Origin of the sequence: Streptomyces sp. NPDC017943 (assembly GCF_044328425.1) — a bacterium.
GTDB classification, from domain to species: Bacteria; Actinomycetota; Actinomycetes; order Streptomycetales; family Streptomycetaceae; genus Streptomyces; species Streptomyces djakartensis_A.
In genome coordinates, this window is the sequence record NZ_JBIRHH010000002.1 from 854,999 (window position 1) to 911,143 (window position 56,145).

A 56,145-nucleotide genomic window follows, 5' to 3' on the forward strand; every position below is an offset into this window, starting at 1 on the left:
CCGCCGGGTAGCGGTCCGGCCCGCCCGGCGCGGGTCTCACGCCACGGGCGCGATCCGCATCCGGATGTCGTCCGGGGACAGGGCCCCCTTGGCCGTCACGTGGTCGCCGGAGGACTGCCCGCGCAGCCGGCGCCCGATCCACGGCACCAGGAACTCGCGCGCCCACTGGACGTTGTCGCGCCGCATGTCGAACGCCCCGCGCGGCGGCAGCGGCGGCCAGACCTGCTCGGGGTCGGCGGGCACGTCGAGGCCCATCACCTGGCCCGCGCGGAGCGCCACCCGTGTGTGCCCCTCGGGAGACAGGTGCAGCCGGTCGGCGTCCCAGGCCCGGCGGTCCTGGACACTGCGCAGGGACCACAGGTCGAGCACCGGGCAGCCGTACCGGTCGGCGATGGCCCGGACGTGTCCGTTGTAGGTGGCGATCTTGCCGCGCAGGTGCTTGAGCACGGGCACGCCCCGGGTGTCGAACCCGGTCGTCACCATCACCGTGCCGGCCGCGGCGGTGAGCCGCAGCAGCGCCCGCTCGAAGCGCTCGGCCACCTCGTCGGGGTCGGTGCCGGGCCGGATGATGTCGTTGCCCCCGGCGCAGAACGAGACGAGGTCCGGGGCCAGTTCGACGGCCCGCGGCACCTGGTCCGCCACGATCTGGTCGAGGAGCTTGCCGCGCACGGCGAGGTTCGCGTACCGGAAGTCGCCCTCGGGCCTCAGGTCGGCGAGCAGGACGGCGAACCGGTCGGCCCAGCCGACGAACGCCCCGTCGGGGCCGGGGTCGCCGACGCCCTCGGTGAAGCTGTCCCCCAGCGCCACGTACGACCCGATCACTGCTTTGCTGTCACTCTTCGAATCGTCTGCCACAGCCGTTCATGATTCACCCTCGAATGTGACCTACGCGACCGTAGGCAGGGCTTGACGGGCGGTGAGAAAGGCCACTCCCCAAGGGTTGGTCAACTCCGGAATACGCATGTCCACGGGGGCGTTGGGGGTGCTCGCCACACGCCGAAGGCCGGACCCGGTCGTTCGGGTCCGGCCTTCGGCGGCGTGTCAGGCAGGTGGGGTGCGGTCGGTCAGCCGACGGAGACGCCGTGCGAGCGCAGGTAGGCGACCGGGTCCACGTCCGAGCCGTAGTCGGGCGTGGTGCGGATCTCGAAGTGCAGGTGCGGTCCGGTGACGTTGCCGGTCGCGCCCGACAGGCCGATCTGCTGCCCGGCGGTCACGGTCTGGCCGGCCGAGACGGACAGCTGCGACAGGTGGGCGTACTGGGCGTAGTTGCCGTCGCTGAGCTTGATGACGACCTGGTTGCCGTACGCGCCGCCCCAGCCGGCGGAGACGACCGTGCCCGCGCCGACGGCCTTGAGGGAGGTGCCGGTCGGGACGACGAAGTCGACACCGGTGTGGTAGCCGCTGGACCACATGCTGCCGGACATGCGGTAGGGGGTGCCGACGGACGCGCCGTCCACCGGCAGCGAGAAGCCACTGGCATTGCCCTGGGCGGCGGGCGCGGCGGCGGCCGGCTTCGCGGCGGTGCCGGCCTTGGCGGAGGTGTCCGCGGAGGACTCGGCGGCGGACTTCTTCGCGGGCTTCTCCGCCGAGGCCTTGGGGGCGGGCTTCGCCGGGGCCTGGCTCGCGGCGGCCTTCTTGCCGAGGGAGAGCTTCAGGCCCGGGTGGATCAGCGACGGGTCGTCGCCGACGGCGTCGCGGTTGTCCGCGTACAGCTTCTTCCAGCCACCGCTGACGTGCTGGTCGGCGGCGATCCTCGCGAGGTAGTCGCCGGCCTTCACGGTGTACGTGCGGGCACCGGCGGTCTTCTCGGCGGCCTTCTTCTCCGGGGCCGGAGCGGACTGGACCGCCTTGTCCGGAGCCGTCTGCGGGGTGGCGGCGTGGGCGCCGGCGGCTCCCATCAGCGGGAGCGCGAGAGCGGCGCCGCCGGTGCCGGCGACGGCGATGGAGCGGGTGAAACGCTGGGTCTTGGGACGGCGGTGCTTACCCTTCGCGGGCATGGCGAATTCCTCTCCGTCGCCTGCGAGGTGAGCTGTCGGGTGCGGGCTGGAGATGCCCGGCCGCGCCGTGGCGCGACTGAACCCCAAGCCGTTCCGGGAACCGGAACAGGCGTCGTACCTGTGGGTCCCCCGCTCCTGCCGTACGTCGGGTCAGTGGGTGCGGGCACCGGGCGGCGGCAGGATTAGGCGTCCGTCCGGATCGGTGTGGAACGTAAGCGACCGGGACGCGAAGGGACAAGCCTGTGGTTGCGCGTGACGGTGTTTTCCCTGAGGCACCGGTGTTCTCCGCCGTCACCGAGCGTGGATCCACGATCTTCCGCTTTTCCCAATGTCCCGGATAATTGCCCGAATTACGTGCACATGGCGACAACACATCGTCACGGATATGACGATGGTCACGCCCCCTCTCCCCATCTCGGCGCCGACCAGGGCACGTTGTGGCGAAGCGGCCGAAGCGCCTCATTCGGACCAAACTGCCACTTCCGCTCAACATGGACGACGATCCCGGCACCCGGACGGCCACCGCCCCGTCGCCCGCCCCTCGGGTGCCGGGACGCCGGTGACGGCTGTGGACACCTGATTGCCCCAGGCAGGCATGTCGTATCGTCGGGTGGTGCCCGCCGGCGAGCCGCGGCGGCGGCACCGATGGGGAGGAGCCCTCGTGACACAGCAGGTCCCGTCGACGGAGCCCGAGCTGACCGGAGTGCGCAATTTCCGCGACGTCGGCGGACTGCCGACGGTGGACGGACGGCGGGTGCGCCCGGGCGTGCTGTTCCGCAGCGGCCACCTCGCGCACGCGACCGGGGAGGACGCCGCCTTCCTGGCCGGACTGGGCCTGCACACGATCTTCGACTTCCGCAACGCGGCCGACCAGAAGCTGGAGGGGCCGGACGTCACGCTGCCGGGCGTGCGCAACGTGAACCTGCCCCTGAGCGACCCGGCCGACGGCGCCGAGTTCTGGACGATGGTCCGCGACGGCGACCTGGACCAGTTGCGCGCGATCCTGGCCGACGGCAAGGGCGCGGCCCGGATGATCGCCTCGTACCGCTCGATCGTCAAGGACCGCACCGGCGAGCACTCCCGGGTCCTGCACGCCCTGGCGCAGGACAGCGTCCCGGCGCTGATGCACTGCGCGGCCGGCAAGGACCGCGCGGGGCTGTCGGTGGCGGTGACGCTGCTGGCGGTGGGCGTCGAGCGGGAGGCGATCGTCGACGACTACCTGAAGTCGAACGCCAAGCACCGCCGCTACAAGGTCCACCGCAGCAGCTCGCACGCCTCGGCCTACTCCCCCGAGGTCATGGAACTGCTCAGCCCCCTGTTCGACGCGCGCGCCGAGTACCTGACGGCCGCCTTCGACACGATCGAGGAGACCTGGGGCGGGGTCGACGCCTATCTGGAGCAGGGGCTGGGGCTCGCTCCCGAGACCCGGGAGCGGCTGCGCGAGCGGCTGCTGGACTGAGGACCTCCCGGACCCCGGCCCCGGCCGCGATCTACTTCGCCCCGACCTCGAACAGCAGGTAGATGAAGGCGGCGAAGACGTGTCCCAGGATCAGGTAGACCAGCAGGCGCACCCACAGGGCCCGGGGGAACTTCTCCTCCAAGTCGCTCATGTCGTCTCTCCAGGGTTGGGGCCCAGGCACAGGGCGGCCGTGGGGCTCTGCAGCAGGGTGTGCACGAAGAGCAGGTCGACGCCGTCGTGGTCCTCGGCGGCGATGCGGTGCGGGGTCAGCGAGTCGAAGTGGGCGCTGTCGCCGGGCGCCAGCCGGTGCAGGGTGTCGGCCAGGCGCAGCCGCAGCCGGCCCCGCAGCACGTGCAGCCACTCCTCCCCGGGGTGGACGCGCACGATGTCGCCCTGAGAGCCGAAGGGGACGTGGACGCGCAGGGCCTGCATCCCGCGGCCGGGGGCGCCGGCCTGCCAGTAGGTCCAGCCGCCCGCCGCGGTGGGTTCCATGGCGGCGGCGCGGATGACGGAGTCCCGTTCGGCGACCGTCTCGCCGAGCAGTTCGGAGACCGTCGTACCGTAGATGCGGGCGAGTGCCAGCAGCATCGGCAGGGAGGGCTGGCGCCGGCCGGTCTCCAGCCGGGACAGATGCGCGGGCGACAGCCCGGCGGCGCGGGCCGCGGCCTCCAGCGTCAGGGAGGCCTGCCGCCGCAGCGCCCGCAGCTGCGGGGCGACCGCGGCCGGCAGGGCGCCGGGGGCCGGTTCGGCCGGCGAGCCGGCCGCTGGCGGCCGCTCGCTCTCGGAGGAGCTCATGCCTCCATTCAGCCGCAGGTTTGCCTGTGCGGCAAATTTCTTGCCTCTCAGGCAAAGCGGGCCGGATTCAGCGGTTGGCGACCGCCTGCTTGACGAGGGTCTTGCCGAAGTCCCACATCAGTCCGCCGTCGTGGGCGTCGTCCATCACGGCCGTGAACGCCTCGACGAACCGGTCCACCTCCCGCTCCCCGATGATCAGCGGCGGGATCAGCTTGATCACCTCCATGTGGTCGCCGGAGACCTGGGTGAGGATCCGGTGCTTCCGCAGCAGCGGCACCACGACCATCTGCGCGAACAGCCCCTTGCGCGCCGCCTGGAGCATGGCCCAGCGGCTGCGCAGCTTCAGCGACTTCGGACGGCCGAACTCGATGCCGATCATCAGCCCCCGGCCGCGCACCTCGGCGAGCATCTCGTAGCGGTCGGTGAGCGCCGCGAGCCGGGACCTGAGCAGCTCGCCGGTGGCCCGTACGCCCGCGACGATCTGCTCGTTCTCCATCACCGACAGCACCGCCAGGCCGGCCGCCATGGCCTGGGCGTTGGACCCGAAGCTCGCCGAGTGGACCAGAACCCGGTCCATGGACGAGTAGACCTTCTTGAAGATCCACTCCTTGCCGAGGGTGGCGCCGACGGGGACGTAGCCGCCCGACAGTGCCTTCGCCACGCACACCAGGTCCGGTTCCACGCCGTCCTCGTGCTGGTAGCCGTAGAAGTCCCCGGTACGGCCGAGGCCCGTCTGCACCTCGTCGGCGATGAGCAGGGCCCCGCGCCGGTGGAGCAGCTCCTGCGCGGCCCGCAGCCAGCCGGGCGGGCCCTCCAGCACGCCCTTGCCCTGGATCGGCTCGACGATCAGGGCCGCGACGTCGCCCTTGTCCAGCTCCCGCTCCAGCGCGTCGAGGTCGCCGAGCGGCACGGCCGTGTCGGGCAGCAGCGGGGCGAAGCCGTCGCGGAAGGCGGACTCGCCGTTGACGGACAGCGCGCCGGTGGTCAGGCCGTGGAAGGCGTGCGCGCAGTACAGGACCCTGGGCCTGCCGGTGACGAACCGGGCGAACTTCAGTGCCCCCTCGACCGCCTCGGTGCCGCTGTTGCCGAAGAACACCCGGTCCAGGTGCGGGCTGTGCGCCAGCAGCTTCTCGGCCAGCAGGCCGGGCAGCGGCTGGCAGTCGAAGCGGGTCAGGTCGGCGAGAGAGGCGTCGAGGACCTCGTGCAGCGCCTTGCGGACGACGGGGTGGTGGCGGCCGAGCCCCATCACCCCGAACCCGGCGAGCATGTCCAGGTAGTCGTTGCCGTCCGCGTCGTAGAAGTAGGCGCCCTCGGCGCGCTCGTAGACCTTGTCGAAGCCGATGGTGTGCAGCATGCGCGGGAGCTGGTGGTTGAGGTACCGGGTGTGCAGCTCGTAGCGCTCGGCCCCGCGCTCGGCCAGCAGCGCGCCGAGGTCGAACTCCCCGGCCTGCGACGACTCCGACGCGGATTCGGCGGTGGTCATTCCTGTGACTCCTTGGACTGCTCTTCCTTGACGGTCAGACTCGCGCTGATCCGTCCGGCGATCTCGACGGGGGTCAGGCCGATGTCGGCCAGCACCTCGCCGCGCTTGGCGTGCGCGAGGAACTGCTCCGGGATGCCGAAGCGCCGCACGGGCACGTCGACCTCCGCATCCCCGAGGGCCAGCGCCACGGCCGAGCCCACGCCGGCGGCCCGGCTGTTGTCCTCGACGACGGCGACCAGGTCGTGCTCGGCGGCCAGGGCCGGCAGCGCGGGGTCGACGGGCTTCACCCAGCGGGGGTCGACGACGGTGCAGCCGATGCCGCGGGCCTCGAGCAGCTCGGCGGCCCGCAGGCAGACGGACGCCATCACACCGACCGCCACCAGCAGCACGCGCGGGTCCGGCGCCCGGTGCAGGACGTCGGTTCCCCCCACCCTGTCGATCGCCGGGATGCGCGGCCCCACCGACTCCTTCGGGAAGCGGACCAGGGTCGGCGCGTCGTCCACGGCGACCGCCTCGCGCAGCTGGGCCCGCAGCTGGTCGGCGTCCCGGGGCGCGGCGATGCGCAGTCCGGGCACGACCTGCAGGACGGACAGGTCCCACATGCCGTTGTGCGAGGCCCCGTCGACGCCGGTGACCCCGGCCCGGTCCAGGACGAAGGTCACCCCGCAGCGGTGCAGGGCCACGTCCATCAGCAGCTGGTCGAAGGCGCGGTTGAGGAACGTGGCGTAGACGGCGACGACCGGGTGCAGTCCCCCCGTCGCCAGGCCCGCAGCCGAGACGGCCGCGTGCTGCTCGGCGATGCCGACGTCCCACACCCGCTCCGGGAACCGCGCGGCGAACGCGCCGAGGCCGACCGGGTGCAGCATGGCGGCGGTGATCGCCACCACGTCCTGTCGCTCCTCGCCGATCCGCACGATCTCCTCGCCGAACACGGACGTCCAGGAGGGGCCGCCCGCCGGCGCCAACGGGGCGCAGGTGAGCGGGTCCATGACGCCGACGGTGTGGAAGTGGTCCTCCTCGTGGGCGAGGGCGGGCTCGAAGCCCCGGCCCTTCTCCGTGAGGCAGTGCACGAGCACCGGCCCGTGGAAGCGCTTCGCGCGCCGCAGCGCGGACTCCACGGCCCCGATGTCGTGGCCGTCGATCGGGCCGACGTACTTCAGGCCCAGGTCCTCGAACAGGCCCTGCGGGGCGAAGGCGTCCTTGAAGCCCTTCTTCGCACCGTGCAGGGCCTCGTAGAGGGTGCCGCCCACCAGGGGCGTGCCCTGGAGCACGTCCTTGCCCCAGGCCAGGACCCGCTCGTAGCCGTCGGTGGTGCGCAGAGTGGCGAGGTGGTCGGCGAGCCCGCCGATGGTCGGGGCGTAGGAGCGCTCGTTGTCGTTGACCACGATGATCAGCGGCCGGTTCCGGGCGGCCGCGATGTTGTTGAGGGCCTCCCAGGCCATGCCGCCGGTGAGCGCCCCGTCGCCGACGACCGCGACGACGTGGCCCTTCCCGCCCCGCACCTCGCGTGCCTTGGCGAGCCCGTCGGCCCAGCCGAGGGCGGTGGAGGCGTGGCTGTTCTCGATGACGTCGTGCTCGGACTCCTCCCGCGAGGGGTAGCCGGACAGGCCGCCCTTGCCGCGCAGCTTGGAGAAGTCCTGCCGGCCGGTGACCAGCTTGTGCACGTACGCCTGGTGGCCGGTGTCCCACAGGATGCGGTCGGCCGGCGACGCGAAGACCCGGTGCAGGGCCAGGGTCAGCTCCACCACGCCCAGGTTGGGGCCCAGGTGGCCCCCGGTCCTGGCGACCGCGTGCACCAGGAACTCCCGGATCTCCGCGGACAGTGCGCTCAACTCCGCCTCGGACAGCGCCTTCAGGTCGCGTGGTCCGCGGATGCTCTCCAGGATCGTCACTTACGGGCCCCCTTCGGTTTCCGTGCTGCTCAGCTCACGGTGACGGCAGGCTCCCCCGGCCCCACGCCGTCCTGCTCCAGCTGCTCGGCGAGTCTCATCGCCTCGTCGATCAGCGTCTCGACGATCCTCGACTCGGGCACGGTCCGGACGACCTGCCCCTTGACGAAGATCTGCCCCTTCCCGTTGCCGGAGGCCACGCCCAGATCGGCCTCCCGGGCCTCGCCGGGCCCGTTGACCACGCACCCCATGACGGCGACGCGCAGCGGCACCTCCATGCCCTCCAGCCCGGCGGTGACCTCTTCGGCCAGCTTGTACACGTCGACCTGGGCGCGTCCGCAGGAGGGGCAGGAGACGATCTCCAGCCGGCGTTCCCGCAGCCCGAGGGACTGCAGGATCTGGATGCCGACCTTGACCTCCTCGGCGGGCGGCGCGGACAGCGACACCCGGATGGTGTCGCCGATCCCCTGGGACAGCAGCGCCCCGAAGGCCACGGCCGACTTGATCGTGCCCTGGAACGCCGGTCCCGCCTCGGTCACTCCCAGGTGCAGCGGATGGTCACAGCTCCCGGCGAGCTGGCGGTACGCCTCGATCATCACGACCGGGTCGTTGTGCTTGACGGAGATCTTCAGGTCGCGGAAGCCGTGCTCCTCGAACAGGGACGCCTCCCACAGGGCGCTCTCCACGAGCGCCTCGGGGGTCGCCCTGCCGTGCTTCCGCAGCAGCCGCCGGTCGAGCGACCCGGCGTTGACGCCGATGCGGATCGGGGTGCCGTGGTCGCGGGCGGCCCGGGCGATCTCCTTGACCTTGTCGTCGAACTGCTTGATGTTGCCGGGGTTGACGCGTACGGCCGCGCAGCCGGCCTCGATGGCCGCGAAGACGTACTTGGGCTGGAAGTGGATGTCCGCGATCACCGGGATCTGCGACTTGCGGGCGATGACCGCCAGGGCGTCCGCGTCGTCCTGCGTGGGGCAGGCGACCCGGACGATCTGGCAGCCGGCGGCGGTGAGCTCGGCGATCTGCTGGAGTGTGGCGCCGACGTCCGAGGTGCGGGTCGTCGTCATCGACTGCACCGACACCGGGGCGTCGCCGCCCACGGCCACCGGGCCGACGTGGACGGTGCGCGAGGCGCGCCGGGGCGCGACCGGGCGCACCGGCACCCCGGGCATGCCCAGCGGGACGGTGGTCACGTCCTCAGTCCCGGTTCCCGGAGACCGTCTCGCGCATGGCGCGCAGCGACTCCTTGAGCGAGCCCATGGTGGCCAGGACGGCCGTGGGCTCGTAGCCGCAGTGCGCCATGCAGTTGGCGCAGCGCGGGTCCTTGCCGCGGCCGTACTTGTCCCAGTCGGTGTCCTCGACGAGCTCGCGGTACGTCGGCACGTACCCGTCGCTCATCAGGTAGCAGGGGCGCTGCCAGCCGAAGAGCGAGTAGTTCGGGATCGCCCACGCCGTGCAGGGGAAGTCGACCTTGCCCTCCAGGAAGTCCAGGAAGAGCGGGGAGTGGTTGAGCCGCCAGCGCCGCCGGTTGCCGCCCGAGAAGGCCTTCTTGAACAGCTCGCGGGTCTGCTCGACGCCGAGGAAGTGCTCCTGGTCGGGGGCCTTCTCGTAGGCGTAGGCGGGCGAGATCATCATCTCGTCGACCTCGAGGTCGTCGTTGAGGAAGTTCAGCACCTCGATGATCGTCTGCGGGGTGTCGGTGTTGAAGAAGGTGGAGTTGGTGGTGACCCGGAAGCCGCGCCGCTTGGCCTCCTTGATCGCCTCCACGGCCTCGTCGAACACGCCTTCCTTGGCCACGGACTCGTCGTGCCGCTCGCGCAGCCCGTCGATGTGCACCGCGAAGGCGAAGTAGGGCGACGGCGTGAACTTGTCCATCTTCTTGCGCAGCAGCATGGCGTTGGTGCACAGGAACACGTACTTCCGTTTGGCCACCAGCTGACGCACGATCTCGTCGATCTGCGGGTGCATCAGCGGCTCGCCGCCGGCGATGGACACCATGGGGGCACCGGACTCCATGACGGCGCCCACGGCCTGGGCGACCGGCATCCGCTGCTTCAGCACCCCGGCGGGGTGCTGGATCTTGCCGCATCCCTCGCACTTGAGGTTGCAGGCGAACAGCGGCTCCAGCTCCACGATCAGCGGGAACTTGTCCCTGCGGCGCAGCTTCTGTTCAGCCAAGTACGTAGCGACCTTGATGGACTGTCGGAGCGGCATGGCCATCTGGCTCACCTCCTGGGGAGCAGCAAGGAACGGTGCCATTCGAAGAAAGCGGGAAGGACCGAACGAAGAACACGGAAAGCTGATATTCCACCGCGCACCGTGCCGATCCGGACGAGTTCATGTTCTGGAGCGTCCACGACCACCCGGACGGCCGCAACCGGGCGCTCGCCCTCGCGCACGGCGCTCAGGAGCGTGGCGGCGGACTCCATGTCGGCGGCGATGGCTCCGGTGGCGCGCAGGGCCGAGCGCTCGGGGCCGCGCACGACGTGGTCGGACCCGGTGAGCGGGCCGGTGTGCACGGTCCGTCCGGGTACCGCGCGGACCAGGGCCTTCACCAGCAGGTCGGTCCCGACGCAGGCCGTCGTGGCGCGCGGGTCGCGGGTCTCCTCGGCGACGACGAGGTCGCCCGGGTGCATCCCGGGCGCGAGCCCGGCGCAGAAGCCGGTGGCGAGGACGGCGGCACCGCCCAGGGCCGGATCGGCGAGCATCCGTGTGACGGCCCGCTCGGCCGCCGCCGGCCCCATCCCGGTCCGCAGCACGGTGACCGGTCCGCCGGCCCCGCCGCGGCCGCCCGCGCGCAGGGCGAACTGCTCGATGCCGAGCGCGCAGGCGATCAGCAGCGGGGCCGGGCCGGTCCGCGTGCTCATCAGTCGGCCTCGGCCCCGGCGAGCCGGTAGTCGCCGGCCTCCCCCGCCGAGCCGCTCACCCGCAGCCGGTCCGCGAAGGGCTCTCCGTGGAGGTAGCGGCCGAGTGCGGTGAGCGGGAACACCTGCCGGTAGAGGTGGTAGTTGATCGAGAAGTCCCACGGGAAGCCCGTCCCCGTGAAGTGCGGCTCGTCCCAGGAGCCGTCCTCCCGCTGGGTGGCGGCGAGCCACTCGATGCCGCGTTCCACGGCGCGGGAGTCGCGCTCCCCCGCCGCCAGCAGCGCCATCAGCGCCCACGCGGTCTGGGAGGCGGTCGAGGCGCCCCGGCCGCTCCACCGCGCGGGGTCCCGGTAGGAGCGCAGGTCCTCGCCCCAGCCGCCGTCGTCGTTCTGCACCGACTCCAGCCATCCCACGGCGCGCCGGATCGCCGGGTGCGCGGCGGGCAGACCGGCGGCGACCAGGGCGGGGACGACCGACCCGGTGCCGTAGACGTAGTTGACGCCCCAGCGCCCGAACCACGAGCCGTCGGGCTCCTGTTCGGCCAGCAGCCACTCCACGCCGCGCCGGGTGCGCGGGTCGTGGGCCAGCCCCTCGACGGCGAGCATCTCCACGACGTGCGCGGTGACGTCGGCGGAGGGCGGGTCGACGACCTCGCCGAAGTCGCAGAACGGCAGCCGGTTGGGGAACGGGCTGGTGTTGTCCGCGTCGAAGGCTCCCCACGCGCCGTTCCTCGACTGCATGCCGAGTGTCCAGCGCACCCCGCGCCCGACGGCCCGGTCCAGCCGCCGGGGGTCGTGGTGGGCGATCCGGCGCAGGGCGAGGATCACCTCGGCGGTGTCGTCGATGTCGGGGTAGTTGTCGTTGTGGAACTCGAACGCCCAGCCGCCGGGCGGAAGATGGGGCCGGCGCACGGACCAGTCACCGGGCCGGACGATCTCCTCGCCCAGCATCCAGTCGGCCGCCTTCACCAACTGCGGGTGGTCCGGGGGCAGTCCGGCGTCCACCAGCGCGATGGCGGCCAGGCAGGTGTCCCACACCGGCGACTGGCACGCCTCGATCATGCGGGCCCCGTCCTCGCGCCACACGGCGAACCGGTCCAGCGAGGCGAGCCCCTCCCGCATCACCGGGTGCTGAAGGTCGTAGCCGAGCAGATGCAGGGCGATGATCGAGTACATGGCCGGGGGCTGGATGCCGCCCCAGCAGCCGTCGTTCTCCTGCCGTTCGACGATCCAGCGGGCGGCGCTGTTCAGGGCCGCCCGGCGCAGTCTTCCGGGCACGACCTTGCGCAGGGCGTGCAGGCCCTTGTCCATGCGCTGGAAGGCCCCGTCCCAACTCAGCGGCGGGGCGAGGGGCTTGCGCGGGTTCGGGCGCTCCGGGTCGGTGTGCAGCTCGTCGAGCGGGAAGGGCGCGGGGCGCACCGGCCGCTTCGCGGAGACCACGGTCAGCGGGACGATGGTCTGCCGGGCCCAGCAGCCGAAGTCGTAGATGTTGAGCGGCACCCAGGTGGGGAGGAAGATGAGCTCCGGCGGGAGTTCGGGCAGCTCCTCCCACTTCCACCAGCCGAACAGGGCCAGCCAGATCCGGGTGAAGACCCGGGCCGCGGCGATGCCGCCCTGGGCGCGGACCCAGGCGGCGGCCTTCGCCATGTGGGGGGCGTCGGGCGCGTCACCGGCGAGGCGGAGCGCGACGTAGGCCTCGACGGTGGCGGAGAGTTCGCCCGGCCCGCCGTGGAAGGTGGACCAGGTGCCGTCCTCGCGCTGCTCGCCGCGGATGAACAGGGCGGCGGCCTGGGTGGTCCTGTCGTCGCGGATGCCGAGGAACTGACGCAGCAGCAGATCCTCGGCGTCCATCGTGACGTTGGTCTCGAGGTCGCCCTTCCACCAGCCCTGGGGGTCCTGGCGGGAGAGCAGGTGGTCGGTGGCGCGCCGGGCGGCGCGTGCGGCGGCCTGCGGTACCCCGGCCGCCCCGGGGGTGTGCGTGTCGGTGTCGCTGGCCGCGGCGGCGCGGGGTGGCAGGGCCCCGAAGCTTCCGTCGGTCGTCGCTGTCATGGCTTCCCCTTCGTGCAGTCCTGCAAGGTGTGCATCTGCTGTGGGTCCGCCGTCGGCCGGTGTCCGGGTGCTGCTCGCGGCACCGGCCGGCGACTACGCGAGGGTTATTCGGCCGATGGTGATCATCTCTTCCGTACGACGACGAAGTCCGCGAGCGCCGTGAACTGCTCCCGCACCCGGTCGGGCATGTCGACGGCGTCGAGGGCCTCGATGGCGATGGTGTGCTGGCGGCGTGCCTCGCATGCGGTCCACTCGCGGCCGCCGGCCTCTTCGATCAGGGCGGCGCGGGCCGCGAACTCCTCCTCGGAGAAGTTCTCGAAGTCGCTGGCCTTGGCGTCGGCGGCGAGCAGTTCGCCGAGCCGCTCGGAGGCGGGACCGCCCGCCGCGAGCGCGGCCACCACGGGCAGCGACTTCTTGCGCTGGCGCAGGTCGCTCCAGGTCTGCTTCCCCGTGGCGTCCGGGTCGCCCCAGATGCCGAGGAGGTCGTCGACGGCCTGGAAGGCCAGGCCGAGGTGGTAGCCGTACTTCTCCAGCGTGTCGGCGGTGCGGTCGTCGGCCCCGCCGAGGACCGCGCCGATGGAGCTGGCGCAGGCGAGCAGGGCACCGGTCTTGTTGCCCTCCATCTCCAAGCACTCCTCGACGCTGACCCGGTCGCGGTGCTCGTAGGAGATGTCCTGGGCCTGGCCGTCGATCAGGGCGCGGGTGGCGGTGGTCAGGCGGCGGGTGGCGCGGCCGGCCTCGACGGTGCCGAGTTCGAGGAGCATCTCGTTGGCCAGGGCGAACAGGGCGTCGCCGACCAGGATGGCCTGCGCGGGACCGTGCACCTTCCAGACCGTGTCCCGGTGCCGGCGCTGCTCGTCGCCGTCCATGAGGTCGTCGTGCAGGAGGGAGAAGTTGTGGACGAGCTCCACGGCGACGGCGCCGGGGACGCCCGTCTCGGGGGCCGCGGACATGACCTCGGCGGACAGCACGGCCAGGGCGGGGCGCACCGCCTTGCCGCCGTCGCCCGCGGCGGGCCTGCCCTGGGCGTCGATCCAGCCGAAGTGGTAGGCGGCAACCGTGTCCATGGGAGGGGCCAGCCGGTCGACGGCCGCCCGCAGTACCGGAGTGGCCAGGGTCCGGCCGCGCTCCAGCAGCGCGGTCACGTCCACCGCCTCGGCGGTCCTCGAGGCCGGGGGCACAGTGGGCACAGTCTCTCCTCTTGTTGCGGTGCCGGAGGTACGGGGGCCGCCTGCCGCGTCGTGCCGAGCGAGCATCACGCCGCCTCCTCGAACGCGAAGAGGTGCTGCGGGCGGGGCCGGCCCAGGGCGCCCAGCACGGCGTCCGCCGCGCTCACGCCGCTGCGGACCGCACTCTCCATGGTCGCGGGCCACCCGGTGGCGGTCCACGCTCCGGCCAGGTACAGGCCGGGTGCCTTGGTGCGGGCACCGGGCCTGAGGCGCCCGACGCCGGGGGTGGGAGCGAACGTGGCGGTCCGCTCCCGGGTGACGAAGAAGTCCCTCACGTGCGCGCCCCGGGCCCGGGGCAGCAGCCGCTCCAGCTCGGGCAGGTACCGCTCGCGCAGCACCGCCACGGGGGCGTCGATCTCGTCCTGGGCGGCCGACTGGGACACGGCGAGGTACTGGCCCTCGCGCAGCCCGGACGCCTCGGTGCGGTCGAACACCCACTGCACGGGACTGCCCAGGGCGGTGAAGAAGGGCCGGGTGAGGACCGTGCGGTCGTACACGACGTGGACGTTGAGGATCGGCGCGGTGCCCATCCGCAGCAGCCGCTCGGGGGCGTCGAGGGCTCCGTCGGGGAGCAGGCCGTGCGCCTCGCGCTGCGGCACGGCGAGCACCACCGCGTCGGCGTGGAGCGTCTCGCCGGGGACCTCGACGTGCCAGCGGCCGTCCGGCTGCGCCCGGACGGAGGTGACGCGGGTGCGCAGCTCGGTGCGCACGCCCGCGGAGTCGAGGGCCTTGCGGGCCAGCCCGTCGTGGAGATCGCCGAGCGGCACGCTCGCCCAGCCGATGTCGGCCGCGCCCGGGTCGGACAGCAGACCGGTCCGGAACACCATGGCGGCCAGCGCCAGGGAGGAGTCCGCGGCGACGGCGTTGAGGGTGGCGACCCCGACCAGGTCCCACAGGGCCTCGACGGCGCGGGCGGACTGGCCGTGCGCGGCCAGCCAGCTGCCGAAGTCCTGCGCGTCCAGCGCCGGGTCGGCCGGGTCGAGCTTCTTCAGGGCGAGCGCGGCGCGGCCGACCCTGGCGCGTTCGGCGAGCGACAGGTGCGGATAGGTGGCGAGGCTGCGGCCCAGGTGCAGCGGCACGGGCAGCGCGTCGCGCCGCAGTCTGCCCAGACGCCGGCCCGCGGGGCGTTCGGCGTCCAGGACCGGTACGTCGAGCCGGTGCTGGAGCGGGGCCAGGGCCGCACCCTCGATGCGGTCGAGGAACCACCGGTAGGCGGTGCAGCAGCGCAGGTAGACGTGCTGTCCGTTGTCGACGGTCAGGTCGCCGCGCCGGAAGGAGAACGCCAGGCCGCCCAGCCGGGGACGGCCCTCCAGGAGGGTGACGCGCACCCCGGCGTCGGCGAGGGCGAGCGCGGTGGTGACACCGGCGAGCCCGCCGCCCACCACGACGGTGTGCCGTCCGTCCGCGGCCGGTCCCCGGGACCGCGTGCCGTGGGTCATCGCACCCCCTCCCCCGCGTGGCGGCCGTGCCGCGCGAAGCCCGCGCGGGAGGCCGTCTGTGTCAGGGACGCGCCCCCGGGCCGGAGGGTTGCCCGCCGTTCTCCTTCGGTGGCGGCTCCTTCGTCGCTCACACCCGCCTCCTGACGGCGCGTCGCGTAACGTGCCGGGCGTCGAGACCCGACAGACCGCGCACGGCCACGTACGCCTTCTCCCGGCCGGGCAGCGACACCCGGCCGCGCAGCACCGCCTCCGGGTCCCGCTCGATGCGGTCCAGCAGGCGGCGGTAGATGCCGGCCATGGCGGCGACGCAGGCGCCGCTGCGCCGGTCGAGCATGGGCAGCAGCCGGTAGCCCTCGGCGAACAGGGCGCGGGCCCGGCGCACCTCGAAGTGCACGAGGCCCGCGAAGTCCGAGCCCTCGGGCGGACGGGGGCCGCTGAAGCCCGCGGAGCAACCGAACTTGGCGAGGTCGTCGGCGGGCAGGTAGGTGCGCCCGCCCTCGGCGTCCTCCCGGACGTCACGGAGGATGTTGGTGAGCTGGAGCGCGAGGCCGAGCGTGTCGGCGTACTCGGGCGCGCGGTCGACGCCGCGAGCCCCCGGTTCGGTGCCGAACACCCCGAGCGAGAGCCGCCCGATGGCCCCCGCCACACAACGGCAGTAGACCTTCAGGTCGTCCCAGGTCTCGTACGTCTCGCCCCGGACGTCCATCTGGACACCGTCGATGAGCTCGTCCAGACCGCCCAGCGGGATCGGGAAGTGGGAGGCGGCGTGCGTGAGGGCCACGGCGACCGGGTCGGTGTCGTCCTCGCCCACCCCGCCCTCGCGGATCCGGGCGAGCAGCGCCCGCGTCTCCTCCAGCCGGGCCACCTTGACCTCGCCCGTGAGCGGGCCGTCGCCAATGTCGTCGACGCGTCGCGAGAACGCGTAGAGCGCCGACATGGCACGGCGCTGGGGCGTCGGCAGCAGGCGGATGCCGTAGGCGAAGTTGCGGGCCTGCCGCCCGGTGACGGCCTCGCAGTAGCTGTAGGCGGCGAGTACCGGCGCGGACGTGTGCGGTTCGGATTCCACGGTCCGGATCACCCCTCTCCTCGCAGGATCGAGCCCACCTCACGCAGCACCTGGAGCTTGCCGGGCTTGGGCGGGCCGGGAAGTACGTCGAAATCGGCGGCGGCGACCGCCCTCAGCGCCGCCCTTCCCCCCGCCACGAAGCCCGCGAGCAGCAGCCGCAGCCTGCCGTGGACGCTGCCCACCAGGGGCGCGCCCTCGTCCAGCAGGTGGCGGGCGCGCTGCGCCTCGTACGCCACCAGCGCCCGGACCGACGCCCCCGCGCTCGCCGCGGCGAGGTCCTCCTCCTGGACGTGGAAGCGCTTCAGGTCGGCGGCGGGCAGGTACACGCGGTCCCGGGCGAGGTCCTCGGCCACGTCCTGGAGGTGCTCGACGATCTGCAGGGCGGTGCAGATCATGTCGGAGCGGCGGATCCGCTCGGGCGTCGAGGTGCCGGTGACGGCGAGGACGAGACGGCCGACCGGGTTGGCGGACAGCTCGCAGTAGGCGAGCAGGTCGTCGTAGGTCTCGTAGCGGCCGACCAGCTGGTCCTGGCGGTTGGCGGCGATCAGGCCGAGGAACGGCTCGGGAGTCAGGGCGCGCCGCCGCACGGTCGGCTGCAGCCGGCGCAGCAGGGGGTGGCGGGGGGTGGAGTCGAAGACCCTGCGCAGGTCGGCCTCGAAGGCGTCGAGCAGGACCAGCCGGTCGTCGGCGTCCTGCGGGGACACCCCGAGCAGCCGGGCGTCGGCGCCGCCGGGGGCGAGGTCGCCGTCACCGATGTCGTCGACGAGACGGGCGAAGCCGTAGACGGCCATGAGGTCGGTGCGCCAGGCCCGGGGCAGGAAGAAGGGGGCCACGGGGAAGTTCTCACCCGCGGCCTTGTCGAGGGTGGCGCGCTCCGGGTCGAGGGTGCGCGCCGTGCCGGTTCCCGTCACCGCCGGCTGCCCGGTGCGGGGACGGCACGTGCTGCGTGGAGCTGGGGAGTTTCCGTAGCCATCGCCGTCACATCTCCCGTTCTACACTGCCGACCCAATACACACTATTTCGGACACGCCGCCCGGCCGTCCGCACGGTCGTCCGACGGGCGGTGTCGCGCATTATTGCCCTGATTGCCGTGTTTCGGGACCGGTACAGCTTACGTTGTCCCACACGACACGGTTCGTCAGGGTGGCCCGCACCCCGGGAGAACGCACCGATCAGCCCCAAGATTCCTGCCCGGGCCCGGAGTTGACGCTTCTTTTGCAGACGCGGGGCCCCGCCGGAGCAGTTCCGGAGGGGCCCTGGCCGGATCGCGCTACTTGCCCGTGAACTTCTCGTACTCCTTGAGCACCTCGTCGGTCGGGCCGTCCATGCGCAGCTCGCCGCGTTCCAGCCACAGGACGCGGTCGCAGGTGTCGCGGATGGACTTGTTGTTGTGGCTGACCAGGAACACCGTGCCGGCTTCCTTGCGCAGCTCGCGGATGCGGTTCTCGGAGCGCTTCTGGAACTTGCGGTCACCGGTGGCGAGCGCCTCGTCGATCATCAGGACGTCGTGGTCCTTGGCCGCGGCGATGGAGAAGCGGAGACGGGCGGCCATGCCGGAGGAGTAGGTGCGCATCGGCAGAGTGATGAAGTCGCCCTTCTCGTTGATGCCGGAGAAGTCGACGATGTCCTGGTAGCGCTCCTTGATCTCCTCGCGGGACATCCCCATGGCGAGCCCGCCCAATATGACGTTGCGTTCTCCGGTGAGGTCGTTCATCAAGGCCGCGTTGACGCCGAGCAGCGAGGGCTGGCCGTCGGTGTACACCTTGCCCCGCTCGGCGGGGAGCAGGCCGGCGATCGCACGCAGCAGCGTCGACTTGCCGGAGCCGTTGGAACCGATCAGGCCGATGGCCTCGCCGCGGTAGGCGACGAAGGAGACTCCGCGCACGGCGTGCACCTTGCGCACACCCCGCTCCGTGTCGGCGGAGCCCTTCTTGAGGATGCGGCTGAGGGCGGCGGTGGCACTGCCCTTGCCGGACTTGGCGCCGTTCACGCGGTAGACGATGTGCAGATCGTCCGCGATGACGGTGGGGATCCGCTCGTCTCGCTGCTCAGCCACGGCCGTACCTCTCCTCCGCCTTCCAGAAGTACACGAAGCCGCCGACGGCGAACAGCACCGCCCAGCCGCCCGCGACCGCCCACACGTGGTCCGGCAGGTACTTCCCGCCGTAGTCGTCGATCAGGGCGAAGCGCACCAGGTCCATGTAGACCGCGGCCGGGTTCCACTGCAGGAGGTTCGCGATCCAGGACGGCTTGTCCGCCAGGAAGATCGGGATGGAGAACATCACGCCGGACGCGTACATCCAGGTCCGCATCACGAACGGCATGAGCTGCGCCAGGTCCGGGGTCTTGGCGCCCGCCCTGGCCATGATCAGCGCCAGGCCGGTGTTGAAGCAGAACTGCAGGACCAGTGCCGGCACGATCAGCAGCCAGGACAGGTCCGGGTAGTGGCCGAAGCCGATCACGATGGCGAACAGCACGATCATCGAGAACAGCAGCTGCTGGAGCTGCTGCAGCGCGAAGGAGATCGGCAGGGACGCCCGCGGGAAGTGCAGGGCGCGGACCAGCCCGAGGTTGCCGGAGATGGCGCGCACGCCCGCCATGACCGAGCTCTGTGTGAAGGTGAAGACGAACACGCCCGTGACGAGGAACGGGACGTAGACCTCGCGGGGCAGACCGCGGTCGGCCTCCAGCAGCAGACCGAAGATGAAGAAGTACACGGCCGCGTTCAGCAGCGGCGTGGCCACCTGCCACAGCTGGCCGAGCTTGGCCTGGCTGTACTGGGCGGTCAGCTTCGCCCGGGAGAAGGCGAGGATGAAGTGCCGCCGGTCCCAGAGCTGAGCCACGTACTCCGGCAGCGAGGGCCGGGCGCCGCTCACGCTCAGCCCGTACTTGGCGGCGAGCTCCTTCGCCGTGAGGCCCTCGTCGGGCGCCACGGGCGCGCTGACCGCGACCGTGGCGTCGTGCGTTGTCTCACTCACTAGTGGAAACTTTCGTCTTCGATAGAGGCGGCCTGTGCGGGCCTGCTCGGGCCGGGGCCAGGGTACGGTCCCGCCGGGCGCCGCCGGGTGGTCCCGGACCCGAGCCTGTCAGATGACCGGGGGCCGGCCCAGCCGGGTCAGCCGCCACACCGTACGCCACTTCATGGGACGGCGGGGGCCGCACGGGGTGGTCCAGCCCTCGCGGAAACCGCCGAACCAGGCCCGCAGGGCCGGGCCCGAGGGGCGGCGCAGCAGGGTGAGCAGCAGCCACACGCCCAGGTACACCGGGACGAGGAGGGCGGGCAGGTTGCGGCGGGCCAGCCAGACGCGGTTGCGGGCGACCATGCGGTGGTACACCGCGTGCCGCGAGGGCGCGGTCGTCGGGTGGTACAGCACCATGTCGGACCGGTAGTCGATCATCCAGCCGGCGTCCAGGGCGCGCCAGGCCAGGTCGGTCTCCTCGTGGGCGTAGAAGAACTCGTCCGGGAGGCCGCCGACCTCGGCGAGGACGCGGGTGCGGACGGCGTTGGCACCGCCGAGGAAGGTGGTGACCCGGGAGGAGCGCATCGGGTCGGAGGCCCGCAGCCGGGGCACGTGCCGCCGCTGGGTGACGCCGGTGTCGGGGTCGGCGATGCGGAAGCTGACGATGCCGAGCTTCGGGTCCGCCTCGAACGCCTTGCGGCACAGCTCTGCGGTGTCGTGGTGGGCGAGCAGCCCGTCGTCGTCGAGGAAGAGCAGGATGTCGACGTCGCGCCCGGCCGGGCCGAAGGCCTCGATGCCGACGTTGCGGCCGCCGGGGATGCCGAGGTTCTCGGGCAGCTCGATGGTGCGCACGCCCTCGGGGACGTCCGGCACGGGCGAGCCGTTGCCGACGACGACGACCTCGACCGGGTCGCCGTCCTGCTTGGCGACGGAGTCGAGCAGGGCGCGCAGCTCGTCGGGGCGGTTGCCCATGGTGATGATGACGGCCCCGACCTTCATGGCACTCACTTCAGCCTGCTCGAGGCGAGGATGGACACCAGGTGCAGCAGCGTCTGCACCAGGGCGATGCCGGCCAGCACCGCGACGCCGAGCCGGGTGAGGAACAGATCGCCGCGGATCTGGTCGACGATCGCCAGCACCAAGATCAGCAGCGACGCCTCAATGCCGAGGATCAGCCGGTGGAACTTCAGGGCGGCGGCGGCCCGGCGGGCCAGCGCCATGCCGGAGGAGCGCATCTCGGCGGCGGTCTCCTGCACCGGCGGCTTGCCGACCTGGTGCCGGGCGACACCGACGAGGTCGGTCTCGGCCTTGATCAGGATGGCGCCCAGGGCGGCGAGGGTGCCGAGGAAGGCCCACAGCCAGTCGATGCGGCCGCTGCCCCACAGGTCGGCGGCGCGCAGGCCGAAGCCGGTGAGCACCGCCGCGTCGGTGAGGTAGGCGCCGACGCGGTCCAGGTAGACGCCGCTGAGGGAGTACTGCTTCCGCCAGCGTGCGATCTCGCCGTCGACGCAGTCCAGCAGCAGGTACAGCTGGACGCACACCACGCCGAGGACGGCGCCCGGGATCCCCGGCACGAGCAGTGCCGGGGCCGCGAGCACACCGAAGACGGTCATCAGGTAGGTGAGCTGGTTGGGCGTGACCCTGGTGTTCACCAGGTAGCGGTCGACCCGCAGGGACACCTCGCGCATGTAGAGGCGTCCCATCCAGTGCTCACCGCTGCGCCGGTCCTTCACCCCCGCGGGGTGAACGACGGGGCGGAGTTCAGCTACCGATGGCCTTGACATAGTCGGCGTAGACGTCCTTGATCTGTTCGGTGTTCAGGTCGAGGTGTTCGAGGATGGTGTAGCGGCCCGGCCGGGTCTCGGGGGCGAACTCGACGGCCTTGACGAACTCGTCCGTCGTGAAGCCGATCTCGTCCGGCAGCACGGGCAGCCCGTGCCGGCGCAGCACCTCGGCCATGTACGCCGACTCCTCGTGCGCTCCCCGCAGCCACATCGCGAAGGCCGCACCGAGACCGCACTGCTCGCCGTGGGCGGCGGCCCGCTGGGGGAAGAGCAGGTCGAAGGCGTGGTTGATCTCGTGGCACGACCCCGAGGCCGGCCGCGAGTCACCGGAGATCGACATGGCGACACCGGTGAGGACGAGCGCTTCGGCGAGCACCTGGAGGAAGCCGTTGTCGCCGACCCCGGCCGGGTGCCGGAGCACCGCCTCGCCCGCCTGGCGGGCCATGGCGGCGGCGAGTCCGTCGATCTTCTCGCCCTTGACGCGGTTGGCCAGCTCCCAGTCGGCGATCGCGTTGACGTTGGAGATGGCGTCACCGATGCCGGCGCGCACGAAGCGGACCGGGGCCTCGCGGATGACGTCCAGGTCGATGACGACCGCGATCGGGTTCGGCACACCGTAGGAGCCGCGGCCCGCGTCGTTGTCGAGGGTGGCGACCGGCGAGCACAGACCGTCGTGCGCGAGGTTCGTGGGCACGGCGACCAGGGGCAGGCCGACGCGCGCCGCGGCGAACTTGGCGCAGTCGATGATCTTGCCGCCGCCGAGGCCGACCACGGCGTCGTAGCGGCCGCTCTTCATGTCGCCGGCCAGCCGGACGGCGTCGTCGAGGGTGCCGCCGCCGACCTCGTACCAGGTGGCACCGGGCATGCTCGGCGCGATGCGCTCGCGCAGCCGGGCGCCGGAGCCGCCGCTGACGGCGACGGCGAGGCGGCCGGAGTGCGAGATGCGCTCGTCGGCGAGCACGCACGCCAGATCGTCGAGGGCACCCGGGCGGATGTCGACGACGAGCGGGGAGGGGATCAGCCGGGTCAGTACTGGCACGCGATCTCCCGTCCGCGGGCGAGGTCGTCGTGGTTGTCGATCTCCACCCACTTGACGTCGCCGATCGGCGCCACGTCGATGCGGAAGCCGCGGTTCACGAGCTCCTGGTAGCCGTGCTCGTAGAACTGCTGCGGGTCGGCCTCCCAGACGGTCTTCAGCGCGTCGGCGAGCTCGGCGGCCGCGTCGCCCTCGATAAGGGTGACGCCGATGTACTCGCCGGTGGCCTCGGCGGGGTCCATCAGCTTGGTGATCTTCGTCATGCCCTTCTCGGGGTCGACGACGACCTTCATCTCCTCGTCGGCCAGGTCCTTGACCGTGTCCAGGGCGAGGATGATCTTCTTGCCCTCGCCGCGGGCGGCGAGCAGCGTCTTCTCGACGGAGACCGGGTGGACGGTGTCGCCGTTGGCGAGGATCACGCCGTCCTTGAGGGCGTCACGGCCGCACCACAGGGAGTAGGCGTTGTTCCACTCCTCGGCCTTGTCGTTGTCGATCAGGGTGAGCTTGAGGCCGTACTTCGCCTCCAGCGCCTCCTTGCGCGCGTACACGGCCTCCTTGCGGTAGCCGACGATGACGGCGACCTCGGTCAGGCCGATCTCGGCGAAGTTGCCGAGGGTGAGGTCGAGAACCGTGGGCCCGTCCTCTTCGCCCGCCTGCCCCACCGGTACCAGCGCCTTGGGAAGTCTGTCGGTGTAGGGGCGCAGACGCCGTCCGGCGCCGGCGGCCAGCACGAGGCCGATCATGCGGGTTCTCCTTCATCGTGTACGGCGGGTGCGCCGACCTGGTGGGCGGCGACCCAGAAGCGGATGCTCTCGACGAGCACCACAAGGGCCACGGCCACGGCGAGGGCCGTGAGCGCGACGGTGAACTGTGGGGCGGTGAGCAGCGCGGCGAGGACGGTGACGACCAGCGTCCGCCCCTCGTGCCCACCCAGGGAGCGCACCAGCCAGGCGGGGGGCGCTCCGGCGTTGCCGCGGATGCGGTACACCGTGTCGTAGTGATGGTAGGCGACCGCCGCCACCAGCCCGAAAGCCGCAGGAAGGGCCCCGTTCACGTCCGCCTTGGCGGCGAGGGCGAGGACGGTTCCGTACTCCGCGGCCCGCAGCAGCGGCGGGACGAGCCAGTCGAGGGCGCCCTTGAGGGGCAGGGCGACGGCCGCGGCGGAGGTGAGGGCGTACAGGACCGCGGCGGCCACGGGCAGCGCGCTGCCGTACGGCTCCAGGGCCGCCGCGAGCACCAGCAGGGCGGCGCCGGGCAGGGCGACCAGGAACCGGGCGCCGAGCGGCGGCCTGGCCGGCAGCCTGCGCAGCACCCGCGCGAGGGATTCGGCGAGGGGCCCGCTGTCGGCGAGGTCGGCCAGGGCCCGAGCCGCGCGGTCGGTGCGCTGCGCCCGGCGGGTCAGGGAGCGCAGCACCCGGCCCGCGGTGGTGTAGGCCGCGGCGAAGGCGCAGCCGACGAGCAGCACGTAGAAGGTGATGCGGGGGGTCGCCACGGCCGTGAGCACCGCGATCATCGCCCAGCGCTCCCCGATGGGCAGGACGATCATGCGGCGGACCCAGACCGTCCAGCCGACGCTGTCGAGCTTGTCGGACAGGGCGGCGGTGGGGCTGGTGTTGGCGGTGGCATCGTGGTTCGCCTCGTTGAAGGAGAAGTCCACGACGTGCCGGCAGGTCTGCAGGACCATGGCGCCCAGGGCCAGGGCCCAGACGTCGTCGCCGCCGCGGGCGGCGCCCAGGGCGAGGCCGGCGTAGTAGGCGTATTCCTTGGCCCGGTCGAAGGTGGCGTCGAGCCAGGCGCCGAGGGTGGAGTACTGCAGGGAGTAGCGGGCGAGCTGGCCGTCGGTGCAGTCCAGCACGAACGACGCGATGAGCAGCACGCCGGCGGCGACGAAGCCGCCGCGGGTGCCGGTGGCCGCGCAGGCCGCCGCTATGAGCGCGGTGAGCAGGGAGGCGGTGGTGACCTGGTTCGGGGTCAGGCCGCGCCGGGCGCACCAGCGCGCGAGGTAGCGGGAGTACGGGCTGATGCAGAAGGTGGTGAAGAAGCCGTCGCGGGCCTTCACGGCCGACTTCAGGCGTACGGTCTCGTCGTCGACGTCCGCGACGGCCTGCCGGGCCTCGTTGCGGGCCTGCGGGTCGGCCGGGACGGCGGCGACGAGGGTGCCCAGCTCGGGGCGGTGGACCTCGGCGCCGTCGGCGTCCAGCGCGCTCAGGACGCGGTCGGCGAGGCTGTCGACCAGGGTGGTGCCGCCGCCGGCGGAGTTCTCCCGGGCCATCGCCCGGGTCAGGGCCTGGCGCCCGGCGGGCCGGGCGGTGACGGCTCCCGGGATGGCGGCCAGCGGGAAGCGGGGGTCGGTCAGGCCGAGCCGCAGGGCGTGCACGTGACCCACGAACCGGGCGTCGACCAGGGCGACCCGCTCGTCGCCCGGGACCTCGGCGAGGAGTGTCTCGGCCTCGACGGCGTCGCCGGCGACCCGGACGTCGAAGCCGAGGGACCGCAGGTCGCCCTCGATCGACGATCCGGGGACCGGCTGCCCGGTGAGGATGGCGGTCGACAACCGAATTCACTCCCTGGGACCGGCGCTCCGCACCGGTGCTGTACATGATGGGGGCGGCCGCGCCGGTGAGTCCCGGGGCGGCATGTCGGCAGAGGCTATCGGATGGCCGGAAGGCCGTGTTCACCGCCCGTTGGGCGGCCCGATCGACGCAGTTCGCCCGAGCTCCTGCCGCGATCATCTTGGTGGATCCGGGGCCCGCCCCACAAACCGCGCCCCGCAGACCGGACATCGGGGACATTGCGCGGGGGCCGGGCGGGGCGGCATAGGGTGGACGACCATGACTTGGCTGATCACCGGCGGGGCCGGCTACATCGGGGCCCATGTGGCCAGGGCCATGACGGAGGCCGGGGAGCGCGTCGTCGCCCTGGACGACCTGTCCGCCGGGGTGCCCGCGCGCCTGCCGTCCGGCGTCCCGCTCGTGCGGGGGTCCTCGTTCGACAGGGAGCTGCTGGAGCGGGTCCTCGCCGAGCACGGCGTGACGGGTGTGGTGCACCTCGCGGCGCGCAAGCAGGTCGCCGAGTCGGTGGCGCAGCCCACGCGGTACTACCGGGAGAACGTGGGGGGCCTGGCGACCCTGCTGGACGCGGTGGCCGGGGCGGGGATCGGGCGGTTCGTGTTCTCGTCGTCGGCGGCGGTCTACGGCGACCCGGGCGTGGACCTCATCACGGAGGACACCCCCTGCGCGCCGGTGAACCCCTACGGCGAGACCAAGCTCGCCGGGGAGTGGCTGGTGCGGGCGGCGGGCCGGGCGCACGGGATCTCCACGGTGTGCCTGCGGTACTTCAACGTGGCGGGCGCCGCCGCGCCCGAGCTGGCCGACACGGGGGTGTTCAACATCGTCCCGATGGTCTTCGACCGGCTGACGCGCGACGAGGCCCCGAGGATCTTCGGCGACGACTACCCGACCCCGGACGGCACCTGCGTGCGGGACTACATCCATGTCGCCGACCTGGCCGAGGCCCATCTCGCGGCGGCCCGGCGGCTCGCCGAGGGCGGCGCCGCGGACGACCTGACGGTCAACATCGGCCGCGGGGAGGGCGTCTCGGTCCGCGAGCTGATCACGGTCATCGGCGAGGTCACCGGCGACCGGCGGCCCCCGGTGGTCGAGGGGCGGCGCCCCGGGGACGCCCCGCGGGCGGTCGCCTCGGCGGCCCGGGCGGCCGGGGAACTGGGCTGGACGGCGCGCCGCGGGGTGCGCGAGATGGCCGCGTCGGCGTGGGAGGGCTGGCGGCTGCACCACGGCTCCTGACCGCCGCGGCGTTCGGCGGTCACGGCGCCCGGCTGGCGCATCCGCTCTGACCTGCGGATCGTTTCCGCAGGTCAGAGCAGATGACAACGGTGTTCAGTGCCGCGTTGCCCATACCCCCTCCCCGTAGTTGACTGGGGTGCCCGAGCAGGATCAGGCGGACGCGGGAGGGTGACTCTTCATGGGGGCTGGGCACGATCACGGGCACGCGCACGGCGCGGCCGGCGGTACGGCGACCTCGGCGTACCGCGGCAGGCTGCGGATGGCGCTGGCGATCACGCTCGGCATCGTCGTCGTCCAGATCGTCGGCGGTGTCCTGGCCGACTCGCTGGCCCTGGTGGCCGACTCGGCGCACATGGCGACGGACGCGCTGGGCCTGGCCATGGCCCTGCTCGCCATCCACTTCGCGAGCCGCCCGCCGAGCGACCGGGCCACCTTCGGCTACGCGCGCGCCGAGATCCTGGCGGCCCTGGCCAACTGCCTGCTGCTGCTCGGGGTCGGCGGTTACGTCGTGTACGAGTCGGTGCAGCGGTTCATCACCCCGGCCGGCACCGAGGGCCGCATCGCTCTGGTGTTCGGCGCGATCGGCCTGGTCGCGAACCTGGTCTCGCTGTCGCTGCTGATGCGCGGACAGAAGGAGAGCCTGAACGTGCGGGGCGCGTTCCTGGAGGTGGCGGCGGACGCCCTGGGGTCGGTCACGGTCATCGTGTCGTCCCTGGTCATCATGGCCACCGGCTGGCAGGCCGCCGACCCGATCGCCTCGCTGGTCATCGCACTGATGATCGTGCCCCGGACGTGGAAGCTGCTGCGCGAGACGCTCGACGTGCTGCTGGAGGCGGCGCCCAAGGGCGTCGACATGGCCGAGGTACGGGCCCACATCCTGGCGACGGACGGGGTCGAGGACGTGCACGACCTGCACGCGTGGACGATCACCTCCGGCATGCCGGTGCTGTCGGCGCACGTGGTGGTCAGCACCGAGACGCTGAACGCGATAGGGCACGAGAAGATGCTCCACGAGTTGCAGGGCTGCCTCGGCGACCACTTCGACGTGGAGCACTGCACCTTCCAGCTGGAGCCGAGCGGGCACGCCGAGCACGAGGCGCGCCTGTGCCACTGACGCCCCGGGCCCCCGGGGCGGCCGTGGCCGGTGGGGCGCATCGCGCTCCGCGCGCGCCGGGCGACGCAGCCCTGCGGCGCGCGCAGGCGCCCTGACTCCCGGAGCACCCGCCGGGGACGATTTTCGGCCCGCCGGGCCGGGCACGATCCCCTTCCGGGTCCCTCGTCCGGTGCCCCGGGCGGCGCCGTCCGCGCTCGATGTCGCCCGCCCGGGACATGCGGGCGGGCAGCGAAGTGCCGGGAGTGCCGGATTCGTACGGCAGACTTGGGGCGCGAAGACCGATGTGAAGGATGGGTATGCCGATCACACCTGCCACCGCGACGCACAGCCCGTCGAACGGCACCGCAGACGCGATTTTGCTGGAACTCGTCGACGAGGACGGCGTGACGATCGGCACCGCGGAGAAGCTCGCGGCCCACCAGCCGCCCGGGCAGCTGCACCGCGCGTTCTCCGTGTTCCTCTTCGACGAGTACGGCCGGCTGCTGCTCCAGCAGCGGGCGCTGGGCAAGTACCACTCCCCCGGTGTGTGGTCCAACACGTGCTGCGGCCACCCCTACCCCGGCGAGGCGCCCTTCGCGGCGGCGGCGCGGCGCACGTTCGAGGAGCTCGGCGCGTCCCCCTCGCTGCTGGCCGAGGCGGGCACGGTCCGCTACAACCACCCGGACCCGGAGTCGGGGCTGGTGGAGCAGGAGTACAACCACCTCTTCGTCGGCATGGTGCAGGCCGTGCTGCGGCCCGACCCGCAGGAGGTGGCGTCGACGGTCTTCGTGACCCCGCCGGAACTGGCCGAGCGGCACGCCAAGGACCCGTTCTCCGCCTGGTTCATGACCGTGCTGGACGCGGCCCGGCCCGCGGTCAGGGAGCTGACGGGCGCCTCGGCCGGCTGGTGACCCGTTCGTCCGGTGCGCTGCCCTAGGGCAGCCGGGCGGGTGCGAGCGGCAGGGCGGCCCAGATCACCTTGCCGCCGCTCGCGATGTACTCGACCTCGCAGACACCGCCGGCCTCGCGGGTGATCTCCCGCACCAGGAGGAGCCCGCGCCCACCGGTGCGGCCGTGGTCGGTCTCCAGGGCCGTGGGCCGGTAGGGGTGGTTGTCCTCCACGGACAGGCGCAGCCACTGCGCCCCGACGGCCACCTCGACGGCGATCGTCGGCGACAGCACCGCCGCGTGCTTCACGGCGTTCGTCACCAGTTCGGAGACGATCAGCAGCAGCCCTTGGGCCAGGTCGTCCGGGACCGGTACGCCCTGGCGCAGCAGCAGGTCCCGCACGGCGTGCCGGGCCTGCGGGACGGAGGCCTCCACCGCGGGCGCGGTGAACCTCCAGACCCCTTCGTACGGCAGCGGATCCGCGGACCCCGGACCGAGGGGCGCCGCGCCCTCGGGGCGCCGGCCGGATCCGCGCCCGTCGTCGTCCATCGTCCGGTCGCCACCCTCGCGCTCGATTGTCGCCACACGTCGAGTGTTGGGAACGATGCGCCCACCACCTCGGGGCTGAACACAAGTCAGCAACTATCGAGCGTTTCTGACCGTTGGCGTATGACACGGTCAGTTGTGGGACTGGTTCTGCCCTGGTTGTGCCGTCTCGGCGAACTATTCGGGTTGTACGGGTTTGGCGTGCGGATAGCATCCGGCGCATGGAGCCCCAGCTGGACCACGCCGTGACCGACGCGGTCGCGACGGTCGTCATCCGCCACCCCGAGAAGCGCAACGCCATGACCGCCGCGATGTGGCGGGCCCTGCCACCGCTGCTGGACGGCCTCGCGGGCGACCCGGCCGTACGGGCGCTGGTGCTGACCGGCGAGGGCCGGACGTTCTGCGCCGGTGCCGACATATCGACACTGCGGGGTTCGCCGGAGGAGGCGCAGGGGCTGGCCGTGCGGGCCGAGGAGGCGCTGGCCGCCTTCCCCAAACCGACCCTGGCGGTGATCCGGGGGTACTGCGTGGGTGGCGGCGCACAGCTCGCGGCGGCCTGCGACCTGCGCTTCGCCGAGGAGGGCGCGCTGTTCGGGGTGACGCCCGCGAAGCTCGGCATCGTCTACCCGGCCTCCTCGACCCGGCGGCTGGCGTCCCTGGTGGGACCGGCCACCGCCAAGTACCTGCTGTTCTCCGGGGAGCTGATCGACGCGGGGCGGGCGCTGCGCACCGGGCTGGTCGACGAGGTGCTGCCGGAGGACGAACTCGGCAAGCGCGCGACGGAGTTCACCCGCGTCCTGGTGTCCCGTTCCCAGCTGACCCAGGCGGCCGCCAAGGAGTTCGCCGACGGACGCACGGACCGGGACGGCCACTGGGCAGTGCAGGCGCGCGGCAGCGGCGACGCCGCGGAGGGCGTCGCCGCGTTCCTGGAGCACAGACAGCCGCGCTTCGGCTGGGACGTGCCTACGTCAGGATGACGCCGGAGTGGGCGCGGACCAGGTCGACCAGGTGGGCCGGGGCCTTCTCGGGTGATCCGGCGTCGTAGGGCGGCTGCGGGTCGTACTCGGTGGCCAGCTGGACGATCCGGGCGTGGTCGTCGCCGGCGATCCGGCCCAGGAGCGTCAGGCCCATGTCGATGCCGGCGGAGACGCCGGCCGCGGTGACGTACTTGCCGTCGGTGACGACCCGTCCCCCCGTAGGCTCGGCGCCGTGCCGGCGCAGCTCGTCCAGGGCCAGCCAGTGGGAGGTCGCGCGGCGGCCCCGCAGCAGCCCGGCGGCGGCCAGCAGCAGGGAGCCGGTGCACACGGACGTCGTCCAGGTGCTGGTGGCGTCCGCGGTGCGCAGCCAGCCGGCCAGGGGCCCGTCCGCCGCGAGCGGGAGCGGGCCGGGGCCGCCGGGGACGACGACGATGTCGGGGTGCGGCACGTCGGCCAGGGTCCGGTCGGCGACGAGGGCGAGGCTGCCGCAGTCGTTGCGCACGGGGCCGGCCTCCTCGGCCACGAACACCGTCCGCGCGTCGGGCAGACGGCCGAGGGTCTCGTATGGGCCCACGGCGTCGAGGGCAGTGAAGCCCTCGTAGAGGGCGATGGCGATCAGCATGGGGGTCCCTTCGGTCGGCGGCAGGGCGTGGGTGGGGGCGGGCCGGCCCGTGGTCAGGGCGCGGTCGCCGGGCGGAAGCGGCGGCGGTACTCGGCCGGGGAGGTCCCCAAAGCCTTGACGAAGGCGCGGCGCATGGCCTCCGGGGTGCCGTAGCCGCTGGCGCGGGAGATCTCCTCGACTCCGTCGGCGGTGTCCTCCAGCAGGCGGCGGGCGTGCTCGAGCCGGACGTGGTCCACGTAGCGGCCCGGAGTCGTGCCGGTCTCGGCGCGGAACGCGCGGGCGAAGTGGCGCGGCGACAGCCGGGCGCGGGCGGCGAGGGTCTCGACCGAGAGATCCGCCCCCGGGCGTTCGGCGATGTGGCGCTGGACCTCGCGCAGAGGCTCGCGGTGTGCCGTCTGCGCGGCCAGCTGCGCGCTGAACTGGGCTTGGTTGCCCGGCCTGCGCAGGAAGACCACCAGGTGGCGGGCGACGGTCAGGGCGGTCTCCCGCCCCAGGTCCTCCTCGACCAGGGCGAGGGCGAGGTCGATCCCGGCGGTGACGCCCGCCGAGGTGGCGACGTTCCCGTCGCGGACGTAGACGGGGTCGGGGTCGATCCGGACGGCGGGATGCCGGCGGGCGATCCGGTCGCAGTACGCCCAGTGCGTGGTGATCCGGCGGCCGTCCAGCAGCCCCGCCTCGGCCAGCACGGCGGCTCCGGTGCACACGGACACCAGCCGTGCGGCGCGCGGCCCGTGCGCGCGCACCCAGTCGACCAGCCGCGGCTCGGGCCGCAGGCTGCCCTTGCCGCCCGGGACGAGCAGGACGTCCGGATCGGCCGCGTCGGCCGCGTCGGCCAGGGACTGGTCGGGCACGAGGGTCAGACCGCTGGTGCTGCGCACCGGCGCCCCGTCCAGGGACGCCGTGCGGATGCGGTAGGTGCCCGGGCGGAGCAGTTCCGCACCCGCGAAGACCTCCACGGGGCCGGTGACATCGAGACTCTGCAGGCCGTCGAAGAGGACGACGAGAACCGTGCGCTGGGTCATGCCCCCGATTCTTCGCGGGGGCGGGACACGGCCGCAATGCCGGGTTCCCCACCTTTCCTGCCATGCGGCGCACGGCCATGGAGGCCATACCAAGCGGTTGGTAACCTGCCGGGCATGACGACTGCCGCCCTGGAGCCGCGCGCCGGCCGACGCTGCCACACCATGCTCAACTCCCTGCACGCGACGCACTACTTCTCGCCCGACCTGGGCCGGGAACTGGGCGCCGTCGGCATCACCGATCCGCGCGCGGTGAACTTCGCCGTGCGTGCCGCCGCCCTCGGCCCGGTCGGCGCCGGACCGGTGGCGGCCGCCTTCTACAACTACAAGTACGCGCTGGTGGCCCGGCACGTCCCGGCCGTCTGGGAGACGGCCGCACCGTCCCGGGTGCTCGCGGCACGCACGCGTGCGGTCGACGCGACGCTGCGCCGGCTGCTCGGCGAGGAGGTCCTGGCGTCGGCGGAGATGGCCGAGGCGGCACGCCTGGCGCTGCGCGCCGCCGAGGCCTGCTCGCGCGAGGCGCGCCCGCTGTACGCCGCCCACGCCGACCTGCCCGTCCCCGAGGAGCCGCACCTCGCCTACTGGCACGCGGCGACCCTGCTGCGCGAGCACCGGGGCGACGGCCACCTGGCCGTCCTGATGTCCGCCGGGCTGGACGGCCTGGAGGCGGTCGTGACGCACACGGCGACGGGCAAGGGCATGGCCCCGAAGTGGGTCTTCGGCACCCGGGGATGGACCCCCCAGGACTGGGCCGCGGCGACGGACCGGCTGCGCGAGCGCGGCCTGCTGGAGTCGTCCGGCGAGCTGAGCGAGCGGGGTGCCGCCCTGCGCGCGGAGATCGAGCAGGAGACGGACCGCCTGGACCGCGCCCCCTACGAGCACCTGGGCGCCGGGGGTGTGGCCCGGCTGACGGAACTGGGCGGGGCGTTCGCACAGGCGGCGCTGACGGCGGGGGCCTTCCCGGCGGATCTGATCGGCAGGGCCTGACCCGGCGCCCGGGCGGGCCGTCGCGGCGGCCCGCCCGCGGCCTTCTCCCGAGCGCGTGTCCGGTCGTGACGCATGGTGAGCCGTTGACGAGGTACCTGTTCTGCACCGGCCGGTGCGGCCGGAACGGGAGACGAGGAGATCCGAGGGAAGCCGAGGAACTCCGAGGACCTCCCAGGCGGACGAGGAAAGGGGAATTTCGTGTTCCGTGCCATCGCAGACGTGCTGCGCCAGATCGGCGGCGCCATCGCCACCGTCGTGACGCTTCCCTTCCGGGCCCTGGCCCGGCTGTTCGGCGGGGCTTCGTCCTCCACCCGCAGGGCCTGACCTCGGCCCCCGGCCCGCCGGGGGCCGCCCTGATCCCCGACTGTCGGTGTCACCTGCCACAATTGCCGCGCAACCTCAGCGGAGAAGGCGGTACGGGATCGTGACGACACCCGGGTCCAACGGGTCCATCGAAGGCAGGATCGCCGAGGAGCTCGGCGTACGGGAGCGGCAGGTCAGGGCTGCCGTGGAACTGCTCGACAGCGGTTCGACGGTGCCCTTCATCGCCCGCTACCGCAAGGAAGCGACCGAGATGCTCGACGACGCGCAGCTGCGCACGCTCGAGGAGCGGCTGCGCTACCTGCGGGAGCTGGAAGAGCGGCGGACGGCGATCCTGGAATCGGTGCGCGAGCAGGGCAAGCTCACCGAGGAACTGGAGACGCGGATCCGGGGTGCCGAGACCAAGGCCCGCCTGGAGGACATCTACCTGCCGTTCAAGCCCAAGCGGCGCACGAAGGCCCAGATCGCCCGTGAGGCCGGTCTGGAGCCACTGGCGCAGGGGCTGCTCGGCGATCCCGGCGTCGACCCCCTCGTCGCGGCCGCCGCCTTCGTCGACGCGGACAAGGGCGTCGCCGACCCGCAGGCCGCCCTCGACGGCGCCCGGGCGATCCTGACCGAGCGGTTCTCCGAGGACGCCGACCTGATCGGCGAGCTGCGCGAGCGCATGTGGACCCGCGGGCGGCTCGCCGCCAAGGTGCGCGACGGCAAGGAGGAGGCGGGCGCGAAGTTCGCCGACTACTTCGACTTCTCCGAGCCGTTCACCGAGCTGCCCTCCCACCGCGTCCTCGCCATGCTGCGCGGCGAGAAGGAGGAGGTCCTCGACCTCGTCCTCGAACCCGAGGAGCCGACCGACGGCCCGTCCTCGTACGAGGGCATCATCGCGAACCGGTTCGGGATCGCCGACCGGGGCCGTCCCGCCGACAAGTGGCTGAAGGACACCGTCCGCTGGGCGTGGCGCACCCGCGTCCTGGTCCACCTCGGCATCGATCTCAGGCTGCGGCTGCGCACGGCCGCCGAGGACGAGGCGGTGCGGGTCTTCGCCGCGAACCTGCGCGACCTGCTGCTCGCCGCCCCGGCGGGCACGCGCGCGACCCTCGGGCTGGACCCCGGTTTCCGCACGGGCGTCAAGGTGGCCGTGGTCGACGCGACGGGCAAGGTCGTCGCCACGGACGTCATCCACCCGCACGTCCCCGCCAACCGCTGGGACGAGGCCCTCGCCAAGCTGGCCCGGCTGGCGAAGCAGCACGCGGTGGAACTCGTCGCGATCGGCAACGGCACGGCCTCCCGCGAGACCGACAAGCTCGCGGGCGAGCTGATCGCCAGGCACCCGGAGCTGAACCTCACCAAGGTCATGGTGTCCGAGGCCGGCGCGTCGGTGTACTCGGCGTCCGCGTTCGCCTCGCAGGAGCTGCCCGACATGGACGTGTCGCTGCGCGGCGCCGTGTCGATCGCCCGCCGGCTCCAGGACCCGCTGGCCGAACTGGTGAAGATCGACCCGAAGTCCATCGGTGTCGGGCAGTACCAGCACGACCTGTCCGAGGTGAAGCTCTCGCGCTCGCTGGACGCGGTCGTGGAGGACTGTGTGAACGGCGTGGGGGTGGACGTCAACACCGCGTCCGCCCCGCTGCTGGCCCGGGTCTCCGGCATCACCTCCGGGCTCGCCGAGAACATCGTGGCGCACCGGGACGCCAACGGGCCGTTCACGTCCCGCCGCGAGCTGAAGAAGGTGGCCCGGCTCGGCCCCAAGGCGTACGAGCAGTGCGCGGGCTTCCTGCGCATCCGCGGCGGCGAGGACCCGCTGGACGCCTCCAGCGTGCACCCCGAGGCCTATCCGGTCGTGCGGCGGATGGTGAAGACGGCCGGGCAGGAGGTCGCGGCGCTCATCGGCAACACGTCCGTACTGCGCTCGCTGCGGCCCCAGGACTTCGTGGACGAGTCCTTCGGCCTGCCGACCGTCACCGACATCCTCAAGGAGCTCGAGAAGCCGGGCCGCGACCCGCGTCCGGCGTTCCGGACGGCCGCCTTCAAGGAGGGCGTGGAGAAGATCTCCGACCTGACGCCCGGGATGATCCTGGAGGGTGTGGTGACGAACGTCGCCGCCTTCGGCGCGTTCGTCGACGTCGGCGTCCACCAGGACGGTCTGGTGCACGTCTCCGCGATGTCGAGGACGTTCGTGAAGGACCCGCGCGACGTGGTGAAGCCCGGGGACATCGTGAAGGTGAAGGTCCAGGACGTCGACATCCCGCGCAAGCGCATCTCGCTGACGCTGCGTCTGGACGACGAGGCTGCACCGCAGGGCGGCCAGGGCGGCGGCTCCGGCGAGCGTGAGCGCCGCCAGCGGGGCGGGCGACCGCCTCAGCAGCGGCAGGGCGGCGGTGGCCGCGGCGGCCAGGGCGGTGGTCGCGGGGGCCAGAGCGGTGGTCGCGGGGGTCAGGGCGGCGGGTCGCGTCAGGCTCCCGCGCCGGCGAACGGTGCCATGGCCGACGCCCTGCGCCGGGCCGGTCTGGTCGATCCGAAGAACGGTCGCCGCTGACGGCCCGGCCGGAGTGCTCGTGCCGTGGGGAGCTGCGGGTCCGTCGTGACCGGTCGCGCAGTTCCCCACGCCCTCGGCCGGGCGGCGGACCTACACTGGCGTCATGTCCGCCGCACGCGTCCTCACCTGGGAGGTGTTCGCGAGCCGTGGGGTCGAGACCGCCTGGATCCAGGTGCGGGACGGCCTGCTGCGGGCGCGCGGGCGGGCCGTCGGCGTCGCACCGGAGCCCTACTGGGTGACCTACGACCTGGAGACCGCCGACGGGTTCGTCACCCGCCGGCTGCGGGTGACGGTCGACTCCGCGGACGGCAGCCGCACGCTCGACCTGCGGCACGACGGCGCGGGCGCCTGGACCGCGGACGGCGAACGGCTCCCGGTCGTCGACGGCGCCCTCGACTGCGACCTGGCCCGGTGCCCCCTGACCAACACCATGCCGGTGCTGCGCCACGGACTGCACCGGGGGCCGGGCGAGGTGGAGTTCCTGATGGCCTGGGTGTCCGTGCCGGACCTGACGGTGCACCCGTCACGCCAGACGTACACCCATCTGCGGCCCGGCCGGGTCGGCTTCGCCTCCGGTGACGTCCGCAGCGACCTGCGGGTCGACGGCGAGGGGTTCGTCGTGGACTACCCCTCCCTGGCCCGGCGCCTGGCGGCCGCCCAGGGTCGGTCGTTCGGATCGGCCCGGCCATGAGGCTCGGCTCTGTCAGCCGACTCGAGCCCCGCGACGCCGGAATGGTCCGAACGGCGGGCCCTAGCGCTCGGTCACCTTCCCGTGGGCCACCTCCAGGCGGCGCGTGACCCGGACCGCGTCCAGCATGCGGCGGTCGTGCGTGACCAGCAGCAGGGTGCCCTCGTACGCGTCGAGCGCGGACTCCAGCTGCTCGATGGCCGGCAGGTCGAGGTGGTTGGTCGGCTCGTCGAGGACCAGGAGGTTCACGCCCCGGCCCTGGAGCAGCGCCAGCGCGGCCCGGGTGCGCTCGCCCGGGGACAGCGTCGCCGCCGGGCGCAGGACGTGGTCGGTCTTGAGGCCGAACTTGGCCAGGAGGGTGCGGACCTCGACCGGTTCGGTGTCCGGGACGGCTGCCCGGAACGTGTCGAGCAGGGTCGTGGGGCCGTGGAACAGCTTGCGGGCCTGGTCGACCTCGCCGAGCAGCACGCCCGAGCCGAGCGCGGCGTGGCCGGCGTCCAGGGGGACGCGGCCGAGCAGGGCGGCGAGCAGGGTGGACTTGCCGGAGCCGTTGGCGCCCGTGACCGCCACCCGGTCAGCCCAGTCGATCTGGAGGGAGACCGGCCCGAGGACGAAGCCGCCGCGGCGCACCTCGGCGTCGCGCAGCGTCGCGACGACGGCGCCCGAGCGCGGGGCCGAGGCGATCTCCATGCGCAGCTCCCACTCCTTGCGCGGCTCGTCGACGACGTCGAGGCGCTCGATCATGCGCTGGGTCTGCCGGGCCTTCGCGGCCTGCTTCTCGCTGGCCTCGCTGCGGAACTTGCGGCCGATCTTGTCGTTGTCGCCGCCCGCCTTGCGCCGGGCGTTCCTGACGCCCTTGTCCATCCAGGAGCGCTGCATCTGTGCGCGGTCCTGGAGGGCGGCCTTCTTGTCGGCGTACTCCTCGTAGTCGTCACGGGCGTGCCGGCGGGCCACCTCCCGCTCCTCCAGGTAGGCCTCGTAGCCACCGCCGTAGAGGTTGATCTGCCCCTGGGCCAGGTCGAGTTCGAGGACCTTGGTCACGGTGCGGGTGAGGAACTCGCGGTCGTGGCTGACGACGACCGTGCCGGCGCGCAGGCCGGCGACGAAGCGTTCGAGGCGCTCGAGGCCGTCCAGGTCGAGGTCGTTGGTCGGCTCGTCGAGCAGGAAGACGTCGTAGCGGGACAGCAGCAGGGACGCGAGTGAGGCACGGGCCGCCTGGCCGCCGGACAGGGACGTCATCGGCTGGTCCAGGTCCACGGCGAGGCCCAGTGAACCGGCGACCTCCTCGGCGCGTTCGTCGAGGTCGGCGCCGCCCAGGCCGAGCCAGCGCTCCAGGCTGGTGGCGTAGGCGTCGTCGGCGCCCGGCGCGCCGTCGACCAGCGCCTGGGTCGCCTCGTCCATGGCGCGCTGCGCCTCGGTGACGCCCGTGCGCCGGGCCAGGAACGCGCGGACGGTCTCGCCGGGGCGGCGGTCCGGCTCCTGCGGGAGGTGACCGACGGTGGCGGCCGGCGGGGACAGGCGCAGTTCGCCCTGCTCGGGGGTGGTGAGGCCGGCGAGCATCCGCAGCAGGGTGGACTTGCCCGCGCCGTTGGCGCCGACCAGGCCGATCACGTCGCCGGGCGCGACGACGAGGTCGAGCCCGGTGAACAGGGCGCGGTCGGCGTGCCCGGCGGCGAGGTTCTTGGCGACGAGGGTGGCAGTCATCAGAGCGCCGATCCTAGTGGGCGGGGTGAGATGAGCAGGGCCAGGCCGCATTCCGCTACCGTCCCCGTATGCGGAGCGGGACGCGTGAGGCGATCGTGGTGGTCGGGGGCGGCGTCGTCGGGCTGACGACGGCGGTGGTGCTCGCCGAGCGGGGGCACCGGGTGCGGGTGTGGACGCGGGACGCCGTGCAGGCGACCACCTCCGCCGTCGCGGGTGCGCTGTGGTGGCCGTACCGCATCGAGCCGATGGCGCTCGCGCGGACGTGGGCCCTGCGGTCGCTGGAGGTGTACGAGGAACTGGCGGCGGGGTCCGGGGCGTCCGGCGTCCGCATGGTCGAAGGCGTCCTGGGTGACACCCGGTTCGACGAGGTCGACGGGTGGCTGGCGGGCCGGGTGCCCGGGCTGCGGGCGGCCACGGCCGAGGAGTACGCCGGGACGGGTGTGCGGGCGCGGCTGCCGCTGATCGACATGCCGGCCCATCTGCCCTGGCTGCGCGACCGGTTCACCGCGGCGGGCGGAGTGGTTCAGGCGCGTGCGGTGGCGTCCCTCGGGGAGGTGGACGCGCCCGTGGTGGTCAACTGCACGGGGCTGGGGGCGCGCGAGCTGGTGCCGGACCCGGCCGTACGGGCCGTGCGCGGGCAGCTGGTCGTGGTGGAGAACCCCGGGATCGACACGTGGTTGGTCGCCACCGACGCGGCCGGGGAGCACGCGTACATGTTCCCGCAGCCCGGCGGGCTCGTCCTCGGCGGTACCAGCGAGGAGGACGCCTGGTCGACGGAGCCGGACCCGGCTGCGGCCGAGGCGATCGTGCGGCGTTGCGCCGCGCTGCGGCCGGAGGTCGCCGGGGCGCGGGTGCTGGAGCACCGGGTGGGACTGCGCCCGGTGCGTGACGCGGTCCGCCTGGACCGTGAGCGGCTGCCGGACGGCCGCGTCCTGGTGCACAACTACGGGCACGGCGGCGCGGGCGTCACGGTGGCCTGGGGCTGCGCGCGGGAGGCGGCCCGGCTGGCCTCGGCCTGAGGCGGAACGGGCCGCGACGCACGGGGAGGGCGGCCCGGACGGTCGTAGCCGCGACGTACGCCGGGGGCGACCCGGACGATCGTGGCCGCGACGCACGGCCGAGGGCGACCCGGACGATCCTGGCCGCAACGCACGCCCAGGGCGACCCAGACGGTCGTGGCCGTGGCACACGGCCAAGGGCGACCCGGACGATCGTGGCCGAAACGCACGGCGAGGGCGGCTCCGGCGATCCTGGCCGCAACGCACGCCCAGGGCGGCCCGGACGGTCGTGGCCGCAACGCACGGCCAAGGGCGACCCGGACGATCCTGGCCGCAACGCACGGCGAGGGCGGCCCCGGCGATCCTGGCCGCGACGCACGCCCAGGGCGGCCCGGACGATCGTGCCCGCAACGCACGCCCAGGGCGGCCCGGACGATCGTGCCCGCAACGCACGCCCAGGGCGGCCCGGACGGTCGTGGCCGTGGCACACGGCGAGGGCGGCCCGGGCCGTCGTGGCCGGGCCGCCCTCGTGCGGTGGGTGGGTCAGTGCTTGCCGACCGGGTCTCCCTCCACGTCCGGGCCGCGGCCCGGGCCGACGCGGAGTTCGAACTCGCCGTCGTACTTGGTGTGGCCCTCGATCACGGCCTGTTCGACGGCCTCGGAGCCCATCCGCTCGCGGACGATCACCGGGTCGCGGCGCAGGTCGCGCATGAGGGCGACGCACATGAAGATCATCACGACGACGAACGGCGCCGCCGCGAGGATCGTGAGGTTCTGCAGGCCCGTCAGGGCGTCCCCCTGCCCGCTGCCGACCAGCAGCATGATGGCGGCCACCGCGCCGGTGACCACACCCCAGAACACGACCACGAAGCGGCCGGGTTCGAGGGCGCCCTTCTGCGACAGGGTGCCCATGACGATCGACGCCGCGTCGGCGCCCGAGACGAAGAAGATGCCGACGAGGACCATCACCAGCAGGCTCGTGACCGTCGCGATCGGGAACTGCTGGAGCACGTCGAAGAGCTGGCCCTCCGGGGTCGTCTCCTTGCCGAGCTGCCCCTCCTCCTGCATCTTCATCGCCGAGCCGCCGAAGATCGCGAACCAGATCAGGCTGACCGTGCTGGGCACGAGGATGACACCGCCGACGAACTGCCGGATCGTCCGGCCGCGGCTGATCCGGGCGATGAACATGCCGACGAAGGGCGTCCAGGAGATCCACCACGCCCAGTAGAAGACCGTCCAGCTGCCGAGCCAGTCGGCGACGCCCTCGCCGCCGCTGGCCTCCGTGCGCCCGGCCAGTTGGGGCAGGTCGCCGAGGTAGGCGAAGACGGAGGTGGGCAGCAGGTCGAGCACGATGATGGTCGGACCCGCGACGAAGACGAACAGGGCGAGCACCAGCGCCAGCACCATGTTGGTGTTGGACAGCCACTGGATGCCCTTCTCCACACCGGAGATGGCGGACGCCACGAAGGCCAGGGTCAGCACGGCGATGATCGTGACGAGCAGCCCGGTGCTCACCTCGTCCATCCAGTCCAGCTCCTGGACGCCGGAGCCGATCTGGAGCGCGCCGAGACCCAGGGACGCGGCGGAGCCGAAGACCGTCGCGATGATCGCGAGGACGTCGATGGCCCGGCCGATGCCGCCGTTGGCGTTCTTCCGGCCGATGAGCGGGGTGAACACGGCGCTGATGGTCTGCCGGCGCCGCCTGCGGAAGGTGCTGTAGGCGATGGCGAGACCGACCACGGCGTAGATGGCCCACGGGTGCAAGGTCCAGTGGAACAGCGTGGTGGCCATGGCGGTTTCCATGCGGTCACCGGAGTCGGCCGGGTCGGTGCCCGGCGGGGCGGTGTTGTAGTGTGACAGCGGTTCGCTCACGCCGTAGAACATCAGGCCGATGCCCATGCCGGCGCTGAACATCATCGCGACCCAGGAGACCGTGCGGAACTCCGGCTCCTCGCCCTCCGCGCCCAGGTGGATCCGGCCGTAGCGGCTGATCGCGAGCCAGAGGGCGAAGACGACGAAGCCGGAGGCGGCGAGCATGAACGCCCAGCCTCCGTTGTGCATCAGCCCGCCGAGCAAGGTGGTGGAGACGTCTTCGAGCGAGTCGGTCGCGGTGGCGCCCCACACCACGAAGGCCAGGGTGAGCACCGCCGTGACGCCGAAGACGATGCGGTCGGTCTGCGGCCGGTCCTGACCGGGCAGCCCCGCTTCCGACCCCGGTAGCGCGGTCCCCTCCGGGGAACCCTTGTCGCTTGGTCGTTCTTGCGTCACAGGCGGCACCTTTCATCGGGACAGCAGCGGAGGTGTTGCTCCTCCGTACACGCTGCTACCACGACTGGCGCATTTTCACCCCTGTCAACATGCGGTTTCGGTTGATCCTCCGATCAGGTGGTACTCGGCCCGGTCGTCGAGCAACAACGGGACGAGGGCCCGCAGCGGCTGGCGCAGCGGGACGAGGACGCCCTCGCGGTCCTTGCGCACGCGCACGCCGTGCAGGGCGAGTTCGTCCCCGACCTCGGCGTACTGGGCGGCGGTCAGGCGGTAGGCGCAGGGCGGGTCCTGGATGACGTCGGCCGGTTCGGGGGCCTCGTTGTCGGCGCCGCCCACGTAGACCGGACCGGTGTCCGCCAGGCCGGCGAGCCGGGCCTTGGCCGTGGTGAGCGCGATCCGGGCCCGGCGCTGGTCGGTGTGGGCGAACAAACCGTCCAGGGCTTCCAGTTGCGAGGTCACCCGGCGGCGGTTGTTGAGGGCCTCGTCGGCCTTCTCGGCCTCGGTGAGCGGGTCGACCCGGCTCTCGATCAGCAGCCCCACCGCGTGTTTCACGCCGGACATGTTGCGAAGGATCCGCTCCTGTCCGTCCCCGGCGACCTGCCGCACGGGATCACCGGTGGCGGGGTCGGTCCAGATGCCGTAGGTGCCGATGGAGTGGCCGGCCCGCCGGGCGGCGGGGCGCACGTACGCCTCGGACAGGGTCCGCGCCTCGTCGTGGACGTCCTGGTCGGTGTTGAGGTTGCGGGGCCACAGGTCGAACAGGTCCTTGTCGTAGTACGGGGGTGTGGCGCCGTACTCGTGCAGGTCGTAGACGATGTCGGGGCGCCGGTCGCGGATGACGGCGGCCAGCGCGCGGCCCTCGGCGGTGCGCAGGGCGAGGTGGTCGCGGTTGATGTCGACGCCGTCGGCGTTGCCCCGGGTGTCGGCGGCGCGGCCGTCGGGGTTGGCGGTGGGCACGACCAGGACCGTGGTGCGGTCCAGGAACCGCCGGGTGCGGCTGTCGCGGGCGAGGGCGAGATCGCGGACGGTGGTCAGGCAGGCCTCGCGGCCGGCCGGTTCGTCGCCGTGCTGGCTGCACACGAGGAGCACCGAGGTGGGGCTCGCCGCCCTGCCGATACGGACCAGCTGGAGCGGGCGGCCCTGCGCGGTGGTGCCGAAACGGGTCACCGAGACGCGGCCGCTGGACCGGTCGACGGCGCGCAGGAAGTCCTGCTCCTCGGGCTGGGTGGTCCAGCGGGCGCCGTTCGTCCGCTCGAAACCGGTGCGCGGCACGGAGTCCGCGGACGCCTGGGCCGGTGCGGCGACCAGGGACGCCGCGAGCGCCGCGGTGGTGGCGATCAGTGCTCCGACGGGGGTGGTGCGGCGGCTCATCGGCCTCCCTCCGGGACGCGGTGGGTGGTGCGCGGTTCCCGCACGCCGTCCAGGCGGCCCGCGTCGGGGCTCGCGGACGCCGTGCCCGAGGTGGCACGGGCGAACGCGGCGGCTCCGCCGGTGAACGGGACGTGCGCCGAGGTGCGGGACAGGTCGAGGGTGAGCGTCGGCCGGTCGGCGGGCGGGTCGATCAGCCCCTGGTCGGTTCCGCCGACGATCAGCGCCAGGCGGTGGCCCTTGCGCACGACGTGGTCGGTGGCCGCCAGGTCGAGGGTGATCGTGTACCGCTCGCCCGGGGTGAGCGGCGAGCCCTTCCCGGCGGAGGCGTGGTTGCCGAGATCGGCCCAGCCGCGGCTGACGACGGTGTAGTCGACGTCGGCGGTCTTCGGCTTCGTCTCCTTGAAGCAGGAGCTGTCACCCGCGGTGCTCGCTCCCCAGCAACTGCGCTCCGGGAGCGTGGTGATGCCCTCACCGGCGTCGGCGTAGTCGCGGACGGTGGCGGGGCCGACGTCCACGAGCACGGCGGACAGGTGTGCCGTCGGCGTGGAGGGCGTCGCGGTGACGGTGACCCTCGAGGAGCCGGCCAGGCGCAGGTCCCGGGTGAGCGGCCCGGTGGTGAACCCGGCCTTCTCCGGCGTCGGGTCGTCGAGGTGGGCGGCCCAGTCGGTCTCGTTCAGCCGCGGGTCGTCGGTGAAGGTCTCCGTGCCGTGGCCGCGGCGCAGTCCGAGAGTGCCGACACCTTCCCGGGCGCCCTCGCCGGGGCGCAGGGTGACGGCGCGGGTGCCGCTCGGCGGCCAGGTCCGGGAGGTCTGCCAGGTGCCCGGGGCGCGTTCGACGTCGGCCATGGGCTCGCGGTCGATGCCGTTGTCGTAGCCCATGAGCGCGTGGTCGAACCAGCGGTGGAGGGTCTCGACCCAGGCGCCGCGCCGGAAGTCGAAGGGGTCGACGTGGCCGGTCTGGGAGAGCCAGATCTTGCGCTCGACGCCGTTCCTCGCCAGGGCGTCCCACCACTGGCCGACGTGCTTCATGCGGACGTTGAGGTCCTGCATGCCGTGGACGAGGAAGACGCTGGCCTTCACCTTGCGGGCGGCCTTGACGTAGTCGCGCTCGCTCCACAGCGGGGTCCAGTCGCCGGTGCGCGGGGCGCCCTCGGTCAGCTTCTGCTGGACGGGACCGCACTTGGCGCGCGCTGCGGGGCTGTTGACGTAGTCCGCCAGCCACTCGGGGCCGGAGTCGTAGAGCGGGGCGCCCTGCTGGAAGTAGTAGTCGTACCAGGAGGAGATGGCGCTGATGGGGACGATGGTCTCCAGGCCCTCGACACCGGTGGCGGCGACGCCGTTGGCGATGGTGCCGTCCCAGCTCTTGCCGATCATCCCGGTGCGGCCGTTGGTCCAGTCCGCCGTGGCGCGGGTGGTGCCGGTGCGGGTGGTGTAGGCCCTGGCGCGGCCGTTGAGCCAGTCGACCACGGCCTTCGCGGACCGCACGTCGGAGCGGCCGCCGACGTCGACGCAGCCGTCCGAGCGGTTGGTTCCGGCCAGGTCCACGCCGACCACGGCGTAGCCACGGGGCACGAAGTAGTTGTCGTAGTAGAGCGGCATCTGCACGACGTCGCCGTTCGCGTCGTACGTCTTCTTCTGGCTCTCGTTGCCGCGCCCGCAGCAGGAGTAGTACGGGCTGGCGTCCATGATGACGGGGACCTTGCGGCCCTGGCGAGCGGCTTCGCGGGGGCGGACGATGTCGACGGCGACCCGGTCGGCCTTCCCGTCGCGGTCGCCGTCGAGTCCGGTGTCCACCCAGACGGCGTCGCGGACGGCGTCGGCGTAGGAGTGGACGGGCCGGCTCTCGCGGGGGGCGGCGGACGCGGTGGCCGGGGTGAGCAGGGTGGCCATCAGGGCGGCCGTGGCCGCCGTCGCGAGCGGTCTCCAGGTCGTGAAGCGCGTGCGTTTCGGCATGCGGCGGACGCTACATCGGTGAACTCCGGTTCAGAAGAGGGCAGCTGACGGACCGGCGTGTCCGGGCGGGGCCCGCGGGGGTGGTGTCGCGTGTCGGCCGAATGGCGATCGTGTGACAGCGAGGGCCATGGACATGACGAGCGGCGCAGGGGGTGAATAGGTTCGTCACAGACTTCGGGACCCCACGACTTGGAGCTTTGCGTGCACCGCAGAATCATCGCGCCGGGAGCCCTGGCAGCGGCCGTCACCCTGCTGGCGATCCCGGCATCGGCCGCCTCCCTCTCCCCCGGCGCTCCGGGTGCCGGCGACCCCTACTACCCGGCCTACGGCAACGGCGGCTACGACGTCTCGCACTACGACCTGAGGCTGAAGTACCAGCCGGCCACCGACGAACTGGAGGGCACGGCGACCGTCGTCGCCCGCACCACGCAGGACCTGTCGCGCTTCAACCTGGACTTCCTGCTGGACGTCACCGAGGTGCGCGTCAACGGCGTCACGGCCGCGCACCGCACCTCGGGCGAGCAGGAGCTGGAGATCACGCCGAGGAAGCCGCTGGCGAAGGGCACGCCCGTCACGGTCGTCGTGCGCTACCGCGGGGTGCCCTCCTCGAAGAAGGCGTTCGGGTTCACCAGCTGGCACCGCACCCCGGACGGGGGTGTCGCCGCCAACGAGCCCGAGGCGGCGGCGTGGTGGTTCCCCGCCAACGACCACCCGCTGGACAAGGCCACCTACGACGTGTCCGTGCTCGTCCCGGACGGCACCCAGGCGATCTCCAACGGCAGGCTCCAGTCGACGACTTCACGGCTGGGCTGGACCCGCTGGAACTGGCGCTCGAACAAGCCGCAGGCCACCTACCTCGCCACGCTGGCGGTCGGGAAGTTCGACATCACCACCGGCACGAGCGAGAGCGGCATCCCGGTCCTCAACGCCTACAGCGAGGACCTCGGGGACAACGCCGGCGCGGCCCGGGCGAGCGTCGAGCGGACCGGGGAGGTCGCGGACTGGCTGGCCGGGTACTTCGGGCCGTACCCCTACGACGCGCTCGGCGGGTACGTGCCGAACACGAACACCGGGTACGCGCTGGAGACGCAGACGCGGCCGTTCTACAGCCCGCGGCAGTTCGCCAGCGGCGCGAACGTGTCCGTCGTGGTGCACGAGCTGGCCCACCAGTGGTACGGCGACTCCGTGTCGCTCAAGGGCTGGAAGGACGTCTGGATCAACGAGGGCTTCGCCCGGTACGCGCAGTGGCTGTGGTCGGAGCACGAGGGCGAGGGCACGGCACAGGAACTCGCCGACCACGTCTACGCCTCGCACCCCGCCGAGGACCCGTTCTGGACGGTACGGCCCGGCGATCCCGGCCCGGACGACCAGTTCGACATCGCCGTCTACGACCGCGGCGCGCTGGCCGTCCAGGCGCTGCGCAACAAGGTCGGCGACGAGGCGTTCTTCGCGATCCTGAAGGGCTGGCCGCGCGAGCACGCGCACGGCAACGCGTCGGTGGCCGACTTCCGGCGGTACGCCGAGGAGGTGTCCGGCAAGCCGCTGGCCGCGCTGTTCGACACGTGGCTGTTCCAGCCGTCGAAGCCGGGGGCGCCCGCGGCCCGGGCCGCGGCGGTGGCGAAGGGGCCGGCGGCCGTGGAGCAGCCGAGGTCCTGGAAGAAGATCGCCGCGACGAACGGCGTCCACGGGCGGCCGGAGCACCGGCACTGACGCGCCCCGCCGGGCGTCCCGGTCTACGGTGGGCCCATGCGCGCCCGGTGGGGGCGGCCGGGGCGGATGGGCGCACCGGCGTCACCGGCCCGGCGGCGCGTGGGCCCGCCGATGACGTGGTGGCCGGCCGGTGACGAGGAGGCGGCGTGCGGGACGTGGCGATCGTCGAGGCGCCGTCCGTGCTCGGGCTGCGGCCGACCGGTGTGGAGGAGCTGCCGGGGGCGCTGCTCGACGCCGGGCTGGCCGAGGGGCTGGGCGCGGTGCGGGCGGGGCGGGTGGAGCCGCCGCCGTACGACCCGGAGCGGGATGCGGCGACCGGTCTGCTGAACGGGGACGCGGTCGCCGCGTACTCCGGAGCGCTGGCCGACGCCGTGGGGGCCCTCCTGGACGAGGGCCGCTTCCCCGTGGTGCTCGGCGGCGACTGCAGCGTGCTGCTGGGCGCCCTGCTGGCGCTGCGCCGCCGGGACCGGCACGGCCTGCTGTTCCTGGACGGGCACAGCGACTTCTACCAGCCCGAGGCGGAGCCGGCCGGCGAGGTGGCGTCCATGGAACTCGCCCTCGCCACCGGCCGGGGGCCGCGCGTGCTGGCCGACCTGGAGGGCAGGGGGCCGCTGGTCCGGGACGAGGACGTGGTCGCCCTGGGTTTCCGGGACGCGGAGGAGTCCGCGGCGTACGGGATGCAGCCGCTGCCGGACGCGCTGCACGCGATGGACCTGGACATCGTGCGCGCCCTGGGCGCGGGTGAGGCGGCCCGGCGCGCGGTGGGCCTGCTGACCGGCGGCGGCGCGGACGCGGGCTACTGGGTGCATCTCGACGTCGACGTCCTGGACGACGCGGTGATGCCCGCCGTGGACTACCGCCAGCCGGACGGCCTGTCCTGGCAGGACCTGGAGACCGTGCTCCGCACGGCGCTCTCGGGCGGCGACGCGGTGGGCCTCACCGTCACGATCCTCAACCCCCGCCTGGACCCCACCGGCACGATCACCGACCACCTGACCGCCTGCCTGCTGCGCTCCTTCGAGAGGCAGGGCTGACGGCGGGGGTGGCACGGCGACTCGGGCAGGGCGGCGCCCAGGGGGGCGTCGAGGGGCCTACTCCGCCAGGCGCGACAGCTCCTGGTCCGTCGTGCGGGACACGCGGCGGCGGATGCCGAACCAGCCCGCGACCAGCATGACCGCGATGACGGGGACGAGCAGGAGGGTCTTGCGGCCGACCTCCGGGTCGTTCCACATCATGCCGAGGCAGGCCAGCAGGAAGGCGATCGTGGTGATCTCCGTGACGGGGCTGCCGAACAGGCGGAAGGCGGGGCGGCTGATCAGGCCCGCCTTGGCGCGGCGGACGAAGACCAGGTGGCAGATCATGATGATCACCCAGGTGCTGATGATGCCGAGGGAGGCGACGTTCAGCACGATCTCGAAGGCCTGGGCCGGGACGAGGAAGTTCAGGCCGACGCCCAGCACGCACACCCCGCAGGTGAGCAGGATGCCGCCGTACGGGACCTGGCTGCGGTTCATGCGGGCGGTGAACTTCGGCGCGGAGCCGGCCATCGCCATGGAGCGCAGGATGCGGCCCGTGGAGTACAGGCCCGAGTTCAGGGAGGACATGGCGGCCGTCAGGACCACCAGGTTCATCACGTCACCCGCGGCCGGGACGCCGATCTTCGACAGCACCGTGACGAAGGGGCTCTGGTCGGCCGAGTAGACCGAGCCCGGCAGCAGCAGGGCCAGCAGGACGACGGAGCCGACGTAGAAGAGAGCGACCCGCCACATGATCGAGTTCACCGCGCGCGGGACGACCTTCTCCGGCTCCGCGGTCTCGCCCGCCGCGACGCCGACCAGCTCCAGCGCGGCGTACGCGAAGATCACACCCTGCATCACGAGGACGACGGGCATCATGCCGTGCGGGAACACGCCCCCGTTGTCGGTGATCACGCTCAGGCCCGGGGTCTGGCCGCCGACCTCCCGCTGGGTGGCGAGCAGGAAGATGCCGATGAGCATGAAGCCGACGAGCGTCGCGACCTTGATGATCGCGAACCAGAACTCCATCTCGCCGAAGATCTTCACCGAGATCAGGTTCACGGCCAGCACCACGGCGAGGGCGATCAGCGCGAGCACCCACTGCGGGATGTCGGTGAACAGGCTCCAGTAGTGCGTGTACAGCGCGATGGCGGTGATGTCGGCGATACCGGTGGTCGACCAGTTGAGGAAGTACATCCAGCCGGCGACGTACGCGCCCTTCTCGCCGAGGAACTCGCGCGCGTACGACACGAAGGAGCCCGAGGAGGGGCGGTACAGGACGAGCTCGCCGAGCGCCCGGACCACGAAGAAGGCGAAGATGCCGCAGACCAGGTAGGCGATCGCCAGCGCGGGGCCGGCGTTGTGCAGACGGCCGCCGGCGCCGAGGAAGAGGCCGGTGCCGATGGCACCGCCGATGGCGATCATGTTGACGTGGCGGGCCTTGAGGTCCTTGCTGTAGCCGGCGTCGCCCGCGTCCGCGGGCACCTGGGCCGCATCGGTACGCGGCGTGGCCGCAGCCGTGTTCACGGCGTCCTTGCTCACGGGTGGTTCCACTCTCTGGATCGCCCCGGACGTCGTGGGCCCGGGGTCCGTACAGTGCGTCGGCCCGTACCACCCTTGTGACGCGGCACAGACCAAGGCAGCACCTTCCCACACGCCTCGCCGCGCACACGGTGACCGGGGTCACCAAGCGTGACTTCTCACAAGGTCCGCACACGGTGCCGGTGAGGTTTCACACCATTGGTGGGACAGCGATACTGCTGCACATGACGACCGACACCGAGGAGCCGACCCTCACGATCGACGAGCTGGCCGCCCGGGCCGGTGTCACCGTGCGCACGGTCCGCTTCTACGGGACGAAGGGGCTGCTGCCGCCGCCGGTGCTCGGCCCGCGGCGCGTCGGGCACTACGGCCGCGCGCACCTGTCCCGGCTGGCGCTGATCGAGGAGCTGCAGCAGCAGGGCATGACCCTGTCCGGCATCGAGCGGTATCTGCGCCGGCTGCCGCCCGGCCTGAGCGCGCACGACCTCGCCGTCCACCGGGCGGTGGTGGCCTCCTGGTCGCCGGAGACCGTCGAGACGGTCACCCGGGAGGAGCTGGCGCGGCGGGCCGGGCGGCCGCTGGACGGGGAGGATGTCGAGCGGCTCGCCGCCATGGGCGTGATCCGGCCGGCGGACGGCGGCTACGAGGCCGATCTGGGGCTGCTGCGGCTGGGCGTGGGCCTGCTGGACGTGCCCCTGTCGCAGCGGGCCATCTCCGCGGCGCGCACGGTGCTGCTGGAGCACGCGCGCGCCGCGGCCCGGGAGCTGTCCGGGCTCTTCCGCGGTGAGGTGGCGGAGCGGGACGCACAGGACGTGCGGTCCCTGTCCGCGCACATGCACCCGCTGGTGGTGCAGGCGCTGCTCACCGCGTTCCAGCGGTCGCTGAAGGAAGAGCTGGGCGCGTGGCTGACCGGGGCGTCCGACGGGTCAGCGGCGGGCTGAGTCGGCGAACCGCTCCCCCTTCTCGGCCTTCTCCACCAGCAGCGCGGGCGGCGTGAACCGGTCGCCGTAGCGCTCGGCGAGTTCCCGCGCGCGGGCCACGAAGCCGGGCAGGCCGACGCCTGCCCCGGCGCCGCCGTCGTAGCCGTTGATGTACTGGAGCACGCCGCCGGTCCAGCCCGGGAAGCCGATGCCGAGGAGGGAGCCGATGTTGGCGTCGGCGACGGACGTCAGCACGCCCTCCTCCAGCAGCCGGACGGTGTCCAGCGCCTCGGAGAACAGCATCCGCTCCTGCATGTCCTCGAACGGGATGGTGTGCCCGGGCCGGGTGAAGTGCTCGCGCAGCCCCGGCCAGAGCCCGGCGCGCTTGCCGTCCTCGTCGTAGTCGTAGAAGCCGGCGCCGCCGCTGCGGCCGGTGCGGCCGAACTCGTCGACCATGCGGTCGACGACGGTCTCGGCGGGGTGGGGCGTCCAGGTGCCGCCCGCCTCCTCGACCGCCCGCTTGGACTCGGCCCTGATCTTGCGCGGCAGGGTGAGCGTCAGTTCGTCCATCAGGGACAGCACCTTGGCCGGGTAGCCGGCCTGGGCCGCGGCCTGCTCGACGGAGGCGGGCTCGATGCCCTCGCCGACCATGGCGACGCCCTCGTTGATGAACTGGCCGATGACGCGGGAGGTGAAGAAGCCGCGCGAGTCGTTGACGACGATCGGCGTCTTGTTGATCTGCCGGACCAGGTCGAAGGCGCGGGCCAGCGCCTCCTCGCCCGTGCGCTCGCCCTTGATGATCTCGACGAGCGGCATCTTGTCGACCGGCGAGAAGAAGTGCAGTCCGATGAAGTCGGCCTGGCGCTCGACGCCCTCGGCCAGGGCGGTGATGGGCAGGGTGGAGGTGTTGGAGCACAGCAGCGCGTCGGGGGCGACGACGTGCTGCACCTCCTGGAAGACCTTGTGCTTGAGGGAGGTGTCCTCGAAGACGGCCTCGATCACGGCGTCGCAGCCGGCCAGGTCCTGCGCCTCGGCGGTGGGCGTGATGCGGGCCAGCAGGGCGTCGGCCTTCTCCCGGGTCGTGCGGCCCTTGGCCACGGCCTTGGCGCACAGCTTCTCGGAGTAGCCCTTGCCCTTGAGGGCCGCCTCCAGGGACACGTCCTTGAGGACGACCTCGATGCCGGCGCGGGCGCAGGAGTAGGCGATGCCGGCTCCCATCATCCCGGCGCCGAGGACGGCGACCTTGCGGACCGTGCGGGGTTCGACGCCCTGGGGGCGGTTGGCGCCGGAGTTGACGGCCTGGAGGTCGAAGAAGAACGCCTGGATCATGTTCTTCGCGGTCTGGCCGGCGGCCAGTTCGACGAAGTAGCGGGCCTCGACGACCTGCGCGGTCTCGAAGTCGACCTGGGCGCCCTCGACGGCCGCGGCGAGGATGTTGCGCGGGGCCGGGTAGGGGGCGCCGCCCGTCTGCTTGCGCAGGGTGGCCGGGAAGGCGGGCAGGTTCGCGGCGAACTTGGGGTGGGCCGGGGTGCCGCCCGGGATCCGGTATCCGGGCCTGTCCCAGGGCTGCTGGGACTCGGGGTGGGCGTCGATGAAGGCGCGGGCCCTGGCGAGCATGTCCTCGTGGCTGTCGGCGACCTCGTCGACGAGGCCGTTGTCGAGGGCGCGGCGCGGGCTGTACTGGGTGCCCTGGAGGAGGACCTTGAGCAGGGCGTCGGCGATGCCGAGCAGGCGGACGGTGCGGACCACGCCGCCACCGCCGGGCAGCAGTCCGAGGGTGACCTCGGGGCAGCCGATCTTCGAGCCGGGTGCGTCCAGGGCGACGCGGTGGTGGCAGGCCAGGGCGATCTCGTAACCGCCGCCCAGGGCCGCGCCGTTGAGGGCGGCGACGACGGGCTTGCCGAGGGTCTCGATGCGGCGCAGGTTCCGCTTGACGGCCATGCCGCCGTCGAAGAGCTGCTGCGCGGTCTCCGGTGTGACGCGGATCAGGTCGCGCAGGTCGCCGCCGGCGAAGAAGGTCTTCTTGGCGGAGGTGACGATGACGCCCCGGATGGAGTCCTTCTCGGCCTCCAGCCGGTCGGCGACCGCGGCGAGGGAGTCGCGGAACGCCTGGTTCATGGTGTTCGCGGACTGGTTCGGGTCGTCGAGGACCAGGGTGACGAGGCCGGTGCGGTCCTGTTCCCAGCGGATGGTGGTGGGCTCAGTGCTCATGTGGAGGTGCTCCGTGTGATCCGTCGGGAGGGGGTCAGATGCGCTCGACGATGGTGGCGACGCCCATGCCGCCGCCGACGCACAGCGTGGCGAGGCCGTAGCGCTTGTCCTGGCGCTCGAGTTCGTCGACGAGGGTGCCGAGGATCATCGCGCCGGTGGCGCCGAGCGGGTGGCCGAGGGCGATCGCGCCGCCGTTGACGTTGACCTTGTCCAGGGACAGGCCCATGTCCTTGACGAAGCGCAGCACGACCGCCGCGAACGCCTCGTTGATCTCGACGAGGTCGATGTCGTCGATGGAGAGCCCGGCCTTGGCGAGGGCCTTGCGGGTGGCCGGGGCGGGACCGGTGAGCATGATGGTGGGCTCGGAGCCGGAGACGGCGGCGGAGACGATCCGGGCGCGGGGCGTGAGGCCGTAGCGCTCGCCGACCTCCCTGGAGCCGATCGCGACGAGCGAGGCGCCGTCCACGATGCCCGAGGAGTTGCCCGCGTGGTGGACGTGGTCGATCTTCTCCACCCAGTGGTACTGCTGGAGGGCCACGGCGTCGAAGCCGCCGAGCTCGCCGATGTCCGCGAAGGACGGCTTGAGCTTGGCGAGGGAGTCGGCGGTGGTGCCGGGGCGCGGGAACTCGTCGTGGTCGAGGACGACGAGCCCGTTGCGGTCCTTCACCGGGACGACGGACCTGTCGAAACGGCCGTCCTTCATGGCAGTGGCGGCCCGCTCCTGGGAGAGCGCCGCGTACTCGTCGACGTCCCTGCGGGAGAAGCCCTCGATGGTGGCGATGAGGTCGGCGCCGATGCCCTGCGGCACGAAGTTGACCTGGAGGTTGGTCATCGGGTCGTTGAACCACGCGCCGCCGTCGGAGGCCATCGGTACGCGGGACATCGACTCGACGCCGCCGGCGAGGACGAGGTCCTCCCAGCCGGAACGGACCTTCGCGGCGGCCAGGTTGACGGCCTCCAGGCCCGAGGCACAGAAGCGGTTCTCCTGGACGCCCGCGACGGTGTCGGGCAGCCCGGCGGCGATGGCCGCGATGCGCGCGATGTCGGAGCCCTGGTCGCCGACCGGGCCGACGACGCCGAGGACGATGTCGTCGACGGCGGCCGGGTCGAGGTCCGGGAAGCGGTCGCGGATCTCGTGGATGAGCCCGACGACCAGGTCGATGGGCTTGGTGCCGTGCAGGGCGCCATTGGCCTTGCCGCGCCCGCGCGGGGTGCGGATCGCGTCGTAGACGTACGCTTCGGTGCTCACGAGAGGGCCTTTCACTGAGGGTTTCGGGACGCTGGGAGCAGCCCGGGCACGTCCCACTCCCGGGCGACGTCCGCGGTGTCGGCGCCCGGCCGGGCCGGGGCGCTGCGGACGGTGGTCGGGGTCGCGGAGAAGCGGGGGGCCGGGGCGGGCTGGGTGATGCCGCCGTGGTCGGTGAAGGTGCCGCGGGCGGCCAGGTGCGGGTGGAGGGGTGCCTCGCGCAGCGACAGCACGGGCGCCACGCACGCGTCGGTGCCGTCGAAGAGGGCCGTCCACTCGTCCCGGGTGCGGGCCTTGAAGCGGGCGGCGATCTCCTCGCGCAGCGCGCCCCAGCGGGTGACGTCCGCGTGGGCGCCGTCCTGGTCCTCGATGCCGAGCAGGGCCAGGAACTCCGCGTAGAACTGCGGCTCCAGGGCGCCGACCGCCATGTACCGGCCGTCGGCCGTCTCGTAGGTGCCGTAGTAGGGGCAGCCGCCGTCGAGCAGGTTGGCGCCGCGGCGGTCCTGCCAGACCCCGGCGGCGAGCATGCCGTGGATCATCGTGGCGAGGTGGGCGGTGCCGTCGACGATGGCCGCGTCGACGACCTGCCCGGTCCCGGTCGCCCGCGCGTGGTGGAGGGCGGCGAGGACGCCGACCACGAGGTAGAGGGAACCGCCCGCGTAGTCGCCGAGCAGGTTGGCGGGGGCCGCGGGCGGCGCGCCGGGGTCGCCGGTCATGCCGAGGGCGCCGGTGGGGGCGAGGTAGGCGATGTCGTGCCCGGCGCGCCGGGCGAGCGGTCCGTCCTGGCCCCAGCCGGTCATCCGGCCGTAGACCAGGCGGGGGTTGCGGGCGTGGCAGGGTTCGGGGCCGACACCCAGGCGCTCGGCGACGCCGGGGCGGTACCCCTCGATCAGCACGTCGGCGCGGGCGGCGAGGTCGAGCACCCGTCCGGCGCCGTCCGGTGACTTCAAATCGACGACCACCGAGCGCTTGTTGCGGTTGGTGACGTCGTACGCCGGGTCGATGCCGAGGCCGGGGCCGCCGGGCCGGTCCACGCGCACCACGTCGGCGCCGAGGTCGGCCAGGAGCATGGCGGCGAACGGGCCGGGCCCGATGCCGGCCAGCTCGACGACCCGCACACCGGTGAGCGGACCGTGCCCGGGCGTCCTTGCCGTGGTCATCCAGCCCCCAGTGCCGTGACACAAGTGATGTAACACCAGCGATGCTAAGAACACGTTCCACTCCGCACAAGAGCTGAACGAGCAAGCGCTTAGCAATGTGCCGTACGGGTCAGCCTCCGTCCAGCTCCGCTATGAGCCGCTTCGGCGCGATCACCCGGTAGCTCTCCTCCACCCAGTCGCACAGGAGCTCCGCGGCCGGGGCGCCCGGCGCCTCCAGGGGGACGCTCACCCAGCCCGCCCTGCCCAGGCCGTACCCGGCGGGTTCGGCGCCGGGGCAGGCGAGCGCGTGCGCGTGCGCCGTCCCGTCCGTGAGCTTCACCGTCACCCCCAGGGGGTGGCTGCCGTCCCGCACGCCCAGGAAGACGAAGACCTTCCGGTTGACCTTCGCGACGGACTCGCCCCACGGGAACTCCTCGACGGCGCCCGGCAGCCCCAGCGCGAACGCGCGTACCTTCTCCCGCTTCTTCAGGGCATGTCCGGGCACGGCCATCGCGTTCCTCCGGGCTCGTCGTCGGGCTCCGCACCCCTCACGCTAGCCTCGGCCACCGACAGCGGCACGGGCTGCACGACCGAGGGGTGTCATGAGCAGGCAAAGCCAGACGGACCGTCCGTACGACATCGTGCTCTTCGGAGCCACGAGTTTCGCCGGCGCGCTCACCGCCGAACACCTCGCCGCGCACGCTCCCGAGGGCCTGCGCTGGGCGATCGCGGGCCGCAGCGCCGAGAAGCTGGAGCGGCTGGGCGAACGGCTGCCCGCCGGGGTCGGGGTGGTCCGGGCGGACGCCTCCGACCCGGCGTCGCTGCGCGCACTGGCCCGCGACGCGCGCGTGGTGGCGACGACGGTCGGCCCGTACCTCGCCTACGGGGAGGAGCTCGTGGCCGCCTGCGCGGACGCGGGGACGGACTATCTGGACCTGTGTGGCGAGCCGGAGTTCGTGGACCTGATGTACGTCCGGCACGACGCACGCGCGCGGGAGACCGGGGCCCGGCTGGTGCACGCCGCCGGGTTCGACTCGGTCCCGCACGACCTCGGCGTGTACTTCACCGTGCAGCAGCTCCCCGAGGACGTGCCGCTGAGCATCGAGGGGTTCGTGACGGCGGACGCGGCGTTCTCGGGCGGGACCTTCGCCTCGGCCCTCCACCAGATCGCCCGCCGGCGGCAGATGGCGGCGGCCGCGCGGGACCGGCGGCGGCACGAGCCGCGGCTGGTCGGACGGCGGGCGTCGGCGCCGCTCGGCACGCCGCGCTTCGCCGGGGAGGTCGGTGCCTGGGCGCTGCCGATGCCGACCATCGACCCGCAGATCGTGCGGCGCTCGGCGGCGGCCCTGGACCGCTACGGGCCCGACTTCCGCTATCGCCAGTACGCCGCCGTCCGGCACCTGCCCGTGGTGGCGGGAGGGGTGGCGGCGCTGGGCGCGCTCGTCGCGGCGGCCCAGGTGCCGCCCGCGCGGCGCTGGTTGTCGGACCGGCTCAAGCCCGGCGACGGGCCCGACGCGCAGAAGCGGGCCAGGAGCTGGTTCTCGGTCCGGTTCGTGGGCGAGGGCGGCGGCCGGCGCGTCTTCACGGAGGTCTCGGGTGGCGATCCCGGCTATGACGAGACGGCGAAGATGCTCGGCGAGTCGGCCCTGTGCCTGGCCTTGGACGACCTTCCCCGGACGGCGGGTCAGGTCACCACGGCGGTGGCGATGGGCGACGCCCTGATCGGCCGGCTGCGCGCGGCGGGCATCCGCTTCCGCGTGGCGGCCACCCGGTGACGGACACGCGGTTCACAGCGGCCACGCGGTGAGCGTGTAGATCATCCCGCCGATCCAGGCGAGCCCCGCCGCCACGGCGAGGACGAGTCCGGCGACGACGGCCCGCTCGACGGGACGGTCCGGGGCGGCCACTGGCTTCGGTGCACGGTGTGTCGGCATGCGCCCAGCCTGTCGGCGACGGGCTGGGCGCACATCCGTACGGGTACTCAGCGTCCGTACTCAGCCCGCTCGCTGCCGGCCCGGACCCTGCACCGGGGTTCGAGACTTCCGGCGCCCCGGCCCCGGTACGGCAGGCAGAAGTCCCCACGCGCCTTCAATGGAACGATGGAAGGCATGCGATTCCTTCTGGAAGTCACCATGGACGACGCGGCGTTGGCGAAGGACCCGGCGGGCGAGCTCGGCCGGATCCTGAGGTACTGGGGCGGCAATCTGCGCCACTACGCCCTCGCACCCGGGGACGGGGCGGCCGTGTACGACTCGGAGTACCGCGAGGTCGGTCACTGGCGGGTGACCGGTCAGGCGGAGTAGGTCTCCTTCAGGACCTTGCGGCACAGGGCGTCCGCCCGGCGCGTGGTCTCCGGGAGCCGGTAGCGCGGGGTCAGCGCGAGGGTGTGGGCGCAGGCGTTGTCCGGCGAGACGCGGTGGCCCACGGAGACGAAGACGGGCTTCACGCCGTCCCGGGTCCGCAGGGCGCGGCCGACCTCCTCGGCACCGTCGAGCAGCGCGGAGGAGCTGCCGCGCGCGGCGCCCGGGTCGTCGTGGGTGAAGAC

Annotated in this window: 52 protein-coding genes and 1 riboswitch (2 of these 53 only partly in view); of the genes, 16 read left to right on the forward strand and 36 right to left on the reverse strand. The window is 72.9% G+C overall.

All coding sequences use genetic code 11. The features are described 5' to 3' along the window. Positions 1-11: the final stretch of a TetR/AcrR family transcriptional regulator gene (locus tag ACH4C6_RS08820; RefSeq protein ID WP_398107809.1), read on the forward strand. Its footprint begins 604 nt before the window's first position; only the last 11 of its 615 coding nucleotides appear in the window; its start codon lies beyond the left edge, outside the window; its stop codon occupies positions 9-11. A 25-nt stretch (positions 12-36) separates the two neighbouring features. Here ACH4C6_RS08820 and ACH4C6_RS08825 read toward each other — a convergent pair whose 3' ends face one another. Together ACH4C6_RS08825 and ACH4C6_RS08830 are read right to left on the reverse strand one after the other, a co-directional pair. Next, positions 37-822, reverse strand: a complete 786-nt coding sequence (locus ACH4C6_RS08825; protein ID WP_398107942.1) for an SGNH/GDSL hydrolase family protein — start codon at positions 820-822, stop codon at positions 37-39. A gap of 242 nt (positions 823-1,064) precedes the next feature. Beyond that, entirely contained in the window at positions 1,065-1,997 is a 933-nt protein-coding gene (locus ACH4C6_RS08830) for a peptidoglycan DD-metalloendopeptidase family protein (RefSeq protein WP_398107810.1), read from the reverse strand. Positions 1,998-2,001: 4 nt separating this feature from the next. Continuing rightward, a riboswitch (cyclic di-AMP (ydaO/yuaA leader) is annotated at positions 2,002-2,163 on the reverse strand. A gap of 495 nt (positions 2,164-2,658) precedes the next feature. Between ACH4C6_RS08830 and ACH4C6_RS08835 the strand changes: the two genes are divergently transcribed. Next, complete coding sequence (locus tag ACH4C6_RS08835) at positions 2,659-3,456, forward strand: tyrosine-protein phosphatase (RefSeq protein ID WP_398107811.1); 798 nt, start codon at positions 2,659-2,661, stop codon at positions 3,454-3,456. 31 nt (positions 3,457-3,487) lie between these two features. Here ACH4C6_RS08835 and ACH4C6_RS08840 read toward each other — a convergent pair whose 3' ends face one another. The 20 genes from ACH4C6_RS08840 to ACH4C6_RS08935 form a co-directional block, all read right to left on the reverse strand. Next, positions 3,488-3,607 carry a DUF6126 family protein gene (locus tag ACH4C6_RS08840; protein WP_369194832.1) on the reverse strand — a complete coding sequence of 40 codons (120 nt, stop codon included), beginning with the start codon at positions 3,605-3,607 and terminating at the stop codon, positions 3,488-3,490. Continuing rightward, positions 3,604-4,251 (reverse strand): helix-turn-helix domain-containing protein, encoded by a 648-nt coding sequence (locus ACH4C6_RS08845; protein ID WP_398107812.1) that lies wholly within the window; start codon positions 4,249-4,251, stop codon positions 3,604-3,606. Before ACH4C6_RS08845 ends, ACH4C6_RS08840 begins: the two co-directional genes overlap by 4 nt. A 67-nt stretch (positions 4,252-4,318) precedes the next feature. After that, positions 4,319-5,734, reverse strand: a complete 1,416-nt coding sequence (locus tag ACH4C6_RS08850; protein ID WP_398107813.1) for an aspartate aminotransferase family protein — start codon at positions 5,732-5,734, stop codon at positions 4,319-4,321. Further along, positions 5,731-7,626, reverse strand: a complete 1,896-nt coding sequence (gene dxs / locus ACH4C6_RS08855; RefSeq protein WP_398107814.1) for a 1-deoxy-D-xylulose-5-phosphate synthase — start codon at positions 7,624-7,626, stop codon at positions 5,731-5,733. Before dxs ends, ACH4C6_RS08850 begins: the two co-directional genes overlap by 4 nt. Before the next feature lie 29 nt (positions 7,627-7,655). Further along, positions 7,656-8,813, reverse strand: coding sequence for a flavodoxin-dependent (E)-4-hydroxy-3-methylbut-2-enyl-diphosphate synthase (gene ispG / locus ACH4C6_RS08860; protein WP_398107815.1), 1,158 nt, complete (start codon positions 8,811-8,813; stop codon positions 7,656-7,658). A 4-nt stretch (positions 8,814-8,817) separates the two neighbouring features. Continuing rightward, a complete protein-coding gene (gene hpnH, locus ACH4C6_RS08865; protein WP_398107816.1) occupies positions 8,818-9,840 on the reverse strand; it encodes an adenosyl-hopene transferase HpnH in 1,023 nt (340 codons plus the stop codon). Positions 9,841-9,845: 5 nt separating this feature from the next. After that, positions 9,846-10,487 carry a 1-hydroxy-2-methyl-2-butenyl 4-diphosphate reductase gene (locus ACH4C6_RS08870; RefSeq protein ID WP_398107817.1) on the reverse strand — a complete coding sequence of 214 codons (642 nt, stop codon included), beginning with the start codon at positions 10,485-10,487 and terminating at the stop codon, positions 9,846-9,848. Next, positions 10,487-12,532 (reverse strand): squalene--hopene cyclase, encoded by a 2,046-nt coding sequence (gene shc / locus ACH4C6_RS08875; protein ID WP_398107818.1) that lies wholly within the window; start codon positions 12,530-12,532, stop codon positions 10,487-10,489. The genes ACH4C6_RS08870 and shc overlap by 1 nt, the downstream gene beginning before the upstream one ends. A 122-nt stretch (positions 12,533-12,654) precedes the next feature. Continuing rightward, a complete protein-coding gene (locus ACH4C6_RS08880; protein WP_398107819.1) occupies positions 12,655-13,722 on the reverse strand; it encodes a polyprenyl synthetase family protein in 1,068 nt (355 codons plus the stop codon). A 65-nt stretch (positions 13,723-13,787) separates the two neighbouring features. Then, positions 13,788-15,200 (reverse strand): hydroxysqualene dehydroxylase HpnE, encoded by a 1,413-nt coding sequence (gene hpnE, locus ACH4C6_RS08885; protein ID WP_398107820.1) that lies wholly within the window; start codon positions 15,198-15,200, stop codon positions 13,788-13,790. Continuing rightward, the gene (locus ACH4C6_RS08890) at positions 15,197-15,331 is read right to left on the reverse strand and encodes a DUF6380 family protein (protein ID WP_398107821.1); all 135 of its coding nucleotides are present in this window, start codon (positions 15,329-15,331) and stop codon (positions 15,197-15,199) included. The genes hpnE and ACH4C6_RS08890 overlap by 4 nt, the downstream gene beginning before the upstream one ends. Next, positions 15,328-16,278 carry a presqualene diphosphate synthase HpnD gene (gene hpnD / locus ACH4C6_RS08895; RefSeq protein ID WP_398107822.1) on the reverse strand — a complete coding sequence of 317 codons (951 nt, stop codon included), beginning with the start codon at positions 16,276-16,278 and terminating at the stop codon, positions 15,328-15,330. Before hpnD ends, ACH4C6_RS08890 begins: the two co-directional genes overlap by 4 nt. Continuing rightward, entirely contained in the window at positions 16,275-17,177 is a 903-nt protein-coding gene (hpnC, locus tag ACH4C6_RS08900) for a squalene synthase HpnC (protein ID WP_398107823.1), read from the reverse strand. Before hpnC ends, hpnD begins: the two co-directional genes overlap by 4 nt. Positions 17,178-17,536: 359 nt before the next feature. Next, positions 17,537-18,322 carry an ABC transporter ATP-binding protein gene (locus ACH4C6_RS08905; protein ID WP_398107824.1) on the reverse strand — a complete coding sequence of 262 codons (786 nt, stop codon included), beginning with the start codon at positions 18,320-18,322 and terminating at the stop codon, positions 17,537-17,539. Further along, on the reverse strand, positions 18,315-19,244 hold the full coding sequence (locus ACH4C6_RS08910) for an ABC transporter permease (RefSeq protein WP_398107825.1): 930 nt from the start codon (positions 19,242-19,244) through the stop codon (positions 18,315-18,317). The genes ACH4C6_RS08905 and ACH4C6_RS08910 overlap by 8 nt, the downstream gene beginning before the upstream one ends. A 108-nt stretch (positions 19,245-19,352) precedes the next feature. Next, positions 19,353-20,225 (reverse strand): glycosyltransferase family 2 protein, encoded by an 873-nt coding sequence (locus tag ACH4C6_RS08915; protein ID WP_398107943.1) that lies wholly within the window; start codon positions 20,223-20,225, stop codon positions 19,353-19,355. Between the two features lie 5 nt (positions 20,226-20,230). Next, positions 20,231-21,010, reverse strand: coding sequence for a CDP-alcohol phosphatidyltransferase family protein (locus ACH4C6_RS08920; protein ID WP_398107826.1), 780 nt, complete (start codon positions 21,008-21,010; stop codon positions 20,231-20,233). Continuing rightward, positions 20,988-22,049: an iron-containing alcohol dehydrogenase family protein gene (locus ACH4C6_RS08925; protein WP_398107827.1), complete on the reverse strand. Its 1,062-nt coding sequence runs from the start codon at positions 22,047-22,049 to the stop codon at positions 20,988-20,990. The genes ACH4C6_RS08920 and ACH4C6_RS08925 overlap by 23 nt, the downstream gene beginning before the upstream one ends. Next, positions 22,037-22,789: a sugar phosphate nucleotidyltransferase gene (locus tag ACH4C6_RS08930; protein ID WP_398107828.1), complete on the reverse strand. Its 753-nt coding sequence runs from the start codon at positions 22,787-22,789 to the stop codon at positions 22,037-22,039. The genes ACH4C6_RS08925 and ACH4C6_RS08930 overlap by 13 nt, the downstream gene beginning before the upstream one ends. Further along, positions 22,786-24,600 carry a DUF5941 domain-containing protein gene (locus ACH4C6_RS08935; RefSeq protein WP_398107829.1) on the reverse strand — a complete coding sequence of 605 codons (1,815 nt, stop codon included), beginning with the start codon at positions 24,598-24,600 and terminating at the stop codon, positions 22,786-22,788. The genes ACH4C6_RS08930 and ACH4C6_RS08935 overlap by 4 nt, the downstream gene beginning before the upstream one ends. A 277-nt stretch (positions 24,601-24,877) precedes the next feature. On the opposite strand from ACH4C6_RS08935, the gene galE reads away from it, so the two are divergent. From galE to idi, 3 genes are all read left to right on the forward strand, one after another. Continuing rightward, the gene (galE, locus tag ACH4C6_RS08940; protein WP_398107830.1) at positions 24,878-25,849 is read left to right on the forward strand and encodes a UDP-glucose 4-epimerase GalE; all 972 of its coding nucleotides are present in this window, start codon (positions 24,878-24,880) and stop codon (positions 25,847-25,849) included. Between the two features lie 178 nt (positions 25,850-26,027). Next, on the forward strand, positions 26,028-26,963 hold the full coding sequence (locus ACH4C6_RS08945; RefSeq protein WP_398107831.1) for a cation diffusion facilitator family transporter: 936 nt from the start codon (positions 26,028-26,030) through the stop codon (positions 26,961-26,963). Between the two features lie 296 nt (positions 26,964-27,259). Continuing rightward, complete coding sequence (idi, locus tag ACH4C6_RS08950; protein ID WP_398107832.1) at positions 27,260-27,853, forward strand: isopentenyl-diphosphate Delta-isomerase; 594 nt, start codon at positions 27,260-27,262, stop codon at positions 27,851-27,853. A 22-nt stretch (positions 27,854-27,875) separates the two neighbouring features. On the opposite strand, the gene ACH4C6_RS08955 is transcribed toward idi, so the two are convergent. Further along, entirely contained in the window at positions 27,876-28,379 is a 504-nt protein-coding gene (locus ACH4C6_RS08955; protein ID WP_398107944.1) for an ATP-binding protein, read from the reverse strand. A 218-nt stretch (positions 28,380-28,597) separates the two neighbouring features. Here ACH4C6_RS08955 and ACH4C6_RS08960 point away from each other — a divergent pair, with 218 nt between their 5' ends. After that, positions 28,598-29,353: an enoyl-CoA hydratase/isomerase family protein gene (locus ACH4C6_RS08960; protein WP_398107833.1), complete on the forward strand. Its 756-nt coding sequence runs from the start codon at positions 28,598-28,600 to the stop codon at positions 29,351-29,353. Here the strand turns inward: ACH4C6_RS08960 and ACH4C6_RS08965 are convergent. Together ACH4C6_RS08965 and ACH4C6_RS08970 are read right to left on the reverse strand one after the other, a co-directional pair. After that, the gene (locus ACH4C6_RS08965) at positions 29,340-29,975 is read right to left on the reverse strand and encodes a DJ-1/PfpI family protein (protein WP_398107834.1); all 636 of its coding nucleotides are present in this window, start codon (positions 29,973-29,975) and stop codon (positions 29,340-29,342) included. The genes ACH4C6_RS08960 and ACH4C6_RS08965 overlap by 14 nt on opposite strands. A 53-nt stretch (positions 29,976-30,028) precedes the next feature. Continuing rightward, positions 30,029-30,997 (reverse strand): GlxA family transcriptional regulator, encoded by a 969-nt coding sequence (locus ACH4C6_RS08970; RefSeq protein ID WP_398107835.1) that lies wholly within the window; start codon positions 30,995-30,997, stop codon positions 30,029-30,031. 114 nt (positions 30,998-31,111) lie between these two features. On the opposite strand from ACH4C6_RS08970, the gene ACH4C6_RS08975 reads away from it, so the two are divergent. The 4 genes from ACH4C6_RS08975 to ACH4C6_RS08990 all read left to right on the forward strand — a co-directional run bounded on the left by ACH4C6_RS08975 (position 31,112) and on the right by ACH4C6_RS08990 (position 35,526). Then, positions 31,112-31,981 (forward strand): hypothetical protein, encoded by an 870-nt coding sequence (locus ACH4C6_RS08975; protein ID WP_398107836.1) that lies wholly within the window; start codon positions 31,112-31,114, stop codon positions 31,979-31,981. A gap of 198 nt (positions 31,982-32,179) precedes the next feature. Next, positions 32,180-32,305 (forward strand): LPFR motif small protein, encoded by a 126-nt coding sequence (locus ACH4C6_RS08980; RefSeq protein ID WP_267889763.1) that lies wholly within the window; start codon positions 32,180-32,182, stop codon positions 32,303-32,305. Positions 32,306-32,405: 100 nt separating this feature from the next. Next, positions 32,406-34,835 carry a Tex family protein gene (locus tag ACH4C6_RS08985; RefSeq protein WP_398107837.1) on the forward strand — a complete coding sequence of 810 codons (2,430 nt, stop codon included), beginning with the start codon at positions 32,406-32,408 and terminating at the stop codon, positions 34,833-34,835. 103 nt (positions 34,836-34,938) lie between these two features. Beyond that, the gene (locus ACH4C6_RS08990) at positions 34,939-35,526 is read left to right on the forward strand and encodes a putative glycolipid-binding domain-containing protein (protein ID WP_398107838.1); all 588 of its coding nucleotides are present in this window, start codon (positions 34,939-34,941) and stop codon (positions 35,524-35,526) included. 60 nt (positions 35,527-35,586) lie between these two features. Here the strand turns inward: ACH4C6_RS08990 and ACH4C6_RS08995 are convergent, their stop codons facing one another. After that, positions 35,587-37,227 (reverse strand): ABC-F family ATP-binding cassette domain-containing protein, encoded by a 1,641-nt coding sequence (locus ACH4C6_RS08995; protein ID WP_398107839.1) that lies wholly within the window; start codon positions 37,225-37,227, stop codon positions 35,587-35,589. A 68-nt stretch (positions 37,228-37,295) separates the two neighbouring features. On the opposite strand from ACH4C6_RS08995, the gene ACH4C6_RS09000 reads away from it, so the two are divergent. Next, positions 37,296-38,246, forward strand: a complete 951-nt coding sequence (locus tag ACH4C6_RS09000; protein WP_398107840.1) for an FAD-dependent oxidoreductase — start codon at positions 37,296-37,298, stop codon at positions 38,244-38,246. 522 nt (positions 38,247-38,768) lie between these two features. On the opposite strand, the gene ACH4C6_RS09005 is transcribed toward ACH4C6_RS09000, so the two are convergent. From ACH4C6_RS09005 to ACH4C6_RS09015, 3 genes are all read right to left on the reverse strand, one after another. Continuing rightward, positions 38,769-40,493, reverse strand: coding sequence for a BCCT family transporter (locus ACH4C6_RS09005; RefSeq protein WP_398107841.1), 1,725 nt, complete (start codon positions 40,491-40,493; stop codon positions 38,769-38,771). A gap of 84 nt (positions 40,494-40,577) precedes the next feature. Then, a complete protein-coding gene (locus ACH4C6_RS09010) occupies positions 40,578-41,864 on the reverse strand; it encodes a M14 family metallocarboxypeptidase (protein ID WP_398107842.1) in 1,287 nt (428 codons plus the stop codon). Further along, positions 41,861-43,816 (reverse strand): Xaa-Pro dipeptidyl-peptidase, encoded by a 1,956-nt coding sequence (locus ACH4C6_RS09015; RefSeq protein ID WP_398107843.1) that lies wholly within the window; start codon positions 43,814-43,816, stop codon positions 41,861-41,863. Before ACH4C6_RS09015 ends, ACH4C6_RS09010 begins: the two co-directional genes overlap by 4 nt. Before the next feature lie 201 nt (positions 43,817-44,017). Here ACH4C6_RS09015 and ACH4C6_RS09020 point away from each other — a divergent pair, with 201 nt between their 5' ends. Further along, positions 44,018-45,526, forward strand: a complete 1,509-nt coding sequence (locus ACH4C6_RS09020; protein WP_398107844.1) for a M1 family metallopeptidase — start codon at positions 44,018-44,020, stop codon at positions 45,524-45,526. Between the two features lie 146 nt (positions 45,527-45,672). Beyond that, positions 45,673-46,560: an arginase family protein gene (locus tag ACH4C6_RS09025; protein ID WP_398107845.1), complete on the forward strand. Its 888-nt coding sequence runs from the start codon at positions 45,673-45,675 to the stop codon at positions 46,558-46,560. A gap of 57 nt (positions 46,561-46,617) precedes the next feature. Here the strand turns inward: ACH4C6_RS09025 and ACH4C6_RS09030 are convergent, their stop codons facing one another. Beyond that, a complete protein-coding gene (locus tag ACH4C6_RS09030) occupies positions 46,618-48,084 on the reverse strand; it encodes an amino acid permease (RefSeq protein WP_398107846.1) in 1,467 nt (488 codons plus the stop codon). Between the two features lie 224 nt (positions 48,085-48,308). On the opposite strand from ACH4C6_RS09030, the gene ACH4C6_RS09035 reads away from it, so the two are divergent. Continuing rightward, positions 48,309-49,025 carry a MerR family transcriptional regulator gene (locus tag ACH4C6_RS09035; protein ID WP_398107847.1) on the forward strand — a complete coding sequence of 239 codons (717 nt, stop codon included), beginning with the start codon at positions 48,309-48,311 and terminating at the stop codon, positions 49,023-49,025. Here ACH4C6_RS09035 and ACH4C6_RS09040 read toward each other — a convergent pair. The 4 genes from ACH4C6_RS09040 to ACH4C6_RS09055 form a co-directional block, all read right to left on the reverse strand. Then, positions 49,011-51,215 (reverse strand): 3-hydroxyacyl-CoA dehydrogenase NAD-binding domain-containing protein, encoded by a 2,205-nt coding sequence (locus tag ACH4C6_RS09040; protein WP_398107848.1) that lies wholly within the window; start codon positions 51,213-51,215, stop codon positions 49,011-49,013. The two genes, ACH4C6_RS09035 and ACH4C6_RS09040, sit on opposite strands and share 15 nt — an antisense overlap. Before the next feature lie 34 nt (positions 51,216-51,249). Continuing rightward, positions 51,250-52,464, reverse strand: coding sequence for an acetyl-CoA C-acetyltransferase (locus ACH4C6_RS09045; RefSeq protein ID WP_398107849.1), 1,215 nt, complete (start codon positions 52,462-52,464; stop codon positions 51,250-51,252). Positions 52,465-52,475: 11 nt separating this feature from the next. Further along, positions 52,476-53,621: a CaiB/BaiF CoA transferase family protein gene (locus tag ACH4C6_RS09050; RefSeq protein WP_398107850.1), complete on the reverse strand. Its 1,146-nt coding sequence runs from the start codon at positions 53,619-53,621 to the stop codon at positions 52,476-52,478. A gap of 109 nt (positions 53,622-53,730) precedes the next feature. Beyond that, positions 53,731-54,111 (reverse strand): MmcQ/YjbR family DNA-binding protein, encoded by a 381-nt coding sequence (locus ACH4C6_RS09055; protein ID WP_398107851.1) that lies wholly within the window; start codon positions 54,109-54,111, stop codon positions 53,731-53,733. Positions 54,112-54,202: 91 nt separating this feature from the next. Between ACH4C6_RS09055 and ACH4C6_RS09060 the strand changes: the two genes are divergently transcribed. Next, positions 54,203-55,375: a saccharopine dehydrogenase family protein gene (locus tag ACH4C6_RS09060; protein ID WP_398107852.1), complete on the forward strand. Its 1,173-nt coding sequence runs from the start codon at positions 54,203-54,205 to the stop codon at positions 55,373-55,375. A 12-nt stretch (positions 55,376-55,387) separates the two neighbouring features. Here ACH4C6_RS09060 and mmpA read toward each other — a convergent pair whose 3' ends face one another. Next, on the reverse strand, positions 55,388-55,534 hold the full coding sequence (mmpA, locus tag ACH4C6_RS09065; RefSeq protein ID WP_398107853.1) for a morphogenic membrane protein MmpA: 147 nt from the start codon (positions 55,532-55,534) through the stop codon (positions 55,388-55,390). Positions 55,535-55,708: 174 nt separating this feature from the next. On the opposite strand from mmpA, the gene ACH4C6_RS09070 reads away from it, so the two are divergent. Next, entirely contained in the window at positions 55,709-55,903 is a 195-nt protein-coding gene (locus ACH4C6_RS09070) for a hypothetical protein (protein WP_398107854.1), read from the forward strand. Here ACH4C6_RS09070 and ACH4C6_RS09075 read toward each other — a convergent pair. Beyond that, a protein-coding gene (locus ACH4C6_RS09075; RefSeq protein WP_398107855.1) for an endonuclease V crosses the window boundary here: on the reverse strand, positions 55,891-56,145 show its 3' portion. It continues 438 nt past the right edge of the window; only the last 255 of its 693 coding nucleotides appear in the window; its start codon lies beyond the right edge, outside the window; its stop codon occupies positions 55,891-55,893. The two genes, ACH4C6_RS09070 and ACH4C6_RS09075, sit on opposite strands and share 13 nt — an antisense overlap.

Bases quoted from the DNA above. Each gene is read 5' to 3' on its own strand.
- ACH4C6_RS08830 (WP_398107810.1), bottom strand. From the start codon at position 1,997: ATGCCCGCGAAGGGTAAGCACCGCCGTCCCAAGACCCAGCGTTTCACC.
- ACH4C6_RS08840 (WP_369194832.1), bottom strand. From the start codon at position 3,607: ATGAGCGACTTGGAGGAGAAGTTCCCCCGGGCCCTGTGGGTGCGCCTG.
- ACH4C6_RS08845 (WP_398107812.1), bottom strand. From the start codon at position 4,251: ATGAGCTCCTCCGAGAGCGAGCGGCCGCCAGCGGCCGGCTCGCCGGCC.
- ACH4C6_RS08850 (WP_398107813.1), bottom strand. From the start codon at position 5,734: ATGACCACCGCCGAATCCGCGTCGGAGTCGTCGCAGGCCGGGGAGTTC.
- hpnH (WP_398107816.1), bottom strand. From the start codon at position 9,840: ATGGCCATGCCGCTCCGACAGTCCATCAAGGTCGCTACGTACTTGGCT.
- ACH4C6_RS08870 (WP_398107817.1), bottom strand. From the start codon at position 10,487: ATGAGCACGCGGACCGGCCCGGCCCCGCTGCTGATCGCCTGCGCGCTC.
- shc (WP_398107818.1), bottom strand. From the start codon at position 12,532: ATGACAGCGACGACCGACGGAAGCTTCGGGGCCCTGCCACCCCGCGCC.
- hpnE (WP_398107820.1), bottom strand. From the start codon at position 15,200: ATGACCCACGGCACGCGGTCCCGGGGACCGGCCGCGGACGGACGGCAC.
- ACH4C6_RS08915 (WP_398107943.1), bottom strand. From the start codon at position 20,225: ATGAAGGTCGGGGCCGTCATCATCACCATGGGCAACCGCCCCGACGAG.
- ACH4C6_RS08920 (WP_398107826.1), bottom strand. From the start codon at position 21,010: ATGTCAAGGCCATCGGTAGCTGAACTCCGCCCCGTCGTTCACCCCGCG.
- ACH4C6_RS08930 (WP_398107828.1), bottom strand. From the start codon at position 22,789: ATGATCGGCCTCGTGCTGGCCGCCGGCGCCGGACGGCGTCTGCGCCCC.
- galE (WP_398107830.1), top strand. From the start codon at position 24,878: ATGACTTGGCTGATCACCGGCGGGGCCGGCTACATCGGGGCCCATGTG.
- ACH4C6_RS08945 (WP_398107831.1), top strand. From the start codon at position 26,028: ATGGGGGCTGGGCACGATCACGGGCACGCGCACGGCGCGGCCGGCGGT.
- idi (WP_398107832.1), top strand. From the start codon at position 27,260: ATGCCGATCACACCTGCCACCGCGACGCACAGCCCGTCGAACGGCACC.
- ACH4C6_RS08955 (WP_398107944.1), bottom strand. From the start codon at position 28,379: ATGGACGACGACGGGCGCGGATCCGGCCGGCGCCCCGAGGGCGCGGCG.
- ACH4C6_RS08960 (WP_398107833.1), top strand. From the start codon at position 28,598: ATGGAGCCCCAGCTGGACCACGCCGTGACCGACGCGGTCGCGACGGTC.
- ACH4C6_RS08965 (WP_398107834.1), bottom strand. From the start codon at position 29,975: ATGCTGATCGCCATCGCCCTCTACGAGGGCTTCACTGCCCTCGACGCC.
- ACH4C6_RS08970 (WP_398107835.1), bottom strand. From the start codon at position 30,997: ATGACCCAGCGCACGGTTCTCGTCGTCCTCTTCGACGGCCTGCAGAGT.
- ACH4C6_RS08975 (WP_398107836.1), top strand. From the start codon at position 31,112: ATGACGACTGCCGCCCTGGAGCCGCGCGCCGGCCGACGCTGCCACACC.
- ACH4C6_RS08990 (WP_398107838.1), top strand. From the start codon at position 34,939: ATGTCCGCCGCACGCGTCCTCACCTGGGAGGTGTTCGCGAGCCGTGGG.
- ACH4C6_RS08995 (WP_398107839.1), bottom strand. From the start codon at position 37,227: ATGACTGCCACCCTCGTCGCCAAGAACCTCGCCGCCGGGCACGCCGAC.
- ACH4C6_RS09000 (WP_398107840.1), top strand. From the start codon at position 37,296: ATGCGGAGCGGGACGCGTGAGGCGATCGTGGTGGTCGGGGGCGGCGTC.
- ACH4C6_RS09010 (WP_398107842.1), bottom strand. From the start codon at position 41,864: ATGAGCCGCCGCACCACCCCCGTCGGAGCACTGATCGCCACCACCGCG.
- ACH4C6_RS09015 (WP_398107843.1), bottom strand. From the start codon at position 43,816: ATGCCGAAACGCACGCGCTTCACGACCTGGAGACCGCTCGCGACGGCG.
- ACH4C6_RS09035 (WP_398107847.1), top strand. From the start codon at position 48,309: ATGACGACCGACACCGAGGAGCCGACCCTCACGATCGACGAGCTGGCC.
- ACH4C6_RS09040 (WP_398107848.1), bottom strand. From the start codon at position 51,215: ATGAGCACTGAGCCCACCACCATCCGCTGGGAACAGGACCGCACCGGC.
- ACH4C6_RS09050 (WP_398107850.1), bottom strand. From the start codon at position 53,621: ATGACCACGGCAAGGACGCCCGGGCACGGTCCGCTCACCGGTGTGCGG.
- ACH4C6_RS09055 (WP_398107851.1), bottom strand. From the start codon at position 54,111: ATGGCCGTGCCCGGACATGCCCTGAAGAAGCGGGAGAAGGTACGCGCG.
- ACH4C6_RS09060 (WP_398107852.1), top strand. From the start codon at position 54,203: ATGAGCAGGCAAAGCCAGACGGACCGTCCGTACGACATCGTGCTCTTC.
- mmpA (WP_398107853.1), bottom strand. From the start codon at position 55,534: ATGCCGACACACCGTGCACCGAAGCCAGTGGCCGCCCCGGACCGTCCC.
- ACH4C6_RS09070 (WP_398107854.1), top strand. From the start codon at position 55,709: ATGCGATTCCTTCTGGAAGTCACCATGGACGACGCGGCGTTGGCGAAG.